The organism is Micromonospora polyrhachis (genome assembly GCF_014203835.1).
GTDB lineage: Bacteria > Actinomycetota > Actinomycetes > Mycobacteriales > Micromonosporaceae > Micromonospora_H > Micromonospora_H polyrhachis.
Map to the genome: position 1 here is coordinate 6,179,762 of NZ_JACHJW010000001.1, position 57,671 is coordinate 6,237,432.

At 70.7% G+C, this 57,671-nt stretch carries 42 protein-coding genes (2 of these 42 running past the window's edge); 31 read left to right on the top strand and 11 right to left on the bottom strand.

What is annotated here, in order from left to right; translation table 11 throughout:
* Positions 1-228, top strand: partial view of a ferrochelatase gene (locus FHR38_RS27395; RefSeq protein WP_184537610.1) — the 3' portion only. The gene continues 849 nt to the left of window position 1, outside the view; the window shows 228 of its 1,077 coding nt (coding positions 850-1,077); the start codon falls outside the window, past its left edge; the stop codon is at positions 226-228.
* Positions 229-315: 87 nt separating this feature from the next.
* On the top strand, positions 316-1,056 hold the full coding sequence (locus FHR38_RS27400) for an HAD-IIA family hydrolase (protein WP_246447837.1): 741 nt from the start codon (positions 316-318) through the stop codon (positions 1,054-1,056).
* A gap of 58 nt (positions 1,057-1,114) precedes the next feature.
* Here FHR38_RS27400 and FHR38_RS27405 read toward each other — a convergent pair whose 3' ends face one another.
* Positions 1,115-1,906 (bottom strand): Rv1486c family protein, encoded by a 792-nt coding sequence (locus FHR38_RS27405; RefSeq protein WP_184537614.1) that lies wholly within the window; start codon positions 1,904-1,906, stop codon positions 1,115-1,117.
* A gap of 202 nt (positions 1,907-2,108) precedes the next feature.
* On the opposite strand from FHR38_RS27405, the gene FHR38_RS27410 reads away from it, so the two are divergent.
* The gene (locus FHR38_RS27410) at positions 2,109-2,924 is read left to right on the top strand and encodes a DUF3097 domain-containing protein (protein ID WP_184537616.1); all 816 of its coding nucleotides are present in this window, start codon (positions 2,109-2,111) and stop codon (positions 2,922-2,924) included.
* Between the two features lie 97 nt (positions 2,925-3,021).
* Here the strand turns inward: FHR38_RS27410 and FHR38_RS27415 are convergent, their stop codons facing one another.
* The gene (locus tag FHR38_RS27415; RefSeq protein WP_184537618.1) at positions 3,022-4,347 is read right to left on the bottom strand and encodes a serine hydrolase domain-containing protein; all 1,326 of its coding nucleotides are present in this window, start codon (positions 4,345-4,347) and stop codon (positions 3,022-3,024) included.
* A gap of 139 nt (positions 4,348-4,486) precedes the next feature.
* On the opposite strand from FHR38_RS27415, the gene FHR38_RS27420 reads away from it, so the two are divergent.
* From FHR38_RS27420 to FHR38_RS27470, 11 genes are all read left to right on the top strand, one after another.
* Positions 4,487-4,939 (top strand): NfeD family protein, encoded by a 453-nt coding sequence (locus FHR38_RS27420; RefSeq protein ID WP_312882437.1) that lies wholly within the window; start codon positions 4,487-4,489, stop codon positions 4,937-4,939.
* Positions 4,940-5,004: 65 nt separating this feature from the next.
* Positions 5,005-6,120 carry an SPFH domain-containing protein gene (locus tag FHR38_RS27425; RefSeq protein WP_184540298.1) on the top strand — a complete coding sequence of 372 codons (1,116 nt, stop codon included), beginning with the start codon at positions 5,005-5,007 and terminating at the stop codon, positions 6,118-6,120.
* A gap of 336 nt (positions 6,121-6,456) precedes the next feature.
* The gene (locus tag FHR38_RS27430; protein WP_184537619.1) at positions 6,457-7,254 is read left to right on the top strand and encodes a hypothetical protein; all 798 of its coding nucleotides are present in this window, start codon (positions 6,457-6,459) and stop codon (positions 7,252-7,254) included.
* Between the two features lie 91 nt (positions 7,255-7,345).
* Positions 7,346-7,795, top strand: coding sequence for an Rv0361 family membrane protein (locus FHR38_RS27435; RefSeq protein ID WP_184537621.1), 450 nt, complete (start codon positions 7,346-7,348; stop codon positions 7,793-7,795).
* Positions 7,796-8,171: 376 nt separating this feature from the next.
* The gene (locus FHR38_RS27440; protein ID WP_184537623.1) at positions 8,172-12,575 is read left to right on the top strand and encodes a peptidoglycan-binding protein; all 4,404 of its coding nucleotides are present in this window, start codon (positions 8,172-8,174) and stop codon (positions 12,573-12,575) included.
* Positions 12,576-12,621: 46 nt separating this feature from the next.
* On the top strand, positions 12,622-16,410 hold the full coding sequence (locus tag FHR38_RS27445) for a DUF6603 domain-containing protein (RefSeq protein ID WP_184537625.1): 3,789 nt from the start codon (positions 12,622-12,624) through the stop codon (positions 16,408-16,410).
* 1 nt (position 16,411) lies between these two features.
* A complete protein-coding gene (locus tag FHR38_RS27450) occupies positions 16,412-21,433 on the top strand; it encodes a VCBS repeat-containing protein (protein ID WP_184537627.1) in 5,022 nt (1,673 codons plus the stop codon).
* Positions 21,430-26,076, top strand: a complete 4,647-nt coding sequence (locus FHR38_RS27455) for a hypothetical protein (protein WP_184537629.1) — start codon at positions 21,430-21,432, stop codon at positions 26,074-26,076. The genes FHR38_RS27450 and FHR38_RS27455 overlap by 4 nt, the downstream gene beginning before the upstream one ends.
* Entirely contained in the window at positions 26,073-27,968 is a 1,896-nt protein-coding gene (locus FHR38_RS27460) for a hypothetical protein (RefSeq protein ID WP_184537631.1), read from the top strand. Before FHR38_RS27455 ends, FHR38_RS27460 begins: the two co-directional genes overlap by 4 nt.
* Before the next feature lie 52 nt (positions 27,969-28,020).
* Complete coding sequence (locus FHR38_RS27465) at positions 28,021-29,892, top strand: hypothetical protein (protein ID WP_184537633.1); 1,872 nt, start codon at positions 28,021-28,023, stop codon at positions 29,890-29,892.
* Positions 29,893-30,124: 232 nt separating this feature from the next.
* A complete protein-coding gene (locus FHR38_RS27470) occupies positions 30,125-30,931 on the top strand; it encodes a TrmH family RNA methyltransferase (protein WP_184537635.1) in 807 nt (268 codons plus the stop codon).
* A gap of 57 nt (positions 30,932-30,988) precedes the next feature.
* Here FHR38_RS27470 and FHR38_RS27475 read toward each other — a convergent pair whose 3' ends face one another.
* Entirely contained in the window at positions 30,989-31,540 is a 552-nt protein-coding gene (locus FHR38_RS27475) for a GNAT family N-acetyltransferase (protein WP_184537637.1), read from the bottom strand.
* A 179-nt stretch (positions 31,541-31,719) separates the two neighbouring features.
* On the opposite strand from FHR38_RS27475, the gene argG reads away from it, so the two are divergent.
* The 3 genes from argG (at position 31,720) to FHR38_RS32960 (ending at position 34,124) form a co-directional block, all read left to right on the top strand.
* Positions 31,720-33,171, top strand: coding sequence for an argininosuccinate synthase (argG, locus tag FHR38_RS27480; RefSeq protein WP_184537639.1), 1,452 nt, complete (start codon positions 31,720-31,722; stop codon positions 33,169-33,171).
* A 147-nt stretch (positions 33,172-33,318) separates the two neighbouring features.
* The gene (locus FHR38_RS32590) at positions 33,319-33,822 is read left to right on the top strand and encodes a hypothetical protein (RefSeq protein ID WP_184537641.1); all 504 of its coding nucleotides are present in this window, start codon (positions 33,319-33,321) and stop codon (positions 33,820-33,822) included.
* Positions 33,819-34,124 (top strand): transcriptional regulator, encoded by a 306-nt coding sequence (locus FHR38_RS32960; protein WP_184537643.1) that lies wholly within the window; start codon positions 33,819-33,821, stop codon positions 34,122-34,124. Before FHR38_RS32590 ends, FHR38_RS32960 begins: the two co-directional genes overlap by 4 nt.
* Positions 34,125-34,207: 83 nt before the next feature.
* On the opposite strand, the gene FHR38_RS27495 is transcribed toward FHR38_RS32960, so the two are convergent.
* Both FHR38_RS27495 and FHR38_RS27500 read right to left on the bottom strand, forming a co-directional pair.
* Entirely contained in the window at positions 34,208-34,396 is a 189-nt protein-coding gene (locus FHR38_RS27495; protein ID WP_184537645.1) for a DUF397 domain-containing protein, read from the bottom strand.
* Positions 34,387-35,196 (bottom strand): helix-turn-helix domain-containing protein, encoded by an 810-nt coding sequence (locus FHR38_RS27500; protein ID WP_312882438.1) that lies wholly within the window; start codon positions 35,194-35,196, stop codon positions 34,387-34,389. The genes FHR38_RS27495 and FHR38_RS27500 overlap by 10 nt, the downstream gene beginning before the upstream one ends.
* A 587-nt stretch (positions 35,197-35,783) precedes the next feature.
* Here FHR38_RS27500 and rox point away from each other — a divergent pair.
* The gene (gene rox, locus FHR38_RS27505; RefSeq protein WP_221450128.1) at positions 35,784-37,208 is read left to right on the top strand and encodes a rifampin monooxygenase; all 1,425 of its coding nucleotides are present in this window, start codon (positions 35,784-35,786) and stop codon (positions 37,206-37,208) included.
* 181 nt (positions 37,209-37,389) lie between these two features.
* Positions 37,390-39,090 (top strand): PucR family transcriptional regulator, encoded by a 1,701-nt coding sequence (locus FHR38_RS27510; protein WP_184537649.1) that lies wholly within the window; start codon positions 37,390-37,392, stop codon positions 39,088-39,090.
* A gap of 40 nt (positions 39,091-39,130) precedes the next feature.
* Here the strand turns inward: FHR38_RS27510 and FHR38_RS27515 are convergent, their stop codons facing one another.
* Positions 39,131-40,492 (bottom strand): MurL-like N-terminal domain-containing, encoded by a 1,362-nt coding sequence (locus FHR38_RS27515; RefSeq protein WP_184537651.1) that lies wholly within the window; start codon positions 40,490-40,492, stop codon positions 39,131-39,133.
* Positions 40,493-40,540: 48 nt separating this feature from the next.
* Here FHR38_RS27515 and murD point away from each other — a divergent pair, with 48 nt between their 5' ends.
* Entirely contained in the window at positions 40,541-41,893 is a 1,353-nt protein-coding gene (gene murD, locus FHR38_RS27520; RefSeq protein ID WP_184537653.1) for a UDP-N-acetylmuramoyl-L-alanine--D-glutamate ligase, read from the top strand.
* Positions 41,894-41,986: 93 nt separating this feature from the next.
* A complete protein-coding gene (locus tag FHR38_RS27525) occupies positions 41,987-42,283 on the top strand; it encodes a hypothetical protein (protein ID WP_184537655.1) in 297 nt (98 codons plus the stop codon).
* Positions 42,284-42,304: 21 nt separating this feature from the next.
* Here FHR38_RS27525 and FHR38_RS27530 read toward each other — a convergent pair whose 3' ends face one another.
* Together FHR38_RS27530 and FHR38_RS27535 are read right to left on the bottom strand one after the other, a co-directional pair.
* Entirely contained in the window at positions 42,305-43,225 is a 921-nt protein-coding gene (locus tag FHR38_RS27530) for a hypothetical protein (protein ID WP_184537657.1), read from the bottom strand.
* A gap of 119 nt (positions 43,226-43,344) precedes the next feature.
* Entirely contained in the window at positions 43,345-44,700 is a 1,356-nt protein-coding gene (locus FHR38_RS27535) for an acyltransferase family protein (protein ID WP_184537659.1), read from the bottom strand.
* 197 nt (positions 44,701-44,897) lie between these two features.
* Between FHR38_RS27535 and ngcE the strand changes: the two genes are divergently transcribed.
* The 4 genes from ngcE (at position 44,898) to FHR38_RS27555 (ending at position 49,412) form a co-directional block, all read left to right on the top strand.
* Entirely contained in the window at positions 44,898-46,310 is a 1,413-nt protein-coding gene (gene ngcE / locus FHR38_RS27540; RefSeq protein ID WP_184537661.1) for an N-acetylglucosamine/diacetylchitobiose ABC transporter substrate-binding protein, read from the top strand.
* Positions 46,311-46,384: 74 nt separating this feature from the next.
* Positions 46,385-47,293: a carbohydrate ABC transporter permease gene (locus tag FHR38_RS27545; RefSeq protein WP_184537663.1), complete on the top strand. Its 909-nt coding sequence runs from the start codon at positions 46,385-46,387 to the stop codon at positions 47,291-47,293.
* On the top strand, positions 47,290-48,198 hold the full coding sequence (locus tag FHR38_RS27550; protein WP_184537665.1) for a carbohydrate ABC transporter permease: 909 nt from the start codon (positions 47,290-47,292) through the stop codon (positions 48,196-48,198). The genes FHR38_RS27545 and FHR38_RS27550 overlap by 4 nt, the downstream gene beginning before the upstream one ends.
* A gap of 368 nt (positions 48,199-48,566) precedes the next feature.
* Positions 48,567-49,412 carry an alpha/beta fold hydrolase gene (locus tag FHR38_RS27555; protein ID WP_184537667.1) on the top strand — a complete coding sequence of 282 codons (846 nt, stop codon included), beginning with the start codon at positions 48,567-48,569 and terminating at the stop codon, positions 49,410-49,412.
* 306 nt (positions 49,413-49,718) lie between these two features.
* On the opposite strand, the gene FHR38_RS27560 is transcribed toward FHR38_RS27555, so the two are convergent.
* A complete protein-coding gene (locus FHR38_RS27560) occupies positions 49,719-50,486 on the bottom strand; it encodes a helix-turn-helix domain-containing protein (RefSeq protein ID WP_221449213.1) in 768 nt (255 codons plus the stop codon).
* Between the two features lie 118 nt (positions 50,487-50,604).
* Here FHR38_RS27560 and FHR38_RS27565 point away from each other — a divergent pair, with 118 nt between their 5' ends.
* The 5 genes from FHR38_RS27565 to FHR38_RS27585 all read left to right on the top strand — a co-directional run bounded on the left by FHR38_RS27565 (position 50,605) and on the right by FHR38_RS27585 (position 55,586).
* On the top strand, positions 50,605-51,219 hold the full coding sequence (locus FHR38_RS27565; protein WP_184537672.1) for a hypothetical protein: 615 nt from the start codon (positions 50,605-50,607) through the stop codon (positions 51,217-51,219).
* A 446-nt stretch (positions 51,220-51,665) separates the two neighbouring features.
* The gene (locus FHR38_RS27570; RefSeq protein WP_184537674.1) at positions 51,666-52,703 is read left to right on the top strand and encodes an iron-siderophore ABC transporter substrate-binding protein; all 1,038 of its coding nucleotides are present in this window, start codon (positions 51,666-51,668) and stop codon (positions 52,701-52,703) included.
* Positions 52,703-53,746, top strand: a complete 1,044-nt coding sequence (locus FHR38_RS27575; RefSeq protein WP_184537676.1) for a FecCD family ABC transporter permease — start codon at positions 52,703-52,705, stop codon at positions 53,744-53,746. The genes FHR38_RS27570 and FHR38_RS27575 overlap by 1 nt, the downstream gene beginning before the upstream one ends.
* Positions 53,747-53,751: 5 nt before the next feature.
* On the top strand, positions 53,752-54,777 hold the full coding sequence (locus tag FHR38_RS27580; protein WP_184537677.1) for a FecCD family ABC transporter permease: 1,026 nt from the start codon (positions 53,752-53,754) through the stop codon (positions 54,775-54,777).
* Positions 54,774-55,586 (top strand): ABC transporter ATP-binding protein, encoded by an 813-nt coding sequence (locus FHR38_RS27585; RefSeq protein ID WP_184537679.1) that lies wholly within the window; start codon positions 54,774-54,776, stop codon positions 55,584-55,586. The genes FHR38_RS27580 and FHR38_RS27585 overlap by 4 nt, the downstream gene beginning before the upstream one ends.
* A 56-nt stretch (positions 55,587-55,642) precedes the next feature.
* Here the strand turns inward: FHR38_RS27585 and FHR38_RS27590 are convergent, their stop codons facing one another.
* Both FHR38_RS27590 and FHR38_RS27595 read right to left on the bottom strand, forming a co-directional pair.
* Positions 55,643-56,242 (bottom strand): histidine phosphatase family protein, encoded by a 600-nt coding sequence (locus tag FHR38_RS27590; RefSeq protein ID WP_184537681.1) that lies wholly within the window; start codon positions 56,240-56,242, stop codon positions 55,643-55,645.
* 10 nt (positions 56,243-56,252) lie between these two features.
* Complete coding sequence (locus FHR38_RS27595; protein ID WP_184537683.1) at positions 56,253-57,455, bottom strand: PEP/pyruvate-binding domain-containing protein; 1,203 nt, start codon at positions 57,453-57,455, stop codon at positions 56,253-56,255.
* Between the two features lie 58 nt (positions 57,456-57,513).
* Here FHR38_RS27595 and FHR38_RS27600 point away from each other — a divergent pair, with 58 nt between their 5' ends.
* Positions 57,514-57,671 carry the beginning of an SANT/Myb-like DNA-binding domain-containing protein gene (locus tag FHR38_RS27600; RefSeq protein WP_184537685.1) on the top strand. The gene runs 226 nt beyond the window's last position, so only the first 158 of its 384 coding nucleotides appear in the window; the start codon lies at positions 57,514-57,516; the stop codon falls past the right edge of the window.

Genomic DNA, 57,671 nt, shown 5'->3' on the forward strand with positions numbered 1-57,671 from the left:
GGGCTGGACTTCGTCCGGGCGGCCACCCCGGGCACCGATCCGCGGTTCGTGTCGATGGTCCGGGAACTGGTCGTCGAGCGGTTCGCCACCGCTGACCTGGCGGGTGAGCGGGCACCGACCGAGGGGCCGACGCCACCGGTGGATCTACCACCACGTCGCCGGCTCGGTACGCTGCCGGTCTGGGACACCTGCCCGGCCGGTTGCTGCCAGCCGACCCGGCGGCCCTGACCCATGAGCGAGCGGAGTTCCGACGTGGGCGGCCGGAGTGTGATCGGCGGCAACGAGCGTAAGCCGGTGGAGAGCTGGCTGACCGACATGGACGGCGTACTGGTGCACGAGGGGCAGCCGGTGCCGGGCGCCCCGGAGTTCATCAACCGGCTACGCGGGTCGGGCAAGCCGTTCCTGGTGCTGACCAACAACTCGATCTACACGCCGCGCGACCTCCAGGCCCGGCTGACCCGGATGGGTTTCGACGTGCCGGAGCACGCGATCTGGACCTCCGCGCTGGCCACCGCGCAGTTCCTCGCCGATCAACGGCCGGGTGGCACCGCGTACGTGATCGGGGAGGCCGGGCTGACCACGGCGCTGCACTCTGTCGGCTACGTGCTCAGCGACTACGAGCCGGACTACGTGGTGCTGGGGGAGACCCGGACCTACAGTTTCGAGGCGATCACCAAGGCGGTCCGGCTGATCTCCGGCGGTGCCCGGTTCATCTGCACCAATCCCGACGTGACCGGTCCATCCAACGAGGGGCTGTTGCCGGCGGCGGGATCGGTGGCCGCGATGATCTCGAAGGCGACCGGGGTGGCCCCGTACTTCGTGGGCAAGCCCAACCCGATGATGATGCGGTCGGCGCTGAACACGATCGACGCGCACTCCGAGACCACCGCGATGATCGGCGACCGGATGGACACCGACGTCCTGTGCGGGCTGGAGGCGGGCCTCCAGACGATCCTGGTGCTCACCGGTATCGCCACCCGGATCGAGGCGGAGCATTACCCGTACCGTCCGTCCCGGATCGTGGCCTCGGTGGCCGACCTGATTGACGAGGTGTGATCCGGTCGGACGCTCGTGGTGGCGACCAGAGCCCAACCGGGATGACCGACCGGAGGGCTCAGCCGCTGAGCGGGGCGTTGCAGGCGGCGGCCAGTGCCTGCCGGCAGGCGGTGGTGAGCGGTCGCAGGGCGGCGTCGCGCTGCTGTGCCTCGTAGCCGTTGACCGCGCCACCGGGCGCGGCGGTCTCGGCGAGCGCCAGGACCCGGTCGAGCACACTCGCCCGCGCGAAGAGCCGGCGGGATCGAGGATCGAAGCCGGGCGGTAGGTCGGTGCCACTGTCCGGCCGGCGTAGCGCGGCCAGCGCCCCGGCCAACTCGGGTCGCCACTGGGCTACGTCGAGGCGGGTCAGTGCCGCTGTCGCCTCGGCGAGCGCGACGGAGAGCGCGGCCTCGGCCTCGGCCGCGCCCGGTTGGTTGGCCGAGGCGGCGGGGGCGCTCTCCGGCAGCGGATAGACCCGCCACAGGACGGTCTCGAAGCTCACCCCCGATCCGGAGGTGTGGTTGCGTACCTCGGGAATGAGACCCAGACCTCGGGCGACGACCGCCTCCCCGGCCTCCAGGGCCGCGCCCGCGAACGGGCCGGGGCCGGGCAGGCCGCGCGGATCGCCGGGGGCGGGCAGCACCAGCCGGATGTCGTCGGGAGAGAGTTTCGACAGCGCGGGAAGTGCTTCCCGCAGCGGAACGTCGGTCCAGGTGCCGGGAGCGTCGGCGACGAGATGTTCCTCGTCACCGGCGACCTCGTCGGCGACCTCGTCGTAGGGGACCAGCCCGGCGCGCCACGCGCGCACCCAGGCGACGAACCGGCTGGACCGGCGCGGAGCGAGGGTGGCCGCGCCCGTTGCGGGGGACATGCAGGCAAGGGTACGTCCTCACCCCGGCCCTGTCTCGGGTGCCGCGAGGGCAGTTCCGAGCCCCGCGACGGAACGGTCGAGATCCGCCGGGCCGAGCCGCGCGGGACGGCATGTGCGAGCTGTGTTCCCGCGCCCTGTGGGTGCACCGACCCTCGGCGCGTCCCGCGTCACCGCTGCTCCTCGTGTCCGTTAGCGTTGCCGCATGGGGAGGCTGTACGGGGACGACGTACTCGCAGGCGATTGGCGGCGGCGTAGGACGGTGCCAGAGGTTGCCGCCGAACCGGATCTGGTCGTGGAGGATGCCGATTCGGGCTTCTGCGGCGCGGTGGTCGGCTTCGAGTCCGGTGCGGTGGTGTTGGAGGACCGGCACGGCCGACGGCGCAACTTCCCGCTGCTGCCGGCGGCGTTCCTGCTCGACGGGAAGCCGGTGACCCTGCGCAGGCCAGCGCCCACCGCCGCTCCGGCGGCCCGGCGCCGTACGGCCTCCGGCTCGATCGCCGTCGACGGGGTACGTGCCCAGGTGGCGAAGGCGAGCCGGATCTGGGTCGAGGGCATCCACGACGCCGCGCTGGTGGAACGGATCTGGGGCGACGACCTGCGCATCGAGGGTGTGGTCGTGGAGCCGCTGGACGGTATCGACGCCCTCGCCGCACAGGTGCGTGACTTCACCCCGGGACCGCAGCGGCGGCTGGGCGTACTGGTCGACCACCTGGTGGCCGGGTCCAAGGAGAGCCGGATCGTGGCCTCGGTGACCTCGCCGCACGTGCTGGTCACCGGCCACCCCTACGTCGACGTGTGGCAGGCGGTGAAACCGGCCAAGCTCGGTATCCGGGCCTGGCCGGTGGTGCCGCCGGGGCAGCCGTGGAAGGAGGGGGTCTGTGCGGCGCTCGGGGTGGCCGATCCGGCAGAGCTGTGGCGGGTCATCCTCTCCCGGGTGGAGAGCTTTCACGATGTGGAGACTCCGCTGATCAACGCTGTCGAGCGGCTGATCGACTTTGTGACCGTCCCCGCCCCGTAGCACCGGCGGTGGCACTCGGATCCGGTGCCGTGCTGGCTTCACGTGTCGGGAAGGGCCCTTCCACAACGGGAAGCGATAAGGGAGCCCTTCCCGACCGCTAGGCGACGCGGTCCGGGTCGCGGGTGAAGATGAAGGTGGCGATGTCCAGCGTGTCGGGGCGGCCGGTGACGTCCCGGCGTACGGCGAGGATCTCGCCGTCGTTGGTGCCGGAGCGGCCCCGCCAGCGGTCCGTCCCCTCGGGGGTGAAGCGCCACGGCGGTGCGCCGGCCGGCCGCTGCACGGTGAGGGTCAGTTCGCCGGCCGTACCGTCCCAGGCCGCCTCGTACTCGCGACCCATCCACCACCAGCGGCCGGTCAGTTCCGCCACGTCGGCCGGGGGCGGAGCGTCGGCCGGTCGCCACGGTCGGATGGTCGGTGGCTCGCTGTCGAGCACGGTGGTCAGCAGCCGCTCACCGAAGCCGGCAATGGAGCCGGCCCGCAGGCCGTACGCGTTGGCGAAGCCGACCACCCCGGTACGCGCCGGTCGGTAGACGGTCAGGACGGCCAGGTAACCGGGCATCGAGCCGGTGTGCCCGGCGTAGACCCGCTCGCCGGAGCGGGAGAGTTCCAGCCCCAGCCCATGCCCGGACCGCCACGAGTCCAGGTCGCTGATCACCACCGGTGCGCACATCTCGGTCAGTGTCTGCGGGGCGAGCAGGTCGGGGTGGGGGTCGGCGAGGAAGGCTGCCCACCTGGCCAGGTCGGTGGTGGTGGACCAGAGCTGCCCCGCCGGGGCCATCGCACCGGTGTCGGTACGTGGCTCCTCGCGCAACGTGTCGTGCCAGGGGTGCACCACATAGCCCCGGGCGAACGGCTCCTCGGCCTGGTAGGTGGTGCGCTGCATGCCGAGTGGATCGAGCAGGCGCTCCCGCAGCAACTGCCACCACGGCTTGCCGGCGATCCGTGCGAGCGCCCCGCCGAGCAGGCCGTATGCGAGGTTGGAGTAGTGGTAGACCCGGTGCGGTGGGTGGGCCAGCTTGGCGGGGCTGAGCCCGGCGAGCAGGGTGTCCAGGTCCGCCCCAGCCGAGCGTTCCCACCAGTCGCCCTCCGGCTCCCGTTGCAGGCCGCCGGCGTGGCCGAGTAGCTGGCGTAGCGTGGCCCGGCCGACGGGGGTGCCGGGCAGGTGGCGGTCCAGTTGGTCGTCCAGCCCCCACCGGCCCTCGTCGCGTAGCTGCATGACGAGTACGGCGGTCATCGTCTTGCTGATCGAGCCGATCCGGTACTGCGTGTCCGGATCCGGGGTGGGACATTCGCCGGCACCTGCGACGTGGACCAGGTCACCGTCCCGGACCACCCCGGCGACCAGTGACGGGGTACGCCCCGTCGCCTGCGCCTCGGCGACCAGGGTGTCGATCCGTCGGCGGGTTTCCGGTTGCAGTGTCACGTCTCGTCGCTCCTCGATCAGGATGGGTGATTCAGTGGATCAACACCGGTGCCGGCTGATCCTAGTGACCGTCGTTTCCACTCGCGATTGTGATCTTCGGGGTTCGTGGTCAGGTGCGTCGGCATGACAGGATCGACGTGTGGAGCAGCCACTGTTGTGGATCGTATTGGGCGTCGTACTGGCAGTCGCGGAGATCTTCACGACGACGCTCTTCCTTCTCATGTTCGCGGTGGGAGCGTTCGCCGCAGCCGGCGCAGCGGCCCTCGGGGCACCGGTCGGCGTGCAGGCGCTCGTCTTCGCCCTCGTGTCGGCGCTGACCGTGCTGGTCGCCCGGCCAACCATCCAGCGTCATCGCCGCAGCGCAGTGGAGGCTGGCGAGGAACCCTTCGGCGTCGAGGCGATCGAGGGCACCACCGCCCTCGTACTGGAGCAGGTCGACGCGGACGCCGGCATGGTGAAGATCGACGGAGAGTTGTGGACCGCCCGGTCCTACGACGCGACCCAGGTGTTCGTACCGGGGGACCGGGTCCGGGTGATCCAGGTCCGGGGCGCGACGGTGCTGGTCTGGCGGGACGACGTTTCAGCCGGCTGATACGACGAACGGTTGTTGGTGAGAATCTTTCTGGAAGAGGAGATATGGGGGATGGAATGGACGGAATGGGCACGGTGATCGCGGTGCTGTTCGGCGCCGTGGCCCTGATAATAGTGATCACGCTGATCCGGGCGGTACGGATCGTGCCGCAGCAGCGGCAGGACGTGGTCGAGCGGCTCGGGAAATACAAGCGCACGCTCAACCCCGGCCTCAACCTGCTGGTGCCGTTCATCGACGCGGTCCGGACGAAGGTGGACATGCGGGAGCAGGTGGTCAGCTTCCCGCCGCAGCCGGTGATCACCTCCGACAACCTGGTCGTGTCGATCGACACGGTGCTCTACTTCAAGGTGGTCGACTCGGTACGCGCCACCTACGAGATCTCCAACTTCCTCCAGGCGATCGAGCAACTCACCGTGACCACCCTGCGAAACGTGATCGGCTCGCTCGACCTGGAACGGGCGCTGACCAGCCGCGAGGAGATCAACCGGCACCTCTCCGGTGTGCTCGACGAGACGACCGGGCGTTGGGGCATCAAGGTGACCCGGGTGGAGATCAAGGCGATCGAACCGCCGCCGAGCATCCGTGACTCGATGGAGAAGCAGATGCGTGCCGAGCGGGACCGCCGGGCCGCGATCCTCAACGCCGAGGGGCACAAGCAGTCCCAGATCCTCTCCGCCGAGGGTGAGAAGCAGGCCGCGGTGCTGCGCGCCGACGGTGACCGGCAGGCCCGGATTCTCCAGGCCGAGGGACAGGCCAAGGCGATCCGTACCGTCTTCGACGCGATCCACCAGGCGAACCCGAGCCAGAAGGTGCTGGCCTACCAATACCTTCAGGCTCTGCCGCAGATCGCCAACGGGCAGGCGAACAAGGTGTGGATCGTGCCGGCCGAGTTGACCAAGGCGTTGGAGGGGCTGGGCGGTGCGCTCGGCGGCCTGGGCCAGATGGCCGGGGACGCGCCGTCGGAGCAGGCGTCGTCGGATGCCAGCGCCGTCGAGCGGGAGGCGGCGGAGGCGGCGCGGGCCGCCGCCGAGGCCGCGCAGGAGGTCACCAACGAGGTACGCGCTGCCGAGGCGCAGGCCACCTCCGGCTCCCGGCCGGCGGGGCTGCCCGCCCCGGAGCCGGTGTCGCCGGCCAACCTGATCGGCGAGACCGCGCCGGAGGGCCGTCCCGAGCGGGCCTGAGGCGCGACCTTTCGCGACTCCGACGCACGAATCCGATCGAGCGGCGGTCACCTGCGGAGTCGAGCGGCGGTCACCTGCGGAAACGTGGGTGGCCGCCGCTTGATCATGTCCGGACCGGGACGAAGACGGCAGCGACCCCCCTGGCCAGGCAGTAGGGCACCGAGAAGTGGTCGCCCTGCCGAATTCCGGGTAGTCGGATTCCAGCCGCAAAAAACGTGAACGATCCACGGATTGTTCGGCCGCCTGCCACGATCGTCGTAGGCGGGTGGTGACCAACGGTCGGGCACCCGAGCGACCCGTGCCGCAGCACCGGGATGTGTGGAGCGAGGTGACGGCGTGAAGCAGTCCAGAGGCACCCGATCGGCCGGATCGGCTTCGTCGGCGGCGGCATCGCCCGACACGGCGGCCCGTCGCCGTACCGGTCTGGGGTTCGGGGTGCTCCCCTTCATCGTGGAGAAGCCACCGGTCGCCCCGGCCATCAACGCCACCTGGGCGTGGTCGTTGCGGCGCTTCGCCAGGGCCACGATCTGGCTCCTGCCGGGTTACGCCATCGTGTTCGGCGTGATCGCGCTGGTCGGTGTCGACGGGGCCGGTCCGGCGCCGTACGCCTCGGGCGGCCGGCCGCTGTATCTGGTGGGCTGGCTCGGCGCGCTCTGGCTCGGGTTCCTGGCGTTGATGTCACTCACCAGCCTGATGGCCGCCGCCCGTAGCCGGCGTACCGCCCTGACCGCTCTGCTGGTCGTCCTCCTCGGCCTCATGCTCATGCTGCCCTTCGCCGCGATGCCGGAGCAGACCCCGGTCTACGGTGCCGATGCCCGCCTCCTGACGCTCGCCGGGGCCAGTGTCTACACCCTCGGCTGGTTGCTGGCCGGGTGGGCGGTCATCCGGTCGGGCGTGTTCAGCTATGCCGACGGGGCCTTGCTCATGTTGGCGGCTCCGATGATGGGTGTCGTGGGCATGCTGGTCGGGGCCTTCCAGGCGTACGGTGCCCTGGTTGGTCTGGCCGCCGGCATCGGTATCGCCTGGCGCACCGGACGGCTGGTGCCGGTGGGGCGGGCCAGCGGGGTGCACACCGGACCGGACTCGGTCGCCGCCGCGCACGTCCCGCCGCCGAACACCGCACCCGCCGGTTAGTCCGCTCGCTCCGGACGGGCCGCTCGCTTTGAGCGCTCCGCCCGCTCCGGACGGGCCGAGCGCGATTGCCTCTCCTTCCTACCCTCCAGGCATGGCCTATCAGCAACTGCCCCCGCCTGCCCGGAAGTCCCGTAACACCACGCGGATCGTGCTGATCGTCGTTGCCGTGGTGCTGGTGGTCTGTTGCCTGGGTGGCGGCATTCTCGGGTTCGTGCTCTACCGGACCGTGCAGGACGCCACCGGCCCGGCACGCGAGGCGACGACCGCCTATGTGGACGATTTGCGCGAGCGCGACTACCCGGGGGCGTACGGGCGGCTGTGCGCCCGGGTGCGTGCGGACCTGACTGCGGAGGAGTTCGCCCGGCGGCAGGCACCGCAGCCAACGATCGCGAGCTACAAGATCGTCGGGCTGAACGTGAACAACACCAACGGTCGGGTCACAGGAACCGCCACCGTGCAGCTCACCCAGGACGCCGGTGCCACTGTGACCCAGGTGTTTCCCCTGGTCAAGGAAGGTGGCCAGTGGCGGATCTGTCAGTGAACCCGGAGTTGTCGACCTTGGTGGCGGAAAAGGTTGTATCGCTCTTCTGACACCACTTGACGGCCGGTTACCGGTGTTATCTTCGGTTCGCGTCGGTCCCTGCGCCGGGCCGATCACCCACCGTGTCTGCTGGTGGGGTATCCGCAGCTCAGTCGTACCTGTCGGGTTGTTCGTGAACCGGGTCGGCCCGGCCGCTTCGTCGTCTGATGCATGAAACTCCTTTCGGCGCAAGAGTAGGACGCGTGGAAATTTTTATCCGTCTTCAGTGGACGGTTACGTAAGGATTCGCCCCGCCGGGCACAACGGTTGATGCCCGGTGCTGTCCCGCACCGCTTTCCTGTTGGGGACCCAACGCCCAGTGGCGTTCACAGGACCGGTGAAGAGGGAGAGCATGGAGGCGTCGGCACAACCCCCGTTCGTCGTGTGTGGGCCGATCGTGCGACGCGTCGACCCAGGCAGTGCCACGGTGTTCGTCGCGGTGCGCTCGGCCTGCACGGTGACCCTCACCGTCTTCGCGACCGGCCCCGGACCGGACTTCGCCCGTGGTGCCACGGTGGCCACCGCCAGCCGCCCGGCGGTACGACTCGGCGAGAACCTCCACGTGGTGGCGGTCCGGGCCGCCGGGACGACGCTGACCCCGGGCACCCTCTACGGCTACGACCTGTCGTTCAGCGGTACCGCCGGCACCTGGGCCAGCCTGCTCAGCCCGGGTGCGGTCGCCGTCGACGAAACAGCGGCCCGCACGGCGCTCACCTACGCCGGGGACACCCGGGCGCTCGGCGGCGCACCGGCCTATCCCAGCTTCGCCACCCCACCGAACGACCCGAACCAGTTGCGGATCTTCCACGGATCGTGCCGCAAGCCGCACGGGGAGGGCACCGATGCGCTGCCGATCCTGGATCCGGTCATCGCGGCGGCCGGTGGTGACCCGAAGCTGCGCCCGCACCAGCTCGTCCTCGGTGGTGACCAGATCTACGCCGACGACGTCGCAGACGTGCTGCTGGCGATGATCCACGGACACGACGCGGTTCCCGCCCGGGAGGGCGTACCCGCCGGTCCCGCCCGGCCCGGCATCGCCGACGTCCTCGGCATGCCCCCCGAGCAGTTGGCCAACGGCTCCACGAGCCCGCCGGTGGACCGGCTCTTCACCCCCGGCAACCGGGCACTGACCCTGGCCCGCGACGCCAAGTTCACCTCCACCGAGGCGGACAGCCACCTGATGTCGCTGCGCGAGTACGTCTGCATGTACCTGCTCACCTGGTCGGACCAGCTCTGGCCGACGACGTACCCGACGTTCGAGCAGGTCTTCCCGGCCGACACCCGGATCCTTGCCGACCCACAGGGCCGCAAGCCGGGGGAGACCGTCTACGACCTGATGCGCGCAGGACGGGCGTACACCCCCAGCGCCCAACAGAAGAAGATCATCAAGCGGTACGTGCGCTGGCAGGAGCAGGCCATCCGGCTCAAGAACTTCCAGCGCGGGCTCGGCGCGGTACGCCGGCAACTGGCCAACGTGGCCACCTACATGATCGCCGACGACCACGAGGTCACCGACGACTGGAACATGACCAAGACCTGGGTCACCGACGCCGTCGTCAACTCCGAACTCGGCCGACGCATCGTCCGCAACGCGATGTCGGCGTACGTGCTGTTCCAGGCATGGGGGAACACCCCGGAGCAGTACGCCGCCGACGGCACCGCCGGCCAGTCCGGTCGGGAACTGCTCGCCGCCCTACAGGGCTGGCTCAGCGCACCCAACGCCGCCGACGACCAGAAGCTGCGGGACCGGCTCGGCCTGCCGACCGAGATCACCAAAGTCGGCCGGATGGCCCGCCCGGCCGCCGCGGTCACCTACCACTTCACCGTCACCTGGCCGAAGTTCCAACTCGTCGCGCTGGACACCCGCACCTGGCGGGAGTTCTCCGCCCCGCCTGAGCATCCGGACGCCCCGCCGAACCCCGGCGGCCTGCTCTACTCCGACCAGCCGCTCAACGAGATGCTCACCGGCGGCGGGGTACTCGACGACGAATCGGTGACCGTGGTCGCCCAACCCGTCGCGCTCTTCGGCATGCCGCTGCTGGAACAGGTGGCGCAGCCGCTGGCCAAGGGCTTCGCCGGCCGCTACGAGGCGGACAACGAGGACGCCTGGGTGACCAGCGACGCCGCGCTGCACAAGCTGATCGCCCGGTTACTCTCCGCCGCCCCGGCCGGCCCGGACGGTGTCCGCCGTCGCCGGGTGGTGATGTTGGGCGGCGACATCCACTTCGGCTCCGCCGAACGGATCCGCTACTCGGCGACCCTGCCGTACGCCTGCGGCCCGGACCCGGCCACGCCGTACCAGGGGGTGAACCGGACCGAGGGAGTGATCGCCGGTTTCGTCTCCAGCGCCTTGCGCAACGAGGTGGACAAGACCCGCTGGCTGCACGACTTCGGCTACGTGCCGTTCCTGGACGTCCTGGGCCGGATCGACCTGGTGGGCTGGGCGAACGAGACGAAGAAGGAGGAGGGAAAGCGGTTCCAGGCCGGGGTGCAGGTCACCGTCGGGGCCGACGCGGCGACCGGCTGGTGGACCTCCGGCCGCCCGGCGCTCAGTGACGTCGACGGGTTGAAGCTGCTCACCCGGCCGCCGGAGTGGGCGCTCAACGTGCAGTTCCTCCACCACGACGAGGCCGACCCGCAGGTGCAGCGCGGCGGAACGCCCGAGACCGTCGTCGACCCGGCCGGGCTGCCCCGGGGCGAGGCGTTGGCGCAGTACCTGGCCGCCGCCCGCAACCTCGACGGCTATCTCGGCAAGTGGGGCAACGGCAAGGAGATCGTCGGCGTCAACAACCTCGGCGAGATCACCTTCGACTGGCCGACCGGGGAGTGCAAGAAGGCCACCCAGCGGCTCTGGTGGCGGCTGCCGGACGAGGAGCGGGCCGCCGCGCTGACCACGTACACCGTCGACCTGTCGTACGGCTGCTCGTTGCTGGTCACCCCGCCGTACGGCGGGTACGTTCTCCGCTACGGCGACCGCGACGCCAGCGGTACGACCAAGGCCCGCTACGACACTGTGGAACGTCCGGCCAACCTGGTCACCGACACCTGGGTGGCCACACTCCAGGCCGACCTGGCCACCCTCGGGTTCACCACGACCGGTGCCACCAGCGGTGAGTACGGCGTCCGGACCTACTGGGCGGTGCGGGAGTTCCAGACCTACGCCCGTGCCGAACGAGCCGCACACGAACCGGAGGGTCGCACCGACACCCGCTACTCCGACCGGCTCGAACCGGTGGACGTGCCCGAAGCGGAACGCTACCTGGGACCGATCAGCGGGGTGGCCGACCTGGCCACCCAGGTCGCCATCAAGCACTGGCTGACCAAGCGCTGGCGCTGCCCGGTGGTGGTTGAGTCGTGGCAGGTCGCCGGGGGCACCCCGCAGCGCCTGGCCGCCGCCAACGTCTGGGCGTCGGACGAGGTGGTCGCCGCCGACCAGCGGCTCTACTCCCGGGTGGTGACCGGCCGACCGACCGACGCCGGCCCCGCCCCGACGACCCACCCGGAGTTGATCCCGCTCGGCCGGTACGCCACCTGGCCCACCTCGGCCCAGTGGGCCGGACCGGTCGGCGAGCCGGTGTCGGAGCTGCTGCCGGAGGCGCTGATCCCACCGCTGCCGGAGCAGACCGTCGGCCCGTCCCTGGCCAAGCTCGCCACCGACCTGACCAGCACCGACACCGCCGTCGCCGAACGGGCCGCCCGGCAGCTCTCCACCTTCAAGGTGCTACGCGCGGTCGCCGAGAACAACCAGCCGGCCTCGGCCGGGGCGTACTTCGACGCGATCGTCGCCAACGAGCCGACCATCCTGCGCATCGGCCCGTTCGGCTGGCGCGGCGACGGACCGCGCAACGCCCCGGTGAACCTGCCGCCCCGGCCCGACTGGCGCACCGACCCGGGACAGTGGTGGGCCTACCTGGCCTATCTGCGCGGGGTGGACCGGGACGCGTACGACGCGCTGGGCGGCACGGCCGGCATCTCGGCGGTGCCGGGCTGGGGCAAGGACGGTGCCGGACTGCTCTTCCCCGACCTGCGGGTGCTGCGGGCCCGACCGGCGCTCAGCGACAGCACCGGCGGCTCGGGCGACGCCGTGGAGAGCGTCTTCGAACTGTACGACCTGCGCGGCTGGCACTTCGTGCACCGGTTCGCCCTCGGGCTGCGGGCCCACTCCGGGGTACGGCGGGGCATGTGGAGCTTCGCCCGGCAGGGGCTGCATGACCTGCTCACCACCGCCTGGGACTCGCCCGACCCGACCCGTACGCCGACCGTGCCGGACGTGCCCGGGGCGGACGGCAACCCGCGCCGGGTGCGCATCGGGGACCTGTTCACCTCGGAACGATCCGTGGCGTACCTGGCCTGCTGGCAGTCGTACCACGCCCACCAGGTGGTTGCCCTCGGCCCGCCCAACGCGGGGGAGTTGGCCGAACACCGGGGGGTGCCCCGGGCGGCCACCGAACTGCACCGGGTGCTGGCCGTCGCCCGCACCCTCGGGCCGGACTTCTCCGGGCCGCCCACCGGCTGGACCGACGCGCACGAGACCGCGCTGATCACGGCGATCGGCCAGGTCACCGTGGCCGACACCGAGCTGACCGCGGCGCTGGCCGCGCTGCCGACGTGGCCGTCCTGGCCGACCGGGCGCAGCTACACGTTGCCGGTGCAGGCGCTGCCCGCCGCCGAGCAGACCCTGGCCACCACGCGCGGGTCGATGCGCCTGGACACCAGCGACCTGCCCCGGGTGACCGCGTGAGCCCGACCCGCCACCACCGCCTGTGCACGGAAGGAGCCCTGGTCGCATGAGCGACGAGGAAGAGCCCAAGAACTTCTTCACCCAGCTCTGGGGGGAGGCCCAGCTTCTCGCCGAGCCGGTGCTCGGGGCGTACGACCCGTGGCGGCGGGCCCGGCTGATGCGCGCCCTCGGCTGGGACCTGGAGGCGATCAGCGGGGTCGACGCCCGCGCGTTCGAGGAGTGGGTCGGCAAGATCGGTCCCGCCCTGGAATCCCTCACCGAGGCGCTGGCCGACCTGAAGCTGGACTCGCTCGCCAACGTCATCAAGATCGGTGAGGCGTTCGGTGCGGCGTACGGGCAGATCAGTGCCCTGCCCCCGGCGGTGGAGGGCAAGCTGCCCGACCTCGACGGGCTGCCCGAGGAGTTGGCCGACGACCTGCTCGACTACCTGCTTCTGACCTACCTGAACCGTCGGGTCCCGTGGACGGTGCCGCTGCTGGCCCTGCTCGGCCTGGTCACCCCGGCCGCGGAACAGTCGCCGAGCCTGCCGATGCCACCCGGCGACGTGCCGATCCGGCTGCCCCGCCGCCGCGACGAGCTGCACCTGGACCGGATCGTCGACATGATCGCCAAGCCGGGGGAGTACTTCAAGGCCCGGTACGCCCCGGCCGGTTGGGACACCCCCGAGGGGGTGGAGCTGATGGCGGCCCGCCTGCTGCCCCGGCTGGCCCACCTACTGCGGGCACTCGGGGTGGACGCCGCCCAGGGCGTACGACCGGGCATCGGGCCGGACCAGGGCGAGGCCGGACTGCGGCTGGCCGACAGCCTGCTGCGGGTGCGCTTCTCCGGGCTGCGTACGCCCGGTGGTGACCCACCCCCGACCGCCCTGCACGCCCCCGGCGAATCGTCGCCGACCGCCCCTACCAACGGGGGGGCCACGAGCCTGGCCGAGTTGGCCGCCGCGGCCTGGCAGCCCACCTTCGGGGTCGGGCTGACCCTCGGTCTGGCCTCCTGGGACGGGCTGCTCACCGCGATCGTGGCCCCCACCGGTGAGGTGAACCTGACGGGTTCGTTCGGCTCCTGGAACGTGGCCACCGAACTGGCCGGTGCCGGCCCGGCGATCGCCATCAACTCCAACGGCGTCGACATCGCCGGTGGCTCCCCGTCGTTGAAGTTCTCCGCCGAGATCGCCCGGATCGCCCCCGAGGGCGAGGCCGGGTGGGTCTTCGGTGCCACCGAGGGCACCCACCTGGCAGTCGGACAGGTCGTCCTGAGCGCCCGGGCCGCGCTCGGCACCGGCCGCGACGACCTGGAGTTCACCCTCCGGGCCGGGCGGGCCGAACTGGTCGTCAAGGCCGGCGACGGGGACGGCCTGCTCGCCAAGCTCCTGCCCGCCGACGGTCTGCGGCTCGCCTTCGAGCTGGGTGTCGGCTGGTCACTGCGGGCCGGACTGCACCTGGCCGGGGCAACGGCGCTGGCCGCCGACTATCCGATGCACCTGTCGCGGTGGGGCATCCACCTGGAGGGCCTGCGGATCGCGCTGGCGGCGGACAGCCGTACCAAGCGGGTCAGCCTGGTCGTCAGCACCAGCATCCGGGCCGAACTGGGCCCCCTGCACGCCACCGTGGACCACATCGGCGTACGGGCCGACCTGACCTTCCCGCCCGCCGTACCGGCGGGTGCGGGTGGCGAGGCCCGAACCGGCAACCTCGGCATCGCCGACCTGGCACCCCGGTTCAAGATGCCCGACGGGGTGGGGCTGCGCATCGACAACGGCTTCGTCTCCGGCGGCGGCTACCTCTTCGTCGACGAAGCACGGGGCATGTACGCCGGTGCGCTGCAACTGGGTATCGCCACCAAGAGCGGTATCGCCCCCATGCGCGGCTTCCAACTCCAGACCGTCGCGGTGCTCAACACCCGCAACACCGACGGCAGCCGGCTCACCGAGGCCGACGGTGGCAAGACCTTCTCCCTGCTGGTGGTTGGCACCTTCCAGTGGTTCCCGGGGCTGATGCTGTTCTGGGGCATCTCCATCACCGGACTGGGCCTGGTCGTCGGCTACAACCGGCGCAGCAACCCCGACGAGGTCCGTAACGCCGCCCGCGCCGGCACGCTGGACGCCCTGCTCTTCCCGGAGGACGTCGTCGGCCGGGCGCCAGCGGTGATCGCCACGCTCAGCCGGATCTTCCCGGTCGACACCACCGGCACGGTGGTCGGGGCGATGGTCCGGCTGAACTTCCTCTCCGGGCAGGTGGTCGCCGACCTGGCCGTCCTGGTCGAGTTCCCCGACCCGGTGCGGATCCTGCTGCTCGGCAAGCTGGTGATCGACTTCAAGGACGCCGGGAAGCTGCGGCTGGACTCGGCCGGCATCGTCGACTTCGCCCGCAAGGAGATCACCCTCGACGCCGCGCTGATCGACTCGAAGCTGTTCGGTCGACCCGTCTCCGGTGAGATGGCGATGCGCGCCAGGTGGGGCGCGGACAAGGCGTTCGCCCTGGCCATCGGTGGATTCCACCCCCGGTTCCCGGCCCCGACCGGGTTCCCGACGCTCAAACGGTTCAACATCTCGCTGCGTAAGAGCGGCAAGGGGCTGAACCTGGAGGCGTACCTCGCGGTCACCAGCAACACCGCGCAGTTCGGTGCGCAACTGCTCGTCCACTTCGAGGGCGGCGGCTTCCTCATCGACGGCCGTGCCTGGCTGGACGTGATGTTCCAGTTCAAGCCGTTCTGGTTCAGCGTCGAGATCGGCGCGACGGTGTCGCTGAAGTTCAAGGGCACCGAACTGCTCGCGATCAACCTCTTCATCGCACTCAGCGGACCGGGACCGTGGCGGGCCAAGGGCGAGGCGCGGATCAAGTTCCTGTTCTGGGAGGCGTCGGCGAAGTTCGACTGGACCGACGACGCCGGTCACCCACACGTCCACGAGCCGACCTACATCAACGCGGCGGACGAGCTGGTCAAGCCGGCGTTGACCGGGCCGGGAGCCTGGGACGCGGGTCCGGCGGTGACCGGTGCCGAGCCGGTCAGCCTGCGGGCGATCGAGGCCGGCGAGGCATTACTGCTCTCACCCGGCATGCTGCTCGGGGTACGGGAGAACGTCGTCCCCCTCGACGTCGAGTTGCAACGCATCGGCACCTCCCGCATCCGGGGCGCGAACCGGTTCACCCTCACCGACGTGCACGTCGGCCACGGTGACGGCGCGGTCCGGGGCACGTTGGGCGCGGAACTCTTCGACGACTTCGCCCCGGGCCAGTTCCGCGACCTCACGCCCGAGGAGCAGATGGTTACGCCGGGCCTCGAGCGCCTGGCGGCCGGTCGTACGGTGCGACTGCCCAACGGCACCACCCTCCCGGCCACGGAGGACACGGTCTTCGTCGGTCTCGCCGGGGACGAGGCGTACGACCGGGTCATCATCGACGATCCGGACGACGCCGGCCGTCCGATGCCGGCCCAGCAGGCTGGTCTGGCCCGACACGGCGGCCCGGACACCGGTGGGCTGCTGGCCCGGTTCGCGGCCACCGGCCCGGCCGCCAACGCTCGTACCCGGACCACCGGCGCGACCCGCTTCACCGGTGCCCCGCTCGGGCTGGTCGACGCCGGACCGTCCTGGGTGCCGGCCCGCGCCACCCGCCCGGCCGGCGGTGGCCGGTGGGCCACCAGCCGTGCCACCTCGGCCACCCACGGCCGCCACTCGGCGGCCGACCTCGATGACCGCTTCGCCGCGGCCCCGGTGGCGACCGCGACCGAGGCCGCGGCGACAGCTCCCCGCGGTGACCGCGCCGCCCGCATCCGCCGGGCCGCCGTCCCCGTCCCACGCCCGACCATCGCGCTCGTCGAGCCGCGAGAGAGGTACTGACATGGGTGGTCTCCGGTTTCTTCCCTGGGTCCGCGAGGGCCTCACCCGGGTGATCTCCACTCCCGACCCGCTCACCGGGGCGCTGCCCAGCGCCCGCGCCCAGTTGTCCCTGTCGGTCACCGCACAGGGCCTGGACACCAGCACCGATGAGGTCTCCGAGATCGTCGGTACGACCACCGGCCTGCTGTACGGGCCGGGCGACGTCACCGGCATCGACGCCCAACAGGTCATCCGGAGCTTCCCGGCCCCCGGCGCCGAGAACGCCGACGTCACCCTTTTCGCCGCCGTCGAGTTCGACCGACCAGACCTGCCCTGGCTCTACACCCCGGCCAGCCCCGACGAGCAGGGCCGCCTGCGGCCCTGGTTGGTGCTGGTGGTGGTGCCGGTCGCCCCGGACGGCGACACGGTGACGACGGTGCCTGGGCAGGCCCTGGCCCGGTTGTCCACCACAGTCGGGGAACTACCCGCGCTCGCCGAGTCCTGGGCCTGGGCACACGCGCAGGTGCTGCTCACCACCGAGACCGAGGACGTCTCGAAGGTCATCGCGGACGCGCCGGAGCGCAACCTCTCCCGGCTGATCTGCCCACGCCGGCTGGCTGCCGACCTGGACTACGTCGCGGCGGTGGTGCCCGCCTTCGCCGCGGGTGTCGCGGCAGGGCTCGGCCTACCGGTGGACGACGACGGCCCGCTGGTCCCCGCCTGGGGGCCCGGCTCGTCACACACCAGCCCCGACAGCCGGATCATCCTGCCGGTCTACCACCACTGGACGTTTCGCACCGGGCCGGATGGTGACTTCGAGTCGCTGTCCCGCCGGTTGCGGGCCCGGCCGCTCCCCACTGACGTGGGCCGTCGACCGGTCGACGTCGCGGCGGCCGGCGGCGGGCTGCCCGAGATCGAACCGGCCGGTGTCGAGGGGCGGTCGGTGCTGGCCTTCGAAGGGGCGCTCGCCTCGCCCAGCATGCGGCCCAGCGTCTGGGATCCGGCGGTCGCCGACCCCTGGCAGGCCACCATGCGCAGCCTGTTGGAGCACGCCGACGACCGGCTCACCCCGCCCCTCTACGGCGAGGTGCACCTTCAGGAGGGACGGGTGCCGCCGCCGGGCGAACAACCACTGTGGCTGGCCGGGTTGAACCTCGATCCCCGCTACCGGGCCGCCGCCGCGCTCGGCACGCAGGTGGTGCAGAAACACCAGGAGGAGCTGGCCGCTGCCGCGTGGGAACGCGCCGCCCAGCTGCGCGAGGTCAACGAGCAACTACGCCGGGGACAGGCGGCCCGGGACACCGCCGGTGCGCTCTTCGCCAAGCGGGTCGACCCGCAGGCACCCGGCCGGGCACTGCGCGACGACCAACTCGTCGCCCTGACCCAACCCGTGCACGACCTGGTCACCCCGCCCGCCCCGGGTGCCCTGGCCGGACCCCGCGCCGGGCGGACCACCGGTGTCGGGCGGGCCGCCGACGCGCCGGCCCCGGCGCTGGACGAGGTCCTCGACGGCAACACCGGAGCCAAGGCGGCGACCTCCCCGGCGTTCCGCCGGCTCGCCCGGCCCCGAGGACCGCTCGCCCGGCGGCTGCGGCCCACCGGCGCGGCCCCCGCCCCGCTGCCCCGACTGGCCGCCGGCACCAGTCCGGTGCCCGCCGCCCGTATCCCGGCCGGCGGCACCGTCTTCGACACGCTGGTCCCGCCCGGCCAGGGCATCGGGTCGTTGACCCGGGCCGCGATCGAGGCCGCCGCCCGTAACCCGTGGTGGCACACCTCCGGTGGGCACGGGCTCGCCGCGGACCGGCTGGTGCCGTACCACACCCCGACCGCGCTGGCCGCCGCGGCTGACGACCCGGTCACCACCCTGGCCAGCAACGGCGGTGACCTGCTCGGCACCGACCGGTTCTTCGTCGCCGCCGCCGACGGGCGGCTCTTCGAGCGCCGTCGGCTGGACGAGGTGTGGGTGTGGCGAGACCATGGCGCCCCGCCCGGCACCTGGGTCGCCACCTCCGGCTCCACCATCGCCCCCGACCGGGTGTACGTCCGGGGCCGCGACAGCCGTCTCTGGGAACGTCGCTACGACGGCGACCGGTGGGTGTGGAACGACTGCGGCGCGCCCGGCGGTGGCCTGGCCAGCCGGCCCAACACCGCCGGCAACGATGTGTACGTGCTCGGCCGGGACGGCAGCCTGTACCGCTTCGACAGCGTCGGGCGCGGCTGGGTCTCGCTCGGTGCTCCGCAGCTCAACCAGTACGAGCGGCTGTGGGGCTCGCCGCGCCCCTACCCCGACGGGGTGTACGTGGCCACCTCCGGCCAGCGGCTGTTCCGCTGGGCTGGTGGCTCTTGGGGCCAGATCGGGGCCGGCCAGGCCCCGCCGATCTGGGGCTCGCCCGCCTCCTACCACCGGTTCAGCTCGGCCAACCGGGATTACGAGGGCTTTGGTTTCGCCTACCTGACCCCGACCGGGGAACTGGTCACCAAGCGGATCAACCTGCCCGACTTCCACAACCACGGCCGGCCCGGACCGGTGCCGCCCCCGCCATCGAACATCCGGATCGTGTCGCTGGCGCAGCAGACCGCGCAGATCGCCGTCGACGAGGAAACCGACATGCTGGTGCTGGCGCACCCCGAGGGCAACCCCTCGGACCTGCGCCTGTACGGCCGCTACGAGCACTACCACGACGGGCACGGCATCTACTACTGGTACTGGCACGAGATCGGGCGGCCCGCCAACGGGCTCGCCCCGCACCGGCCGGGACCGGTCACCGGGGACGAGCGTGACGGGGAAGTCTTCGTCAAGACCGCCGACGGGCGGCTTGCCGCGCTCTCCTGGGGATACCGGGGCTACGGCTGGGTCGACCACGGCACCCCGGCCGACCCGCGTGGTACCGGTCGGGACGACGCCCCGGCCCCCGCCGACCGTCGGTTCGTACCCCGGGTCGGCCTGCTCTCCTCACTGCTCGTCTCATACACGGTGGACGAGGGGGCGGGCAGCCGGATCCGGTGCCAACTCGGGCACAACGTCGGCGAGGACGGCGCGCTGCGCGAGAACGACCTCACCCCGGCGGTCGCCGGCCCGCTCAGCACGGTGAAGGCGCGCGCCACCGCCACCACCGTGACCGGGCTGCTCACCGCCGACGGGCGACTGCACCTGATCGCGGTGGCGGCGCTCACCGGCGGCCGGCTGGCGTACTGGGTGGGCCGCGACGTGGACGCGTCCGGGACCGCCACCGGTGGCTGGACCGGCCCGTACGAGCTGGTCGACCCGGTCAGCCCGTACGCGAGCGCGGTCGACGTCACCGTCGCCGACCTGGACGGGGACGGCCGCCCCGAACTCGTCATCGGGTACGCGGTCAGCGGCCCGGACCCGGCCGCCAACCGGGTGCTCTACCGGGTCGGGTGGGGGCTGGACGACACCGGCCAGGTCACCCGGGGGTGGAGCGACTCGCTGCCCACCCCGTACACCTTCAACGAAATCCACTCCATCGGGGTGGAGATCGTCGACATGACCGGCGACCACGTACCCGACCTGCTGGTCTTCGTAGGCGGTCGGGCTGTCGGCGGGGCGCAGGTGGCCCGATACTTCACCGGTCGGGGGATCAACCGGCGGGGCCGGGTCGCCGACAGTGCCTGGACCGGCCAACTCGGGGTGCCCGACCAGGCGGCGGTCGCCTCGGGCACCGGTGCCGGGATCGCCGTCGCGGACATCACCGGCACCCGCCGCCCCGACCTGGTCGTCGTCTACCGCTCGGCCATCAACGGCCTGCGCTGCCAGGTCGCGTTCGACCTGGACGAGGCGGGCGTTCCGGCGTACTGGAGTCCGATCCTGATCGTCCGGGGTGCGGCCGACACCAGCACCGGTCGAGGCTGTGCGGTGACCATCGCCGACCTGCGCGCCGACCTGGTTGCCGACCGGGCCCGGATGGGCGACGCCTTCATGGCCGCCGCCGCCAACCATCAGGGGCGGCTCGCCCCCGCCCAGGCGCTGGCCCACGACGACCAGCCGGCCCAGGTCGAACTTGGCCCGGCGGCGAACGCGGTCCGCGGCACCGTCGAGCCGGAGGTCGCGGTGGCCGGCGAGGTGCTCGCCGGGCTCAGCGTCGACGGCCGACCGTTGGTGCAGGCGGTGCCGGACACCGGGGACCCGATGCGTCGGCTGCTGGCCGGGGTGACCTTCGACGTCCCGGCGTACGAACTGCTGCGCGGGCTCTCCCAGGAGAACGTGGTGCCGAACCTGCCGGCCGTGGCACCGGAGACGATGACCGCGCTGGCCGCCAACCCCCGCTTCATCGAGGCGTTCCTGGTGGGGCTCAACCACGAGATGAGCCGGGAGATGCTGTGGCGGGAGTTCCCGGCCGACCCGAGGCAGACCTGGTTCCGCCAGTTCTGGGACGTACGGGGCGCGATGGCGGCCGGTGCGCCGCTGACCGACATCCCGCCGCTGACCGACGTCGCGTGGCGCAGCGGTCCGCTGGGCACCCACCTCACCGCCGTTGGTGCGCCCGGTGAGCAGTCGCTGGTGCTGGTGATCCGGGGTGAGGTGCTGCGCCGATTCCCGTCCACCATCGTCACCATGCGCCGGGCCCGGTGGACCGGCCCGCAGGAGCGGGAGACCACCGGCGACGACATCCTGCCGATCTTCAACGCCTGGCTCTCGCCGGACCTGCTGCTATTCGGGTTCCCGTTCACCGCCGAGGTCGCCCGGGGCGCAGCCACCGAGGCGGCCGGCGACCCGGGCTACTTCTTCGTCCTCCGGGAGCAGCCGACCGCGCCCCGCTTCGGGCTCGACCTGGAGCCGGAGGAGTGGATCCCACCGACGTCACCGCCACCGTGGCTGGGGGAGCACTGGGACGACCTGCACTGGGGCTATCTGCCGGCCGGTGCCCGGTTCCTCTCCCCGTACGCGCCGGGAATGCCCAGCGATGCGGTGGACGGTGCGGTCTTCGGCCGTACCGCCGCCGACATGGCGCGGGTGGCCCTGCAACGTCCCGTCATGCTCGCCCGTCACGCCAGTGACCTGCTACTACCGCCGGAGCCACGATGACCCTGCCACTGGCCGACGCCCTGCCACAGACCCCGTGGACCCTCTCCACCTGGTATCCGGTGGTGCTGCTGCCGGTCCGGCTGGAGACCCGGTTCGACCAGGCCGCCCTGAAGATCCGCGTCTACCCCGACCAGATCCACATCGACGACCACGAGCCCGGTCTCACCGCCGAGGAGGAGGCTGCTGGGCGGACGTACTGGGGCGGCCTACCCGCCGGCACCGCCGGCACCGCCGGCCCGACCACCGGCGACCGGCCGGCGCGAACCATCGGGACCCCGGACGACACCGCCTGGGCCGAACTGGTCCGCCGCTTCGGCGAGCAGCGGGCCGGCTGGATCGCCCGGGTGATGGAGCCGGACCAGACCACCGGCGACTTCCCGGACCCGCTGGACCGGCCGGGGCCGTGGTGCGACCCGGCCCGGGTGCGGCTGCTGCCCAGTCAGTGGATCGCCGTTGGCCGGACCAGCACCGGCGTGCTCTTCTCCGGTACCTCCGGCCCGGTCACCCGGGACCTGGCCGCCGGTTTCACCCCGCTCCGCCCCGACCAGCCCTCGGCCGGCACCCCGCTCGACGAGTTGCCGCCGGAGTCCGTACCGGTCGACGACGGCATGCGATGGATGGTCGACTACGCCGCCGCCCAGGCGGTCGGGATGGCGTTCCCGGTCACCGTGCCGGTGGACGGTACGGGCCGACCGCTGCCGATCGCCCGGTTGCTCGTCTTCGGGGTCGACGCGCAAAGCGCGCCCGACCTTTCCGCTCGGGCGCTCGGCCGGCTCCTGGAGGCGCACGCCGCCACCGACGGCTTGGCCTTCCTGCCCCCGGCCACCCCCACCAACAACATCGAGACGGTGACCGTCACGCCCCGGCCCCCGGTTGCACCGGTCACCGGCCAGGATGCCGGCCCGACCGACCCGGAGAGCGCCGCTGAACTGGCCGCCGCCGCGCTGGCCGTGCCGCTCACCGCCGACGGCACCGACCTGCTGACGGCCACCCGCCGTCGGGCGACCCGGGCCGACGCCCCGACCGGCCTGGCCCGAGCCGTCCACGCCGGCCGCAGTGAGCGCCGAATCGAGCGGCGGGTACGGCGAGCGTTGTGGCCGGCCACCCTCGGTGGGACGCTGCGCCACCTGCTGCCCGTCGCCACCCGTGCCGAACAGGAGCAGATCCGCGACCATTTCGTCGCGCACGTGCACCCCGAGGGGCCGTTGCCGACCCTGCGGATCGGCAGTCAGCCGTACGGGTTGCTGCCGGTGGCGGCCCTGCGGTCCTGGCAGCCGAGGGGCACCGGCGAGCAGCGCGCGGTGACCGTGTTGCGCAACCTGTGGCAGCGGGTCTGGCTGACCTCTCCGGTGCTCCGGGTTCGCCCCGGGCTGGCCGACCCGGAGGCGACGATGCTGGAGATCCTGGCCACCGACGCCCGGGTGCTGGAGGTGCGGGCCCGCAGCATGCTCGGCAACGAGTACGTCAGCTGGCTGTGGCGCTTCGCCCGGCTCGACCTCGGTCCACAGTGGCGACAGCAGGTCGTCGAACCGGGCCGGGCCCTGCTGGCCGCCCTCGGCCTGGGCGGCAGCACCGATCCGCGGCTGTCCCTGGCGGTCTTCGCCAAGGAGGCGTTCGCCCTCGGCACCCCGCTGCTCGACGGAACAGCCACAGACGGAGCCGGCGGGGACGAGGCTGACCCGGTACGGGTGCACGCGTACCTCACCGCCCTGACTGCCGTCGGGCTGACCGGGGACAGTGTCCCGGCCGCCCCGGTCGGTGTCGGGCCGGTGCCGCTGTTCTACCGGCTGCTGCGGGCGGCTCTGATCGCCGAGCACTCGGCGGCGGCGGACGCCTTCGCCACCGCCGCCGGGTTGTCCTCGGCCCGCGAGATCCCCGAACCCGAGCTGGTCGACGTCCGGCCCCGGGAGTTGACCGCCACGCTCCGGCGGCGACTGGCGGTCGTGGTGCCCGACTCGGACGGGCAGACCGTCGGGACGTACCTGGCCACCCCGCAGCCGGCCGATTCTCGGCACGTGGCGGCAACCGCCGATTTGGCCGAGTTCCGTTCGGTGTTGACCGAGTTGGCCGAGGCGTTGCGCCCACCCGAGCCGCCATCGGGTGAGCCGGCCACGCCGCCGTTGCCCCCGGCCGACCTTCAGCGCTACCTGACCGGGACGCTCGGCCTGACCACGCACCGGCTGGACGCCTGGATCACGTCGCTGGCCACGGTACGACTCGACCGGACGCTGGCCGACCGTCCCGGTGACCTGCCCGCCGGGGTGCACGTCGGGGCGTACGGGTGGGTGACCGACCTGACCCCGGCGCCGCCACCGACCCGGGTGGCCCGCCCGGCGCACGTACCGGCGACCGCCGCCGGGGCCACCCTGGTCGCGGCACCGGACGGGGCCGGGCACGTGCATGCCCCGTCGGCGGCGCAGGCGGTCACCGCAGCGGTGCTGCGCAGCGCCTGGCGCTCACACGGCGGCGGGGACGACAATCCGGTCGCCGTGGACCTCTCCTCGCGGCGGGTACGCCTGGCCGAGCAGATCCTCGACGGGATGCGCTCCGGCCAGTCGCTCGGCGCGCTGTTGGGCTACCGGTTCGAGCGCGCCCTGCACGACCATCCGCAGGGACCGTTCGACCAGTACCTTCCGCTGTTCCGGCGACTCGCCCCGCTGCGCGCCCACCGGGTGGACGCCACCGAGGACGGCCGCACCGAGATCACGTCGACGGTCGAGTCGTCCGCCGTCACCGACGGGCTCGAACTGCACCGGTTGCACCGGGCCGATGCGCTCGCCCCGGAACTGGACCGGCTGCCCGGCCCGACCCGGGCCGCCGTGACCGAGGTGCTGCAGGTCCTCGCCGACAGCGCCGACGCGGTGGGCGACGTGCTGCTCGCCGAGGGGGTGCACCAACTCGCCGTCGGCGACATGAACCGCGCCGCTGCGGCCGTGGACGTCATCTCGGGGGCCGCCACCAGCCCACCGCAACTGCACGTCACCCGTACGCCCAACAGCGGGGTGCCGATCACCCACCGGGTGATGGTGCTGTTCAACCTGGACAGCCGCTTCGACGACCTGCGTATGGACTGGCCGGCGACCCGCCACGAGCGGCCCCGGATCGTCGGCGCGGCGGCCGACGCCCTCGTCTCGGCGCTACTGCCACCGGCGAACCGGGTGTTCTGGCGGATGCGCTGGCACGCGCCGGACGGCTTGGTGGCCACGCCGTACGTCGAGGCGAGCCTGGACACCCTGCAGATTCCGGCCATCGACCTGGTCACCGCGCCACCGCATCCGGCCGCGCCGGATGACGCGGACTTGGACCGCCAGCTCGAACTGCTCGCCTGGGACCGGTTCGCGCCGGCCGAGGTGACCCCGCAGTGGCGGCTCGAACTGGACTACGAGCACCGTCCCGGGGATCGGGGCGACCGGGTCAGCCTGGCCGAGTTCCTGCACACCGTCACCGCGCTGCGGGACCTGCTGGGCCGGGGCCGGCAGGTGCTCGCCGCCGACCTGAGCGACGAACCGGGTCTCGCCCCGCAGTACGACCCGGTCACCCGGGCCGAGGCCGACGAGCTGTGGCAGGCCGCCCGTACCGTGGCCGAGGACCTGGCGGCGGTCGGCTCGCCCGGCGACCCGGGGTGGGACGAGGACGCCGTCCGGGTGCTGCTGCGCCCCGCCATCGGATTCGGGGTGGTCGGCGCGGTGCCGCCGCTGCCCAGTCCGGAAACCGGGGAGTCAGCGGCCGGTCACCGGCCTGGGGAGGCGGTGGCCGAGGCCGCCCGTAACGCCGCCGCCGAATTGACCCGCCGACTGGCCGCGCACTGCCGGTTGGTGGCGCAGCGGGTCGGGCGTACGCCGTGCCCGGCGGGGGCCTGTGGCTGCGTTCCCGACGCCGAGTTCGACGATCCGGCCACCCCACCGGAGCAGCGTCGGGAGTTCCAGGTGGCCCGGATCCGGGCGCTGCTCGGCAACGACATGCCCGTCCTGTCGTGCACCTGGGCACCTCAGCCGGCCGTACTGTCGGCGGTGCTCGGGGCCAGTGACACGCTCCAGGGATCACCGCACGCGGTGCGCCGGTGGCTGGCCCGGTACGGCCGGGTCCGCCCCGCCGTGGGCCGACTGCAGGAGGTGCTTACCTACGCCGAGGCGCTGGACGCCGGGGGCACGGTGAAGCTCCCGCTACGGATCCGGGTGGCGCAACTGCCGTATCGGGCGGGGGACCGGTGGGTCGGCAACGCCCCACCCCGCCCGGAGACCGAGCCGCTGTCGATGGTCGTGGTCTCCCTCGGCGAGCTGGACCTCAGTCGGCCGGTGCACGGTCTGCTGGTGGACGAGTGGACCGAGGTGGTCCCGGCCGGTCGGGCGCAGACCGCTCTCACCTTCGAGTACGACGCCCCGGCCGCAGCCGCCCCGCAGGCGATCCTGCTCGCGGTACCGGCCGACGGGGCCCCGACCTGGCAACCCGCCTCGCTTGCCCAAACCCTGGAGGAGTCCCTCGATCTGGCGATCGCCCGGGCGGTCGACGTCGACTCCCTTGGGGACGCCGGTCAGTTCCTGCCGGCCACCTACCTACCCACCAACGTCGCCGAATCCGCGACGACGACGGACTTCGTTCCGGACGCGGCGGTGCCGCCAGCCGGATTGCAGGAGGGCAGATGAGCACCGACCAGTTGGCGGCCGGCGCACCGGTGGCGGATGGTGCCCAGCCGTCCGTGACGACCTGGACCCGGTTGGAGCCACGTACGCGGCGGGAGGACATGAGCCCGTCGCTGGAGGCCCGTACCGCCGACCCGCTGTGGCTGCTGGCCCGGCAGTGGCAGTTCGGTGAGTTCACCGGGGAGGACGCCGGTTCCCCGGTGGCTGCCCGGGTGCACGCCGAGGTGGCCGCGTTCACCCGGTACCGCCCCGGTGGGCGCTCTGGCAGCACGGTGCCCATGCCGTCCGGCGTACCGCTGGAGGCGCTGGTCGAGCGGGAGACCGCGGCCACCGCCGACGACCTGCGGTTCGCGGCCGAGACGGGGCAGCACTTCCTGCGGTTGCTCGCCGCTGCCGGGGCCGGCTCGCTCGCTTCGGCGATCATCGACCGTTTTCGGATCCCGGAGGTGCCGGTGGATGCGCCGTCGGCGACCGACCCGGCCACCGCCGGTTACCTGCGGCTGGTGGCCGGTCGGGTGCCGCATGGCGACCAGGTGTTGCGGGCCTGCGCCGACGGCTCGTTCCTGACCGAGGTCGAAGTCCCGGAGGCGCTGCGGGAGACGGTGCGGACGGTGATCGCCGAGTGGCTGGCCTGGCTGGGGGTACCGGACCGTCCGGCGGGTCCGCCCGCCGGCTACCTGCTGCAACTGCCGGCGGTGATCTCGCCCGGGGTGGATCCCCGGCCCCAGACGCCGCCGTGGCCGGCGGCGGAGTTCCACCCGGTGATCAGTACCCCCGGCCTGGAGGGCAGCGCCTGGCAGCGGGAACGGCTGGAGCACGAGTTCGCCATCGGTGCCGCCGGTTCGGCTGGCGAGGTGGTCCTCACCGCCCACGAGTACGACGGCGACCGGCTGGACTGGTACCACTTCGACCACGAGCCGGACGAGACGTTGCAGAGCGTGGCCTCGGTCGAGGACGTCGTCCGGATCACCCTGCCCACGCCGGTGAGCTACGCCGGGATGCCGGCGGTCCGGTTCTGGGAGATGGAGGACTCCCGGGTCAACCTGGCCCAGATCGGCGCGAGCGCCGGTGACCTGGCCCGGATGTTCCTGATGGAGTACGGCCTGGTCTACGCCAACGACCACTTCCTCGTCCCCCTGGAACTGCCGGTCGGTTCCGCGACCCGGATTCGGTCGCTGATCGTGACCGACACGTTCGGTGGGCAGACCCTGGTGCCGCCGGCCCCCGGGGGCCGGGGCTGGGCCTTGTTCCGCCCCGCCAGCGCGGCGACCGGTGATCCGGCCGACGTGCTGGTGCTGCCGGCCACCGTCGCGGCGACCACGGATTCCGAGCCGGTGGAGGAGGTCCGGTTCGGGCGGGACGAGATGGCGAACCTGGCCTGGGCGATCGAGCGGACGGTCACCGGCGCGACCGGCCGGGGCATCGACCGGACCGCCCAGGTCGGCCGGGCCGCCGTACCGGAGCGGCCAGCGGTGCCACCGGCCGTCGACCCGGTAACCGGGCAGCCGGTGAACGTCCCGGACGCCTCGTACGCCTTCGCCACCACCGTGCCGGAGAACTGGGTGCCGCTGCTGCCCAAACCCTTCGAGGGCGACCCGACCTCGGTACGACTGCACCGCGTGCCGTTGCAGCAGCCGACCCGCGACGGGGAGCCGATCGCGGTGACCGGTCACAGCCGGGTGCTGGACTGGCGGACCCGTTCCGGCGGCACCGAACTGGTCGAGTTGGCCATCCCGGAGGAGGAGGTGCCGCGCGCCGGGGCCCGGGTGGTGCGCCAGTGGCAACTGGCCCGGTGGACCGACGGTTCGGTGCACCTCTGGCTCGGCCGGGCGAAGCACACCGGCGGCGGGGAAGCCTCCAGCGGTCTGCGCTACGACGTCGTGGAGCACCGGTGAACCGCCCCTCCCAGTTCCTTCTGACCACCCACCCGTACTCGCGGAGACGACGATGACGATCACCTGGAAGAACGGTTCGCCGCTGCCGATGGCCCGGCCCCGCTACTACGACCACCAGTATCTGCGCGCCACCGACCTGGCCCAGGCGGTGGACTATCTACTTGCCCGGCAGAACCTGGTCGCCCGGCTGCTGCACCCGGTGGGCGTGGTGAAGGGGCTGACCCTCACCCCGACCGGCAGTGACGTCACCGTCGGCGAGGGGGTGGCCGTCGACACCGACGGCTCGGTCATCGTGGTGCCGGAGGACCGGCGGGTCGCCCTGACCGCCGATGGCACGTTCTACGTGTCGCTGCGCTACCGGGAGTGGCTCACCGACCGCCGGGACGAGGGCGGGGTGGCGGCAGAGACTCGCTGGACCGAGGAGGGACAGGTCGAGGTGACCACGGCCCGGCCGGCGGACCCGAACCGTTCCGTCGTCCTCGGTCGGGTCACCCGCAACCAGGGTGTGGTTACCGTGGACAGCACCGACCGGGTGGTGGCCGGACTGCGGGTGCCGGTCGGGGCGATCGTTCCCGCGATCGGCAACTCCCGGCAGGCCGGGATCCAGTTCCCCAGCGACCCCGGGGGCGGCGTCGGCGACGAGGCGTTCATTCGCTACTTCGCCACCTCGGGCGGGAACACGGTGCTGCGTCTCGGGGTCGGCAACGAGGCCGAGGACGCGATCGACTTCTACCAGGCCGGTGCGAACCGGCTGCGGATCAGCCGGTCGATGCTGCAACTGGGCAGTCTGGACGGCGGCACCGTCGTCGCCGACCAGGTGGTCGCCGGGCTCGGCTTCTGGGGGCCGGGGGCGCAGCACGCGCAGTTCTCGTTCCGCGCCGGCCGGGGCTTCGAACTGGTCGACCGGAGCAACGACGGGCCCAGCCTGGACTACGGGTTGCACAGCCGGGCGTACACCGATCTGGAGCTGCGGGAGCTGCGGGCCGCCACCGTACGGGGCCGGGGTGGGCTGGGGCTGGTCACCGACGGCACGATGACCGTACGGTCGGCGGGCGGCCTGCACCTGATCAAGGAAGCCGGGGCCAGCGGTGACCTGAGCGTGCAGGGCAATCTGGCGGTCGGCGGCGACATCTACCTGGGGGCCAGCCGTTACGTCACCGCCAACGGCCGGATGCACCTCAACGGCTCGGAGCGGCTCTACCTGCTCAACCACAGTGGCGTCTACATCGGCTACGGCGGCAGCGGTGCCGGCCCGGAGACGGGTTGCCTCTGGGTGGAGAACCGAGGCTTCATCGGCGGCAACGCCCAGATCAACGGCACCCTCGGGGTGCGGGTGAGCCCGAACTCGCTGCCCGACTGGAGCGGCGGCGGGATCGGCACCTTCGACATGTTCGTCTCCGGGGCGCTCTATGCCGGTCCGCTCGGCGGGCCGTACCCCGTCGCGATCGACGCCGCCGGGCGGATTCAGGGCAAGACCAAGCAGTTCGTCATCGACCACCCGTTGGACGATCCGGCGGACCCGAACCGCCGGGTGCTCGTACACGCCGCGGTGGAGGGGCCGGAGAACGGCGTCTACTACCGGGGTGAGGGACAGCTCGTCGACGGGGCGGCCACCGTCGAACTGCCCACATACTTCGAGGCGTTGACCCGTCCGGAGGGCCGTACCGTCCAGCTCACCCCGGTCTTCGAGGACGACGAGCCGGTGTCGCCGCTGGCGGCGTCGCGGGTCGCGGCCGGCGAGTTCCGGGTACGCACCGTCGACGGTGCGAAGGCATCGCACACCTTCTACTGGCAGGTCTCCGCGATCCGGGCCGACCTGGAGCCACTGGAGACGGAGGTGCCGGCCGCCTCGATCCAGTCGCGTCGACCGGCGGTGCCGAGTAGGACAGCCGGTCTCAGTCTCGCCCCGGACCTCACCGTCTGAGCCCGAGCTGGTGCTGTTCGCCTGACAGTGCCACGGCCGCATTCCTCAAACCGGAGGGGTGCGGCCGTGGCACATAGTCAACTCAGCACGCCGGTCAGGGCGCCGGTGAGTACGGCGTCGAACCGGTCGTGGGGGTTGACGCGCCGAGGGGTAACCACTCGCTGTCGAGTGAGAGGGGATTGCGGTGGGGCCTGATGTGTCGATGATCGTCACCTGCTGAAGAATCGACGGTGTGGCCGTAGAACTGATCACCGACCCGGACGACGAGCGGATCGCCGACTATCGGGCGCTCACCGATGTCGAGCTGCGTACCCGTTGGGAGCCGCCGCACGGCCTGTTCATCGCCGAGGGAGAGCTGGTGCTGCGTCGGGCGCTGCGGGCTGGCTATCGCCCACGTTCGTTCCTGGTCGACGCCAAGCGGATCGACCAGCTCGGTGATCTGGCCGAGTCCGGGCCGGCGTATGCGGCCAGCCAGACGGTGCTGGAGGCGGTCACCGGGTTCCACGTCCACCGGGGGGTGCTGGCGTCGTTCCACCGCAAGCCCCTGCCGGCCGCGTCGGAGGTGCTGGCCGCCGCTCGGCGCGTGGCCATCCTCGAGGACGTCAACAACCACACCAACATCGGGGCGGTCTACCGGGGGGCAGCGGCCCTCGGCATCGACGCGGTGCTGCTCTCGCCATCCTGTGCCGACCCGCTCTACCGCCGGAGCGTACGGGTCAGCATGGGTGAGGTGTTCGCGGTGCCGTACGCGACGCTGGAACCCTGGCCCGACGGTCTGGCCCAGGTGCGTGCGGCCGGCTTCACGGTGCTGGCCCTGACCCCGGCCCCCGACGCGGTGGCGATCCAGCGGCTGACCGCCGAGCAGCGTGCGCGTACCGCCCTACTGCTCGGTGCCGAGGGGGCCGGTCTGACCCGGGCAGCCCAGGCAGCCAGCGACGTACGGGTGGTCATCCCGATGCGGCGGGAGGTCGACTCGCTCAACGTCGCCGCCGCCGCTGCGGTGGCCTTCTGGGAGTTGGGCCGCGAGGATCCGATCTGACGGTCAGCAGGGCTGGGCTGATCTCGGCCAGGTCCCACCGCGTCCGGTAGCGAGAATCTATGCGTTGGGGTCGCGAAGACCGACTGCGTCGTGCCGCCAGAACGGCTCCGCGTAGACCAGCGTCCCGGTCATCCACGGCTTGTACCCGGGGAGCCTGATGGCTTGGAACGCGCCATCCGGGATGCGCAGGGACGGCTTTCGGAACCCCTGGTCGCCACCGGGCGCAAATCCGAAACGTGCGTAATAGCGCGGATCGCCCTCCAGGAAGACGAGGGTGACGGTCCGTTCGGCGAGAACCCTCAGTCCGTGTCGGACCAGCACCGACCCGATGCCCCGCCCCTGGTGTTCGGGCAGGACGGCCAACGGACTGAGCACCTGGACCTCGACCAGCCGCCGAGGGGCGTCGAGAAGGCTGCGGGTGAACATGATGTGCCCGACGATCTGTCCGTCATGCTCCGCGACCAGCGAGAGACCATCCGAAGGTGTGATGCTGTCCCGCAGGGTGTCGACCAGGTCGGCTACGACCCGGCCGTGGTCGGCACCGAACGCCTGAAGGTGCAAATCCCGTACAGACTTCCTGTCGCCCGGGCGTTCTTCGCGGAGATCCATGCCGGGAGGGTAGGGAGCGTTCCTGACCGCTCGCACATGTTTTTTGGGCCCGAGGACGCCGAGGTGCCCCCCTGAGCCGTACGCCGTCGACTCCGGCAGTGGGCAGCGACACGTCGTTGGGCCGGGGGAGCGGCCGACTTCTATTTGCATGATCATGCGTTGTGGCGCATAATCTTCCTGTGTCCAAGGTTCTTACCTCCCTGCCCACCGGCGAACGTGTCGGCATCGCCTTCTCCGGCGGCCTCGACACCTCGGTCGCGGTCGCGTGGATGCGCGACAAGGGCGCCGTTCCCTGCGCCTACACCGCCGACATCGGCCAGTACGACGAGCCCGACATCGACTCGGTGCCCGGTCGCGCGCTCAGCTACGGCGCCGAGGTCGCCCGCCTGGTCGACTGCCGTGCCGCTCTGGTCGAGGAGGGCTTGGCGGCGTTGACCTGCGGGGCCTTCCACATCCGCTCGGGCGGGCGGGCGTACTTCAACACCACCCCGCTGGGTCGCGCCGTGACCGGCACCCTGCTGGTGCGGGCGATGATCGCCGACGACGTCCAGATCTGGGGCGACGGCTCGACCTTCAAGGGCAACGACATCGAGCGGTTCTACCGGTACGGCCTGCTGGCCAACCCGCAGCTGCGCATCTACAAGCCGTGGCTCGACACCGACTTCGTCACCGAGCTGGGTGGGCGTAAGGAGATGTCGGAGTGGCTGCTCGAACGCGACCTGCCGTACCGCGACAGCACCGAGAAGGCCTACTCCACCGACGCCAACATCTGGGGCGCCACGCACGAGGCGAAGACCCTCGAACACCTCGACACCGGCATCGAGACGGTCAACCCGATCATGGGGGTCCGGTTCTGGGACCCGTCGGTAGAGATTCCGACCGAGGATGTCACGATCGGCTTCGACCAGGGTCGTCCGGTGACGATCAACGGTAAGGAGTTCGGCAGCCCCGTCGACCTGGTGTTGGAGGCCAACGCCATCGGCGGCCGGCACGGCCTGGGCATGTCGGACCAGATCGAGAACCGGATCATCGAGGCCAAGAGCCGGGGCATCTACGAGGCGCCCGGCATGGCGCTGCTGCACGCCGCGTACGAACGGCTGGTCAACGCCATTCACAACGAGGACACCCTGGCGAACTACCACAACGAGGGCCGCCGCCTCGGTCGGCTGATGTACGAGGGGCGCTGGCTGGACCCGCAGGCGCTGATGCTGCGTGAGTCGTTGCAGCGTTGGGTGGGCACGGCGGTCACCGGCGAGGTGACATTGCGGCTGCGTCGGGGCGAGGACTACTCGATTCTCGACACCACCGGCCCGGCGTTCAGCTACCACCCGGACAAGCTGTCGATGGAGCGTACCGAGGACTCGGCGTTCGGGCCGTCGGACCGGATCGGCCAGCTCACCATGCGCAACCTGGACATCGCCGACTCGCGGGCGAAGCTGGAGCAGTACGCCACCGTCGGCATGGTCGGCGGCGCGGCCCCGCAGCGGATGATCGGTGCCGCGCAGGCGGCCTCGACCGGACTGATCGGTGCGATGCCACAGGGCGGCGCGGAAGCCATCGCCTCCCGGGGCGTCTCCTCCGCCGACGACGAGGCCCTCGACCGCGCCGCGATGGAGTTCGGCGTCGACTGAGCGACGCCTTGGCCGGAGTCGACTGAACAACGCCTTTGGCAGGGGCCGACTGAGTAACGCCTCGGCCGGAGCCGGCCGAGCCATCGCTTGCCGGCACGGAAAGTCTAGAGTTGCCATGTTGGAAACACGGGGGTTACTGTTTCCAACATGGCAACAGACGTGACACCGCCCCCATCCTGGCCGACTCCCGATCAGGCGCGCGCCGCGCTGGGCGACGCCGCACAGGTCCAAGCGTCGGTCGCCCGGCTGTCGGCCACGCCGTGGCCGCTGTGGTTCACCGCCTGCCTCGCGGGGTACTGCGGCGCGCTCCCCATCGTCTTCGGCGGGGTGATCGCCGACCCGGAATGGTTGCTGCCGCGCGCGGCCTGGTTGGTGGCCGGGGTGCTCCTGCTCGCGGTGTACCTGTCGCTGTTCGCCGTGGCGGGGCGCGCCTGGCAGAGTCGGACCGGCGTGGCGCTGCGCATGGACGTGTTACCCAAGCGGATCGCGCTGCCCGGGGCGATCGGCTATCCAGCCGTGACCGTGGTGGCGCTGGTGGTGTTCTGGCTTACCGGCAACCCACTGCCCCTCTTCGCGGCCTCCGCCGTCGGCATCGCCCTGGCCGTTGGTTTCCACCTGTTGTTCGTACGGCTGCACACGAGGTCGGTGTGACCGGAGACCTCGTCGGAGGCTTCGACGCCACCATCCACGCCCCCAACCGCCTGCGAATCTGTGCCCTGCTCGACACGGCCGGGGAGGCCGAGTTCGGCGTCGTTCAGGAGCAGTTGGCGGTCTCCGCGTCGGTGCTCAGCAAGCACGTGACCGTCCTGATGGAGGCCGGTTACGTCGAACAGCGCAAGGCGGTCCGGGAGACCCGGCAGCGCGTCTGGCTGTGCCTCACCCGGGAGGGTCGGTCCGCCTATCGGGCCCATGTTGCGGCGCTTCGGGCAATCGTCGGTGAGCAGCCGCGATAGCCGGACCACCCAGACCCGGGCGTCCCGTGGTGCCGTGGTGCGGTTGCCGGTGAGCCAACCGCACCCGACCGCTGCCAGGTGGGTCAGCGTTCGCCGACGACCTGTAGGAACGACCGCCAGGCGGCCGGCGTGAAGACGAGCGCCGGCCCCTGCCGGTCCTTGCTGTCCCGTACGGCCACGGCACCGGGCAGGTTGTCAGCCACCTCGACGCAGTCGCCGCCACTGGCACCGCTGCGGATGGACTTGCGCCACCGGGCGTCGGTCAGGTCCATTGCTTCATCATCTCCTTGATCAGGTCCAGCGACTGCCGGCGCGACAGCGCCTCGTTGCGCACACCATCCCACCTACTCAGCAGCGCGGCCAGACCCTCCTCGCTGTCCACCAGGAACCCGCCGAGCTGGGTCTCCAGGTGCCCCACCCAGCCGCCCTCGGCGGACCGGGCCAGGATGAACGGGCCGGACTGCCCGATGTGGAAGACGACATCGGTGGGGATGACGTGGATGCTGATGTGTGGGCGTTCGGCGCATTCCACCAGGTGGGCGAGTTGCTCGGCCATCAGCGCGTCGTAGCCCTCGCCGGTGCGCCGCACCGCCCGTTCGTCGAGGACGGCGAAGAACTCCGGCGGGTCGTCCCGGGTCAGGATCGCCTGCCGGTCCAGCCGGTTCGCCACCCGCTGCTCGACCCTCTCGTCGGTCAGCGCGCCGTCGGTGCGCAGGACGGCCCGGGCGTAGGCCTCGGTCTGCAACAGGCCGGGCACCAGGGTTGGCTGGTAACCGCGCAACTGGGCCGCGCTCCGCTCGGCGTCCAACCAGGGCTGGAACCACACCGGTTCCCGGTCCCGCCTGGCCAGTTCCCAGAGCGCGACGAAGAGCCCACCCGTGTCGAGCACGGTGTCGGCCCGCCTCAGGAAGGGCAGGTCGATCGGACGCTGGCCCAACTCCACGGCCGAGACCATGGAGGCCGAGTAGTGCATGAGCCGACCGAACTCCTCCTGACTGTATTTGGCAGCGAGGCGCATCCGGCGTAATTGGGCGCGGATCAGTTCGACGGTGGGTACGGATTCGCTCTCCACACTTCCTCCACAATTCGAGTATTCGCTCCACTGGTACGGCTGGCTCGTTGTTGTTCTGCTGCCGATGTGCGAACGGCGCGAGCTGCCGTTCTCGCCGACCGTAGCCTTGTTGTCGACGAATTGTGAAGGATGCGAATAGGTGGTTCTTTCGGCGATGATCGGGCATTTCGACGGTAGAGATGGGTGACCGTTCGTGGTTGCCGGCGCCGCTGCGACATTGACGCGGCGGTGACGAACCCTGATCGGCATCGCCGCGGCGCTGCTGCTCACCCGGGTCGCTGGAAAAGGAGTGGACGGGATGGCGCTCGGGCTTGTAGCTTGCAGCTGACCGCGACACCACCCGAGGAGGTGAGACCCATGAACGCTGTATCGATGTGGGTGCTCCCCCTCTCCGTCACGGTCGGGCGATTGACATAGGTATCGCCGGGAGCGCCTCGCCAACCAGGCACTCCCGAAAGGCAACACCTATGCACCCTGTTCAGTTCACCGCCGAGCCATCGTCGACGGATACGGCCGAGCGCGACTTCACCGTGGACAACGTCCCCGGACTCCCATCGCCGGCCGCCAGCGCCGATCGCGCGCCCCTCATGTTCGACGTGATCATTGCCGGGTGCGGGCCGACCGGTGCGATGCTGGCCGCCGAACTGCGGCTGCACGATGTGCGGGTACTCGTCCTGGAGAAGGAAACCGAGCCCGTGTCGTTCGTCCGCATCGTCGGTCTGCACATTCGCAGTATCGAGCTGATGGCGATGCGCGGACTGCTGGAGCGCATTGTCGAACGCGCAAGACGGCGTCCGGCCGCCGGCTTCTTCGCCGCCATCAACAAACCCGCGCCCGAGGGGCTGGATTCCGCGCACGCCTATCTGTTGGGCATCCCGCAGCCGGTCATCGTGCACCTGCTCGAAGAACACGCGATCGAACTGGGTGCGCAGGTCCGGCGCGGTTGTGCGGTGGCCGGTTTCGAGCAGGACGGCGCGGGGGTGACCGTCGAGCTGGCCGACGGGGAACAGTTGCGTGCGCGCTATCTCGTCGGCTGCGACGGCGGGCGCAGTACGGTGCGCAAACTGCTCGGCGTCGGCTTCCCCGGTGAGTCCTCGCGGACCGAGACGCTGATGGGCGAGATGGAAGTGGGTGTGCCGCAGGAACAGATCGCCGCCAAGATGGCCGAAGTGCCCGAGACCAACAAGCGATTCTGGCTCAGGCCCTTCGGCGGAGGGGTCTACAGCGTCGTGGTCCCCGCCACCGGAGTCAGCGATCGCGCGGAACCGCCCACCCTTGAGGATTTCAGACAACAGTTGCGCACCGTCGCCGGAACCGATTTCGGCGTGCACTCCCCACGCTGGTTGTCCCGCTTCGGGGATGCCACCCGGTTAGCCGAACGTTATCGGGTCGGGCGGGTGCTGCTGGCCGGCGACGCGGCACACGTCCATCCACCCACCGGTGGACAGGGCCTCAACCTGGGCGTTCAGGACGCATTCAACCTCGGCTGGAAACTGGCCGCACAGATCCGCGGCTGGGCGCCGGAAACACTGCTGGACACCTACCAGGCCGAACGTCATCCGGTCGCCGCGGAGGTGCTGGACAACACTCGCGCCCAGATGGAGTTGCTGTCCACCGAACCGGGCCCGCAGGCCGTGCGTAGGCTGCTCACCGCACTGATGGACTTCGACGAGGTGAACCGCTATCTGATCGAGAAGATCACCGCGATCGACATCCGCTACGACTTCGGTGCGGGCCCCGACCTGCTCGGCCGGCGCCTGCGCGACATCGACGTCACACAGGGCCGCCTCTACGGTCTGCTGCATCGCGGCCGTGGCCTGCTGTTGGACCGCACCGAACGCCTGACCGTCGGCCGCTGGTCGGACCGGGTCGACCACCTCGCGGATCCCGCTGCCGTACTGGATGTTCCGTGCGTCCTGCTACGCCCCGATGGTCACGTCGCCTGGATCGGTGACGATCAGCAGGACCTGGACGACCACCTCGCCCGCTGGTTCGGCAAGCCCGTCAACTGATTTCGCCGTTATGGTCATGGCTACCGGTCGTGGTGACGGCCTGGTCTACCCCCGGTGGCCTGATCTACCCCCGGCGGCCCACGCCTGTCCGGCGGTAGTACGGGTTTCTGTGACGCAGCGTTATCAAGTTGTCAAGATCCGGAACGTAGAGCGAGCGGCCGTCACCCGGTAGCGTGGCCGCGTGTTTCCCACCGTCCGTGACGTGCTCGCCCTGGACCCGGTCCAGTACGGCGGGCCCCGAGTTGTTGCCGGGGAGACCAGTCTGGACCGTCTTGTCCGCTGGGTGCACGTTGCCGAGGTGCCCGACATCGCCCCACTACTCGGCGGTGGCGAACTGGTCCTGACCACCGGCATCGGTCTGCCGGCCGACGACGACGGACTACGGGCCTTCATCGGTGATCTCGCCGGGGTGGGGGTCTCCGGCCTGGTGGTCGAACTCGGCCGTCGCTATCCGGCCAGCGTGCCCCGGGTGATGGTGGCCGCCGCCAACCGGCGCGGGCTGCCCCTGGTCGAGCTGCGGCTGCCCACCCCGTTCGTCCCGATCACCGAGGCGGTACACGGGCTGATCGTCCACGCCCAGCTCGCCGAGCTGCGGGCCACCGAGGAGATCCACCAGCGGTTCACGGAACTCTCCGTCGAGGGGGCCGAGCCGGCCGAGGTGATCCGTCAGGCCGCCGAGCTGTCCGGCTGCCCGGTGGTGTTGGAGAATCTGTCCCGCCAGGTGCTGGCCTACGATCCGGCCGGGGGCAGCGCCGAATTGCTGCTCAGCGGCTGGGAACAACAGTCCCGGCGGATTCGGCCGACCGGGCGCACCGCGTACGACCCGGACACCGGCTGGCTGGTCACCACGGTGGGAGCCCGTGGCCAGGACTGGGGGCGGCTGCTGCTGCGCTGGCCCAGCGGCGAGTGGGCCGACCGGCTCGGGATGCCCGACCGGATGGGAGCGCCCGAACGGCCCGAGCTCCCCCCGACCCGGTTGACCATTCTGCTCGAACGGGCCGCCTCCACGCTGGCCCTGGGCCGGCTCATCCGGCGCGACGTCGATGGACTGGAACGCCAGATCCACCGTACGTTGCTCACCACCCTGCTCGATCATGCTCGGCTGGTCGACGAGGTGGCCCTACGGGCGCGCGCCCTCGGGGTGGTCCTCGAACGTCGGCACCTGGTGGGGGTGGTGGTCCGGCACCGGACCGACGAGGCGGCCACCGAAACCGCCCAGGCCCGGCTACGGGACCTGGCCGAAGCGGTCAGCCAGGCGATGCGGGAGAGCAAGCTGACCGGGTTGGCCAGCGCGCTGGACGACCAGGCGGTGGGCGTACTGCTCGCGTTACCGGACGCGAGCGCCGAGGAGCGCTCGCTCTCCGCGTTCGCGGCGGCGCTGGATCGGGTACGCCTCGCGGCGGCGTCGACGCAACACGCTGCCGGCGCCCGGGACGCGGTGATCGTGGCGGCCGGCTCGGGCGTGGGCACCCTGCGGGAGGGGCGGCGGTCGCTGATCGAGGCCCGGCAGATCGCCGACGCGGCCCGGCGGGGGCGGCGGGACCTGGCCGTGTTCCGCCTGCCCCACGTCCGGCTGCCCGGATTGCTGCACCTGCTGCGTGACGAGCCCCGATTGCAGACCTTCGTCGAGCGGGAACTCGGGCCGCTGCTGGCCTACGACGCCGAGCACCCGAAGGAGCAGTTGCTCGGCACCCTGCGGATCTACCTGGAGCAGGGCCGGAACAAGTCCGCCGCCGCGACGGCGGCGCACCTGTCCCGGCCGGCCTTCTACGAGCGGTTGGCCCGGATCGCCCGAATCCTCGACGCCGACCTCGACTCGGTGGACGTGTGCCTGTCGCTGCATGTCGCTCTGCTTGCCCTGGACGCGGTCCGGGACACCTGAGCGGCACGCGGTCCGTGACACCGGGCGCTGCCCACGACGACTATCCCTCGCCCACACCGATCTTGGCGAGCGCGTCGGCGTACGCGGGGGGAACGTGGTTCGGGCCGTCCGGGGTGAAGACGTCGGACCGGGAGGCGGTCGACCAGGCGTCCGCCGGTACGGCGTCGACCAGCGCCCGGACCACGGCAGCGTCCCGCCACTGCTCCTGCTCGGTCAGCAGCCCGAGCGCCACCAGCGACTCCTCGACCTCGCCGACACACTCGAACGGTTTGTGCGCGTCGATGCCGAGCAGTTCCAGGTAACCCGGCACCTGGGCCGGATCGGCGAGCAGGTCGCCGCTGAAGATGTGGACCAGCCGCTCGCGGGGCATGAACGGGGCCAGGGCCAGGAAGACGAACCGGCACTTCGGGCAGTCGCCGCACCAGCGGGCCGTCGGGTCGTGCAGCTTGAACGCGGCGTTGCAGCTGGTCACCACGTCGTCGTAGCGGGTGAACTGGGCGAACAGTCGGGCGATGTGTAGCTCCGACAGCGGCCGCAGCAGGGAGAAGTACGGCTCGGTCAGCCCGGCGTGCCCGGCCAGCGCGGCGCGTAGCAGCCCCTCCGCCTCGACGCCCTTGGACCACTGGTGGTTGATCTCTTGACCGTTCCAGATCAGGTTCGGGTCGGAGGCCGAGCGCTCGTTGGACATCACCACCGGGCCGAGCCCGTGCAGCACGGCCGTCGCCACCGCGATGAGGGAGTTGATCGCCGTGACCGGGATGTGTCCGTTGTACGCCCCGGCGGCGTTCCACTCGAACAGCGTCGGGTCGATCTTCCGGCGGGCGGCCAGCGCGACCAGCCCCGACGCCTCGTTGACCGCGACGATGACCGGATTGGGGTTGACCGAGAACGGCACCGGGTCGAACCCACTCTGGCGCAGCGCCTCCAGGCTCACGATCGAGTCCTTGCCCCCACCCACCGCCGACAACGGTCGTCGGCCGGAGTTGTCGACCGGCTCCGGGGCGGTCGGCTCACCGGCCGGCACCTCCGGCACCAGTTCCAGCACGTGCGGCAGGTCGTTGCGGTAGGCGTACTCGGCCAGGCCCTTGGTGTAGACGGCGGTGGTCAGCGCGACGGCGGCCTCGCCCAGCGGTGCCGGCAGCACCAGCCGGCGCGGCGCGGCAGCCTTGTAGTAACTGACCCCGGCGACCAGGTGCAGCAGCTCCAGCACCCGACCGAAGGTGGCCAGGGTGGCCTCGTCCGGCCGGGTCGACGGCACCGGAAACGTGATCGTCTCGGTGAACCGCAGCTCGCCGCCCGGCCCGGTGAGCGCGTAGTCGAACGAGGCCACACCGGTGGTGAGGTCGATCGAGTGTGACGGGAAACTGAAGGCGACCATCTGTCGGAGCTGTCCGTTGAGCACACGCCATACTAGTCCCGGCCCGGTCGCCGGATGTGGAGGAGATCACCAGTGCGCCTGTCTGACCTGCGCGGACGTTCGGTTGCCGTCTGGGGAACTGGGCGGGAGGGACGGGCGGCGGTGACCGCTGTCGCCGCGCACGGCCCGGCCAGCCTGGTCGCGGTCGACGACAGCGCCAGCTTCCTGTCACTGCCCTGGGATGGCGTGCTCGCCCAGACCGCCCCGCTCTACACCGGGCCGGACGGGTTCGAGCAGTTGGCCGCCGCCGAGGTGGTGGTCCGCTCCCCGGGCGTACCGCAGACCCACCCGTGGCTGGCCGAACTGCGCGAGCGCGGGGTCACCGTCACCGGCGGCACGGCCCTGTGGATGGCCGACCACGCGGCCTGCACCGTGGGGGTCACCGGCAGCAAGGGCAAGAGCACCACCTCCAGCCTGATCAGCCAGCTCCTCGCTGCGGTCGGCCGGCCGAACGTCTTCGGTGGCAACATCGGGGTTCCCCTGCTCGACCTGCCCCCGGCCGAGCTGTACGTGCTGGAACTGTCCAGCTACCAGTGCTCCGACCTGACCGACTCGCCCCGGGTGGCCGTGGTGACCTCGCTCTTTCCCGAGCACCTGGACGCGCATGGTGGGGAGCGGGAGTACTACCGGGACAAGCTCAACCTGCTCGACCACGGCCCGGAGACGATCATCGTCAACGGCACCGATCCGCGACTGGCCGCCGAGATCGGTGACCGCCCGGTGATCCGGGCCGGTACGCCGGACACGTTCCACGTCGCGCCCGGCCCGGACGGTACGCCGTACCTGTTCGCGGCGGACCAGCCACTCTTTCCCCGGGCGGCGCTTCCGCTGGTCGGTCGGCACAACGAGGGCAACCTGTGCGTGGCGCTGGCCGTGCTGACCGCGCTCGGGGTGGACTGCGTCGCCGAGCGGGAGACCCTGGCCGGGGCGGTGGCCGCGTTCCAGGGGCTGCCGCACCGGCTCACCGAGATCGAGGACCCGTCCGGGGTGATGTTCGTCGACGACACGCTGGCGACCAGCCCCTACTCGGCGATGCACGCGATCGACGCGTACGAGGGGCGGCCGTTGACCGTCATCGTCGGCGGCAACGACCGGGGGCTGGACTACAGCCCGCTGCGTGACCACCTCGCCCAGCGGGGCGACATCAACGTGATCGGCATCCCGGACAGCGGTCCCCGGATCATCGAGCTGCTGCGGGACCTGCCCTCGGTGCACACCGAACTCGCCGACGACCTGGTGGCGGCGGTCCGGCAGGCCCGGAAGCTGACCCCGACCGGCGGGGTGGTGCTGCTCTCCCCGGCCGCGCCCAGCTACGGCCGGTTCCGCAACTTCGAGCACCGTTCCGAGGTGTTCGCGCAGGCCATCCGGGACACCGCCGTCGGCTAGTCACCTGCGTCCGCCGGACATGCATATTGACAGATATGAAAGTGGTTGCTTCACTTCCAACTGGTTAGTAAAGATTCCTAACTGAGGAGTGTCGTGAAGCGGTCCGCCATCACTCTTTCCCTGACAGTCGCCCTGGCCACTACGATCTCCGTTGGCGCGGCGAGCCCAGCCGTCGCCACCCCAACCGACTGCAGCTACAGCGTCAGTGGCTATACCGCGTCCAGCCTGTGCGCCAGCGGCACCGGCGAACACCGGGTCAAGGTGCTCCAGCGGCATCTTCAATACGGGGACGCGATCCTGATCGAGGGGCCGTGGAAGCCGGTGGGGGAGACCTCGACCGCCAACCTCACGCCACACCGGACCGAGCGGGTCTGGGTCGAGACCCGGTGACCGGTCGGGTCCGGGTCGCAGCTAAGCGTGCGGCTCGACCGCACTGACCGACGCGTGCAGGGTGCGCATCGAGCGGATGGCCGAGCGCACCTCCTGCAGATAGCGACCGGGGGTCAGGGTCGGCTCGGGCAGCGGTGCGTCGGCCAGCGTCGGATCCACCCCCACCGTGTCGATGGCACACCCGTACGGCACGCCGAGGGTCCGGATCGCGTCGCAGTGCTGGAACGGTACGTAGATCGGCGCGGTCACCACGAGCACCCGGTCACCGGGGGAGAGGCGTACCTGCCCGGCCCAGAACCGCTGCGTGTCGGCGGTGTGTGCCCGCCGTACGGTCGGATCGCTGGACGGGGCGGCGAGGACCCGGACCGGCGGCCCCGGGGTGGGTCGGCTGCTGCCGAACGCCCGGCGTACTCCCGCGTTGAGGGCGTCCACCTCGGTCCCACAGTCGGTGACCCCGATCGCGGCGAGGTTGTCCCGCTCTGCCTGGCTCAAGGGCCGGAGGCTGCCCAACGCGGCGATCACGCCGGTGACGGTGAGTCCTGACCGGATCAGGTGCGCGGCGTAGCCGGTGCGTCGCAGGCAGGCGTGTGCGAGGCCGCCGAGCACGATCAGGTGCTGGTAGACGGGCTGCGGCGGGGGCGTCGCCTCGACCATGCCCAGCAGCCGGGCCGCCTCGACGACCAGTCGGGCGATGCCTGGATCGAGGTCGGGTTCCCGGGCCTCGGGTCGTTCCCGGCCGCCCCGGAAGTCCCAGTGCCTGGCGGAGAAGTCGTCGAGCCAGGCGAGCAGCTCGCCTGGCCGGGTCTCGGGGGGCCGTCCGCCGAACGCTGCCACCAACTCGCGTACGGGTGCGGAGTTGATCCATCCGGCGATCTCGGCGGCCAGGGTGGACGCCGGAGTGCCGGCTGTTCCCGGCGGCAGCGGTACGTGGCTGTCGGGCACTGCCGGATCCTAGCCTTCTTGCCGCAAGTCTTGCCGTGGATCGGCTGTGGTGAGAGCGTTCTGCAGTGGGCTGAGTATGGGCTGAGTATGGGCTGAGGGGGAACGCGATGGTCGCCGCGTCACCGACGCTCGTCCGGGATAGCGCGCAGTATCCGCAGGACGCCGGCACCCGCGAGGTACACGACCAGGGTCGTCGTGGGCAGGCCGAACAGGTCGTGCCCGGTCTTGGGGGCCAGGCTGTTGGCGAGCAGGGCGTACGCGGTGGCACCGAAGCTGACGATGGTGAGCAGCGCCCGGGGTGCCGGATGGCGCAGTCCGCTGCACACCCCGGCGGGCAGCCAGCGGGGCCGGGTGTCGGGGCGGCGTCCGCTGCGGGCCTCGATTGGCCCGAAGATGGCGACCAGCCCGGTGAGGACCACCATCAGTGCGAGCAGCCAGGGGATTCGCCAGAGCCACCAGGCCAGCGTGCCCACCGCTGGCGTGGGCAGCAGGTCCACGGCGTGCAGCCCGCCGGCGAGCAGCACCACCGCGCTGACGTGCCAGAGGAAGATGGTCAGCACGACGGCGTTCAGCGCGACCACCACCAGCCAGGGGCGGGGGCGGTGCAGCCACCGTTCGGCCGGGTCGCGCAGCAGCAGGGCGAGGCCGAGTTGGAAGGTGGCGGCGGCGAGCAGGGCCAGGCTCGGTGGGGACATGTTGTGCAGCCGCTCACCCGGGATGTTGATCATGCTGGTCGGGTACGGCCCGACCACGGTCAACAACACCAGCGCGACCAGTCCACCGAGCAGCAGCGGTACGGCGACCCGGGGGCGGGCCAGCCGGGGCCGCTCGTCCCGCCAGGCGAAGCCGACCTGGTGGATGGCGAGCCAGCCGAAGAGGAAGTTACCGCTGGCCAGCGCCTCCGGACCGCGCAGTCGGGCGAGGTCACCGGCGGCGACCAGGACGACCAGCACCACCGGTACGGCGAACCCGTAGCGCCGGTACAGCGCGTACATGGGTGGGGTCAGGGCCACCACCACCAGGTACGCGGCGAGGAACCACAGTGGGATGGTGGCGAACCAGACCGCGGTGCGGATCTGCGCCGGTTCGGCACCGAGCAGGCGGGCACCGACCGAGGCGGCGGCGAGCACCAGCAGCAGGGTCGTGGTGGGGCGAAGCAGCCGGCCGCTGCGGTCCAACAGCCAGTCGAGCGCGGTGCCGCCCTTGCGTCGTCGGCTGGTCAGGGAGGCGGCGTTGGCGTAGCCGCCGACGAAGAAGAAGACCGGCAGCACCTGGACGATCCAGGTGATCGGGTGCGCCCAGGGCAGGTCGGGCAGGGCGGAGTGGCCGGTGAGCTGCCCCCGCCGGTCGGGGCCGATGACGGTGATCAGCCAGTGGCCGAGTACCACGGCCACGATCGCCACCGCGCGGAGCAGATCGAGGTAACGCTCCCGATTGGCTGGCGTCCGTTCGGCGAGTTGCCGCACGCGACGCATGAGGTCAGCGTAGCGAGTCGCGGATCCGCGCAAGGTGATAACGGTTCGGCCGTGGGGACTTGCTGCCGGCCGCCTACTGCCGTAAGAATTCTTCAGCAATACCGTGAACAGTGAAGACAAGCAACACAGCACCTCGCGCGGCGGCCGCCCGTCATCGTCAACGGCGCACCGCTGGACCCCCGATCCGAGGAGAATCTATGAACAGGCGTGACATCCTGCGTCGTACCGCGGTGGCCGGTGCCCTCGCGACCCCCGTCGCCGGCCTGCTGACCGGCTGTGCCCTCGGCGGCGGCGACGACAGCGACGGCGGCGACAACCGGGCGGAGAAGACCGCAGAGAACCCGCTCGGCGTCAAGGCGGACGCCCCGCTGGAGGTCGTCATCTTCAACGGCGGCTTCGGTGAGGAGTACGCCAAGGCGCACGAGGCGATGTACGCGGAGAAGTACCCGAAGGCCAAGATCACGCACTCGGCGACGCAGGAGATCAACAAGACCCTGCAGCCGCGCTTCGTCGATGGCACCCCGCCGGACGTGATCAACAACTCCGGTGCCGGGCAGATCGACTTCAACGGCCTGGTCTCCCAGGGCACGCTGGCCGACCTCGGCGAGCTGCTCGACGCACCGAGCCTGGACGACCCGAGCAAGAAGGTGCGTGACACCCTGCTGCCGGGCACGGTCGAGGTGGGCTCCTACAACGGCAAGTTCCTGGCCCTGAACTACACCTACACCGCCTACGGCATCTGGTACTCCACCAAGCTCTTCACCGAGAAGGGCTGGCAGTATCCGAAGACCTGGGACGAGCACATCGCGCTGTGCAAGCAGATCAAGGCCGCCGGCATCGCGCCGTGGACGTACGCCGGCAAGCACCCCCGTTACATGAGCTGGCCGCTGCTCTCCACGGCGATCAAGTTCGGCGGCATCTCGGTGGCCACCGCCATCGACAACCTGGAGCCCAACGCCTGGAAGTCCGACGCGATGAAGGCGGCGGCCGACGCGTGGCATCAGATCGTCAAGGACGGCTACATCCTGGCCGGCTCGCCCGGCTTGGACCACAAGCAGTCACAGACCGAGTGGAGCCAGGGCAAGGCGGCGCTCATCTCCTGCGGCTCCTGGTTGGAGAGCGAGCAGAAGAGCGTCACGCCCGACGGCTTCAACATGTCCATCGCGCCGACGCCGAGCCTGGGCAGCAGCGACAAACTGCCCTTCGAGGCGATCCGCGGCACCGCCGGTGAGCCGTTCATCGTCCCCGCCAAGGCCAAGAACCTGGCCGGTGGCCTGGAGTACTTCCGGATCATGCTGTCCAAGAAGGGTGCCCAGGACTTCACCAGGAAGGTGTCCAGCCTGCCCGTGGTCGCCGGTGCCACTGACGGCGTCGAGCTGCCGTTCGGCCTCACCACCGTCAGCAAGGCCCTGGAGGCGTCCGGCAGTAACGGTTTCAACTGGGTCTACAACACCTTCTACCGCAAGCTGGAGCGCAACCTCGTCGACGCCGCCTGTGGGGAGTTCTTCAGCGGACGGATCGGCCCGGCCGAGTTCCTGGAGCTGTGCCAGAAGGGCGCTGACTCGATCGCCTCGGACAACTCCATCACCAAGTACAAGCGAGCCGTCTGAGTCACGCGAACGGGCCGGCCTGGTGACGGGCCGGCCCTTCCGGCATTCCCGACGCCTGGGCAGGATCAAATCTCGTGAGACATGGCAAGTATCCGCTGATCATCACCTTTCTGTTGCCGCCCCTGCTGCTGTACGGCATCTTCGTCCTCTCGCCGTACGCGCAGGCGTTCCAGATCTCCACCACCGACTGGCTCGGCTATTCGCCGGACGCCAAGTTCCTGGGGCTGGACAACTTCACCGCGTTGTGGCGCGACGAGTACGCCTGGAATGCGATCAAGAACAACGCGATCCTGCTGCTGTTGCTGCCGGTCCTGACCATCGGGCTCGGCCTCTTCTTCAGCACCATGCTCACCATGGGCGGCCGGCGGGGCCGGGCCGGTGTCGTCGGCGTACGGGGTTCGGCCTTCTACCAGCTCGTGTACTTCTTCCCGCAGGTGCTCTCGGTGGTGATCATCGCCTACATCTGGCGGGAGATGTACCACCCCAACAGTGGCCTGCTCAACGGCGCGCTCGCCGGGCTCGGGCTGCCCACCCCCGCGTGGCTGGGTGACCCCAGGTTCGCGTTCTGGTGCGTGCTGGCGGCGATGGTGTGGAGCAACGTCGGGTTCTACGTCGTACTCTTCGGCGCGGCCATGCAGTCGATCCCCAAGGACATCTACGAGGCGGTCATGCTCGACGGGGCGTCACGCTGGACCACCCTGTTCAAGGTGACCATCCCGCTGCTCTGGGACACCGTCCAGGTCGCCTGGATCTACCTGGCCATCGCCGCGCTCGACGGCTTCATCCTGGTGCAGTTGATGACCGACGGCGGTCCCAACTACTCCTCGGACGTGATCGGCCTGCGGATGTACAACACCGCGTTCGGCTCCGAGACCAAGTTCGGCTACGCCTCGGCGATCGGCGTGGTGATGTTCTTCCTGACCCTGTCGGTGTCCGTGCTGGCCCTGCGCGCCGCCAAACGTGACCGGATCGAGTACTCATGAGCACAGTCGAAAGCCCGGTGGCGGCACCGGTCCACGCCACCCCGGAAACCCGTACGCCCGACCGGCAGCCCCGACGCGAGTGGGGTGTCTTCAACGTCTTCTCCCACAGCTTCCTGGTGCTGTGGGGCCTGCTGACCGTGCTGCCGCTGCTCTGGGTGGTGATCAGCTCGTTCAAGAGCGACGCCGAGATCCTCTCCGATCCCTGGGGCCTGCCCAGCGCGCTGCGCTTCGAGAACTGGGCCCGGGCCTGGACCGAGGCCCACATCGGGCAGTACTTCCTCAACAGTGCCATCGTGGTGGCCGGCTCGCTGACCCTGACCATGCTGCTCGGTGCCACCGCCGCGTACGTCTTCGCCCGGTACGAGTTCCGGGGCCGGCAGATCGTCTACTACCTCTTCGTCGGCGGCATGATGTTCCCGGTCTTCCTGGCGCTGGTCCCGCTCTTCTTCGTGGTACGCCAGGCGGGGCTGCTCAACACCTGGCCGGGCCTGATGCTGGTCTACGCCGGCTACTCCCTCCCGTTCACGGTCTTCTTCCTCACCGCGTTCTTCCGGACGCTGCCCACCTCGGTGGGGGAGGCGGCCATGATGGACGGCTGCGGCCACTTCCGGCTCTTCTTCCGGGTGATGCTGCCGATGGCCCGGCCGGGCCTGATCAGCGTCGGTATCTTCAACTTCCTCAGCCACTGGAACCAGTTCATCCTTCCCCAGGTGCTGATGCAGGGGGACGAGTCGAAGTGGGTGCTGGCCCAGGGCCTGACCGCCCTGGCCGTCAACCAGGGGTACGCGGGCGACTACAGCGGACTCTTCGCTGGTCTCACCATCGCGATGCTGCCGGTGCTCGTGGTCTACATCGCGTTCCAGCGGCAGATCCAGTCCGGCCTCACCGCCGGCCAACTCAAGTAACCGGACTGGCAGCCACGTTGGTACCCAGCGGACCTCCAGTCCGCAGGTTCCGGGGTCGAGTCCCTGGCGGCGCACCGATCGAGGCCCTGACCAGTAACAACCTGGTCGGGGCCTTGGCTGTTGTCCATATAGTTTTGAACCTGCCCCGAAAAGCCCGCAGTAACGGCTGGGGCGGTCAGGTCCGGTGGGGTCCGCAACCCGATCTCCATCGCACCGCCCGCCTGTTCGGCGGTACAACGACCGACGACCGTCGGCGTATGGACTCGCGCCACAGGCACGTCGGAACGAACGTGCGCAGGCGCGTCGCCGCCGCGGTGAGAGCGAGCCTGGCCTGATCAGGCGCTAGCTCTGTGGCAGACTCGGGCCGCATGCAACGCTTCTACTCCTGGGATGGCACAGAACTGGCATATCGGATGGTCGGCTCCGGGCCGCCCCTGGTGTGCATCCCCGGCGGCCCGGGCCAGGCCGTCGAGTACTTCGACGAACTGGGCGGTCTTAGCGAACACCGGACGTTGATCCTGCTGGACAACCGCGGCACGGGCGGGTCGCAGACACTACAGGACCCCACGACGTACCGGGTCGAACGGCTCGTCCACGACGTCGAGGCACTGCGCGGCCACCTTGGGCTGGACGTCATGGACCTGTTTGGACACTCGGCCAGCGGCGGGATCTGCCTGCTGTACGCGGCCGAGCACCCGCACCGGGTCGGCCGTCTTGTGCTGGTCGATCCATCCATGCGCGTCGTCGGCATCCAGTCCGACCTCGGCGTCGACGAGGTGCTGGCCAAACGGGCCCACGAGCCCTGGTACGCCGACGCGGTCGCCGCCCTGCACGCCGAGGCCGCAACGCCACAGGAACTGGAGCGGTACCGCTGGCTCGCGGCGCCGCTGCTCTACGGACAATGGAACGCCGCCGCCCAGGAGCAGGCAGCCGCCGAGCCCGCCCAGTTCGCTCAGCCGGCAACCGACGGATTCTACGCTGGCTTCGACCCGGACCCCACGCTGCCCAGCCGCCTTGCAACACTGAGAATGCGGATACTCCTGGTGGTCGGCGAATACGACATCTGGCCCACGTCCACGGCTGTCCGCGAGTTGGCCGCCCTGCTCAACAACGCCGAACTTGCGGTGCTGCCAGGGGCAGGGCATTTCCCGTGGGTGGACGACCCGGCCAATTTCGTAGCCACTGTGGAGGGGTTCCTCGGCCGGGCTACCTGACGGTGGCCTCGCCAGGTCACCCTCGTCAGCGTACTGCCGATCTTCGCTGTCTGACGCGTGGCCTTCCTCTTCCTCACCGCATGGATGCTGCTGGCCCTCGCCGGCCTGGCGATCATTAGCCGGCCTGGTCACCCTGACCGGAGTCGGGGCGGCCGCGATTCTGAGCATGCTGCCCACTTGGGCGGCCAGCCCCTACGACCGGCTCGTCCAGGGCCGATTCGATCCTCTGGCCTTCCCGACCCGCTATCTTGTCCCGCGTTGTGCGCCATGCCAGGTAGACGTACGGCTCGGCTGCCGTAGACAGCCTCAGCTCAGTGAGAGTGCAAGGGTCTCACCGGCTCCCATCAGCCGGCCGTTGATGAGTACCTGGACTCGGGCGCGGACCGGGTCGGGGCCGACCAGCAGGATCATCGACCACATGTAGTCGTGGATGTATTCCTGCTTTTCGACGGTGCGGGTGAGGCCGTCGCCACGTTCGATCTCCATGTGGATTTCGACCTGGTTGGTCGTTGCCAGGTGGTCCAGGCCTGATGTGCCCTCGAACCGGGACCAGGCTGCTCGACCCCATGGCGAGTAGCGCAGTTGGACCTGGCCGACGAGTTGAGTTTCGGAGATGGCTACCTTCTGTGCGTCCAGCGTCACCGCGTCGAAGCCGCATCCGGCCCGTTCCGGATCGGCGCCGTCCACCACCGCCTGGGGGGACCCGGCTGGCCGGGCGATTACCGGCCGTTCCAGGATGCCCGCCGCGCTGACGTCGAGCCGGCGGTTGGCCTGTTGCCAGCGCTTGCGCCACTCCTGTTCGTCTCCGCCGCATGCGGCGACGAAGGCGAGTGTCACCGGCAGTGATGGCAACACGCGGCCGGCCACCGCCGTCGACAGGGCGGTTCGAGAGTAGTGCGTGCGTTTGGCGAGTTCGCGGAAGCTGGGTGTGCCGGCGGACTCCCGAAGGCGGAGCAGCTCGACTGCGAAGGTCCCTGCGGCGGTCTCCAGCCGATAGCCGAGCCGCTCGTCCGCCGTCATCGTCACCTCGTTCACCATCGCCCGGAAGGCATCCATCTTCTCCAATGACTGCATTGGTGGCAACAGGTGTCCGGGGCGTGGTTTCCACTGTTGCCGGCAAACGGCTCTGCCGAGACTCGTAGGTGCGCGCAACTCACCGCCGGGCCCGGGTCGACAGCCTCAAGGAGGAATCGTGATCAGGAAACACGCCAGGCTTCTGGCCGTTCTGGCCACAGCACTGCTGGGCGCACTGGCCACCCCGGCACCGGCGAGCGCTGCCCCGCAGGAGCCCGCCAAGCACTGCGTAACGAACCTGAGCACCGGTGCCACCCGCTGCTTTTCGACCTTCTCGGCCGCCATCGCCGATGTCACGCAGGGGGAGATCACCAACGCGGACGCCCTGCCTGCGCTGACGCCCGGCGTCGGGCTGCGTGACCGGCTCAACCAGCTCGGTGCCCAGGCGGCACAGCGGAACAAGGCCGCCCTCGCGGCGGGCTCGACCACCATGGCCGAGATCACCGTGGCCGTCAACTTCGAGCACACCGGATATGACACCCGGGGCTTTACCTACATCGGGACCGGCGACCATCGCTGTGACGACGGACCGGTAGATGTTTGGGAATACCAGTTGCCGGAACTGACCAGCATCAACGACAAGATCAGCTCGTTCTACGGTGCTAACAACTGCTGGCAGGAGAGCTACGAGCACGCATGGTGGGGCGGCAGAGTCCTGTCGCTGCGCCCGGAGGCAGCCGACCTCAACCAGGTGAACTTCAACGACATCATCTCCTCGTTCAGGCTCACCTGAGCGAAGCGCTCCGGGCCGCCCGTGACTATCCCATCCAACGGGCCAGTCGCGGGCGGCTTGCGGGTATGCGCATGGCAGGCTGGATGAGCCAGGCGATCCAACGAACTGGCTCAGCGAAGCGGCCGGCGCGCAGACCGGCTTGATCACGGTCGCGAACGTTGCTCGGAGACCTGTTGCACGGTGGGGGAGCCGACCAGTGTTCCCGTGCTCGCGTGCAATGTCGCCGGTACGCCGATCGGGACGGTGAGCGCTCGCGACCCGGCGCACGATCGCAGTGCCGGGACTTGCCTCACTGGACACCTCGGACGCCGCAACACCCTTGATCAAGTAAGAGCCTGATTTGCCTCGGGAGGCCTGTGTCGTAGGGGGTCAGGGCGGATTACGCGGCTACCTGAGCTGCTGTTAGGTTAGGCATCCCTTACCTCTGCGAAGTGGAGTATCTCAGCATGCGCGTCACCCGGTTCCTCGCGGGAATCGTCGCCGCCACCACCGTGCTCGCACTCGCTGCCTGTGGCGGATCGTCCGACACCGACGACACCCCTGCCGCGTCCGGCAGCGGCGCTGCATCGTTCCCGGTCACCATCACCCATGCGTTCGGCACCACGACCATCAAGAAGAAACCCGAGCGGGTCGCCACGGTCAACTGGGCCAACCATGAGGTGCCACTGGCCCTGGGCATCGTCCCGGTCGGCTACGCCAAGGCGAACTTCGGTGACGAGGACGGCGACGGCCTGCTGCCCTGGGATGCCGCGAAGCTCAAGGAGCTCGGCGCCCAGACCCCGGTGCTGTTCGACGAGACCGACGGCATCGACTTCGAGGGGGTGGCGAACACCAAGCCAGACGTCATCCTGGCCGCCTACTCGGGTCTGACCCAGCAGGACTACGACACCCTGACGAAGATCGCGCCGGTCGTCGCGTACCCGAAGACGCCCTGGTCCACCTCGTGGCGCGACAGCATCAAGCTGGAGAGCAAGGCCCTCGGCCTGGCCGCCGAGGGCGACGCGCTGATCGCGAAGATCGAGCAGGAGATGAAGGACGAGGCGGCGCGCTACCCGAAGCTGGCCGGCAAGTCGGTGATGTTCCTGACCCACCTCGATCCGACCGACCTCAGCAAGATCAGCTTCTACACCACGCACGACACCCGGTCCCAGTTCTTCACCGACCTCGGCATGAAGCACCCGGAGAGCATCGCGAAGGCGTCCGCCGGGACCACCGAGTTCAGCCTCACGCAGAGCGCCGAGCAGGTGCAGAACCTCAGCGACGTGGACATCATCGTGACCTACGGTGACGCCCAGGGCACCACGCTGGCCACCCTGCAGAAGGACCCGCTGCTGTCCAAGATCCCGGCGATCGCGCGCGGATCGTTCGTCTCCCTGCCCGGCAGCACCCCGGTAGCCACCGCCGCCAACCCCACGCCGCTCGCAGTTTCGTTCGTGCTCAAGGACTACGTCGACCTGCTCGGCAAGGCAGCCGACAAGATCTGATGACGCTCGTCGAAACTCCTTCCGGGCCGGACGTCACCGTCGTGCGGCGCCCGGCCCGGGTGCGCCTGGGCTGGCTGATGGTCGTCCTCGCCGTCCTGGTCCTCGTCATGCTGGCGTCGGTCGCCTTCGGCTCCCGCATCGTCGGCTGGGCCGACATCGTCGCCGCCTTCAGCGGCACCGACGAGACCCTCAACCAGGCAGCCGTGGTCAAACGCATTCCGCGTACGGTCCTCGCCGCGCTCGTCGGCGCGGCGCTGGCCCTGTCCGGCACCGTCATGCAGGGCGTCACCCGCAATCCGCTCGCCGACCCGGGCATCCTCGGCGTGAACATGGGCGCCATGCTGGCGATCGCGGTCGGCATGGTGACCATCGGGCTGTACACCGCCACCGCGTACATCTGGGTCGCGATCGCCGGTGCGGCCGTGTCCACACTGTTCGTCTACGCGGTCGGCTCGCTCGGCCGCGGCGGCGCCACCCCGCTCAAGATCGCGCTGGCCGGGGCGGCCACCTCCGCGGCACTGGCGTCGCTGGTGGTGGCGGTCGTGCTGCCGCGCGGCGACATCGCCGAGAACTTCCAGTCCTGGCAGGTCGGCGGGGTCGGCGGCGCGACCTGGGAGAGCATCGGTCAGGTCCTGCCGTTCCTGATCACCGGCATGGTCATCTGCCTGCTCTGCGCCCGGGCGCTGAACTCCCTCGCGCTCGGCGACGAACTCGCCGCCGGCCTCGGCGAACGCGTCGCCCTGATGCGCGGGATCGCCGCCCTCGGCGCGGTGGTGCTGTGCGGCGCGGCCACCGCGGTCGCCGGCCCGATCGCGTTCGTCGGCCTGATCGTCCCACACCTGTGCCGGCTGCTCGTCGGACTCGACCATCGCTGGCTCCTGCCGTTCGCCACGCTCGTCGGCGCCGCGCTGCTGACCGCCGCCGACGTCGTCGGTCGGGTGGTGAACCGGCCCGACGAGATCGAGGCCGGGATCATCACCGCCCTGATCGGCGCCCCGTTCTTCATCTACATCGTCCGCCGGCAGAAGGTACGAGAACTGTGAGCACCATGACTCTCGAGGCCGTCACCCGCGGCCGGGTCCGGCGCGGCCGGCGGAGGCAGACCGTCCTGGCCATCCTCGGCGTGGCGATGGCGGCGATGGTCGCCGTCTCACTGATGGTCGGGCAGACCTTCTACCCGCCCGATGACGTGCTGCGGGTGATCCTCGGCGAGACCGTGCCCGGTGCGTCGTTCACCGTGGGTGAGCTCCGGCTGCCCCGGACCGTCCTGGCCCTGGCCGTTGGGCTGTGCTTCGGCATGGGCGGAGTCACCTTCCAGACCATGATGCGCAACCCGCTCGCCAGCCCGGACATCATCGGCATCAGTTCGGCGGCGAGCGCGGCGGCGGCCTTCGGCATCATCGTGCTGAACCTCGGCGAGACCGGCGTCTCGATGTTCGCCATCACCGCCGCGCTGGGCGTCGCCGTGATCATCTACGTGTTGTCGTTCAAGGACGGGGTGGCCGGCACCCGCCTGGTACTGATCGGCATCGGCATCGCCGCCATGCTCAACAGCGCCACCTCGTACATCCTGAACCAGGCCGGGCAGTGGGACCTGCAGGCTGCGACGCGCTGGCTCAACGGCAGCCTGAACGGCTCCACCTGGGACGAGACCCTTCCGGTGCTGATCGCGCTGCTGGTCTTCGGCCCGGTGCTGCTGGGCCAGGCCCGGAACCTGACGATGCTGCAGCTCGGCGACGACACCGCGGCGGCTCTGGGAACCCGACTGGAACGTACCCGGCTGGTGTCGATCGTCGCGGCAGTTGGTCTCATCGCGTTCGCCACCTCGGCCACCGGACCGATCGCCTTCGTGGCCTTCCTGGCCGGGCCGATCGCGGCCCGCCTGGTCGGCCCCGGTGGCTCCTTGCTGGTGCCGTCCGCGCTGGTCGGCGCGCTGCTGGTGTTGATCGCCGACTTCCTTGGTCAGTTCGCCTTCGACACCCGCTTCCCGGTAGGTGTGATCACCGGCGTGCTCGGTGCCCCGTACCTCATCTATCTGCTCGTCCGTACGAATCGCGCGGGAGGCTCGCTGTGACCACCAACCACTCGCTGACCGTCGAGAAACTGACCGTCGGCTACGGCGAGCATGTCGTCATCGAGTCACTCGACCTGCTCATGCCACCCGGCAAGATCACCGCAATCGTCGGTGCCAACGCCTGCGGCAAATCCACCCTGCTGCGCTCGATGTCCCGGCTGCTCGCTCCACGTACCGGTCATGTGCTGCTAGACGGCCGGGAAGTACACAAGATGCCGGCCAAGGAACTGGCACGCACCCTCGGCCTGCTCCCGCAGTCACCGATCGCGCCGGAAGGCATCACCGTGACCGACCTGGTCGGCCGCGGCCGCAACCCGCACCAGCGACTCCTGTCGCGGTGGAGCGGGGACGACGACCGGGCGGTGGCGGCCGCGCTGGACGCCACGCACACCGCCGACCTGGCGGACCGCTCGGTGGACGAACTCTCCGGCGGGCAGCGGCAGCGGGTGTGGATCGCGATGGCCCTCGCGCAGCAGACCGAACTGCTGCTGCTCGATGAGCCGACCACGTTCCTCGACGTCAGCCACCAGGTCGAGGTGCTGGACCTGCTTACCGACCTGAACACCGATCGCGGCACCACGATCGTGATGGTGCTGCACGATCTGAACATGGCGGCCCGCTACGCCGATCACCTGATCGCACTGGCCGACGGCGGCCTGCATGCCGCTGGCGAGCCAGCCGCCGTGCTGACCGAGGATTGCGTACGCGCGGTGTTCGGTCTGGACAGTCAGGTGATCCCCGATCCGGTCTCCGGCAAGCCGCTGATGCTGCCGATCGGCCGCCACCACGTCCGCTCCACGGTGTCGTAGCGGGACGGCCGCGGCTGCGCTACGAACAACGGGTCAGGCAGGGCGTACCGGACCCCCTACGGTCTGGCGGTGCGGGGAAAGCCGGTCCAGCACAGGTCGGTTGGGAGGTGGCTCTGGTCGTTGAACATGACGATGGTCGGGGGCAGGGCGGCGCGGTACTCGATGAGCGTCAGGGCGGTGTTGGCGCTGTTCAGACCAAGCCAGCGGGATGGGGGCGCGTCCAGCGCGTGGCGGACCAGCCAGGCGATCGGGTAGGCGTGGGTGACCAGGATTTCGTGGGTGTCGGGGGCGGGGCCGGGGGAAGCTGCGAAACGGCTGGTCAAGGACTCGGCGAGCCGGTGGCCTGCGGCGGCCTCGGTGTCGTCGTACCCGTCGAAGAATCCGGCCCACGACGGGGGCGTTTCGGCGGGGCTGGGGACGTACGGCACATGGTCGATGAGTTCGGCGGCCTGGGCCACGGGAGCGTCCGGCAGATGCCGGGCGATCTCGCGCGCGCTGGCGGCTGCGCGCGGCAACGGGGAATGCCAAATCGCGTCGATGGGTAGGCAGGCCAGGCGCTCGCCCAGCAGATTCGCTTGCTGGTGCCCGATGTCGGTCAGCTCCCCGAACGGGTCAGCGGCACCGTGCCGGGCGAGGTAGAGGTGTCGGGTCCCCATGGCGTGAGCCTCAGTTCTTTCGGTCAGCCGTCGTGACGATGCCGGTGGCACCGTCGACGGTGATGGTGGTGGCATTGGGGATTCGTCTCGTGGCGTTCGGGATGCCCAGGACGGCGGGTATGCGCAGCTCGCGGGCGACGATTGCGGCGTGGGAGAGCACGCCACCGGTTTCGGTGACGACTCCGGTGGCGATGCGCAGCAGTGGCGTCCAGCCCGGGTCGGTGTACGGGCATACCAGGATGTCGCCTGGGCGTACGTGGGCGAAGTCGCCGGGGCCGAGGACGATCCGCGCGGTGCCGGTCATGGTTCCCTGGCTGCCCGGAGTTCCGGCCAGCGCGCCGGGTGGCGTGGCGACGCCATCGGCCGGCGGCGGGGGAGCGGCGGTGACCGGACGGGCCTGAAGGAGCCAGACCCGGCCGTCGGCGATCGCCCATTCGACGTCCAGCGCACCGCCGAGCACTTCGGCGGCCTTCTGTCCGAGCCGGGCCAGTCCGATGGTGGCCGGGTCGTCGAGCGTCGGCTGATTCTGGCTGTCTGGGGGTACGTCCCGCGTGACGAGCTGTGTGCCGTGCCGGTCCAGCCGGGTTCGCTTGTCGGAAATGGTGCGCTTCACGGACCCGTCGCTGTTGACCCGGAAGACGTCTGGGGTGACCGTGCCACCGACGACGCTGGGTCCGAGGCCCCAGGAAGCTTCGATCTCGGTCACGCCGCCCGGATCCGGCGGAGTGAACATGACCCCGGAAACCTCCGCGTCCACGTGACGCTGGACGAGGACAGCCATCTTCGGCAGATCGGCTGTGTGCCGGTACTCGATGGCTCGCGACGAGTACAGCGAAGCCCAGCAGGCGCGAACTGCGCCGGTGACCTCGTCTACGCCGTGTGCCGCGAGCACGGTCTCGTACTGCCCCGCGGCTGAGGCGCGTGCGGTGTCCTCGTCCGCCGCCGACGAACGTACCGCCACCGGCGGATGACCGAGCGCTTCCAGCCCGACGGTGATGGCGGCGAGTAGCCCGGCATCCAGCGGTCGGCTCTCGATCGCCTGCCGTAGCGCGTCCGGTGTCGTGAGGTCCAGTCCCCGAATGGCTTCCCGGTATGCGCTGAACGGGACGGCGAAGCCGTCCGGCACCGGCAGCCCGGCGCGCAACAGCACACCGAGCGCGCCCGCCTTACCGCCGCTGGTTTTCGCCACGGCGTCCGTGAGGGGCACGATCATCCGAAACGCCTCTCAATATTTTGTTGACAACTTTTCGTTGATTCTGCACGATGGACGCATGTCACGCAAGGAAGAGGCCGCACAGGCCGACCAAGCTCAGGCGCACCGCGAGCGGGAGGCACACGAGCGCCTGCGGGGGCTCGGTGCGGATCACCTGGACGGCCGGCCATGGCGACCGGCCCCGTTGCCGCCGTCCGCAGTGGACATCGCGCACTT

Excerpts from the sequence above, each read along its gene's own strand:
- FHR38_RS27400 (WP_246447837.1), top strand. The coding sequence starts at position 316 with ATGGACGGCGTACTGGTGCACGAGGGGCAGCCGGTGCCGGGCGCCCCG.
- FHR38_RS27405 (WP_184537614.1), bottom strand. The coding sequence starts at position 1,906 with ATGTCCCCCGCAACGGGCGCGGCCACCCTCGCTCCGCGCCGGTCCAGC.
- FHR38_RS27410 (WP_184537616.1), top strand. The coding sequence starts at position 2,109 with ATGGGGAGGCTGTACGGGGACGACGTACTCGCAGGCGATTGGCGGCGG.
- FHR38_RS27425 (WP_184540298.1), top strand. The coding sequence starts at position 5,005 with ATGGGCACGGTGATCGCGGTGCTGTTCGGCGCCGTGGCCCTGATAATA.
- FHR38_RS27435 (WP_184537621.1), top strand. The coding sequence starts at position 7,346 with ATGGCCTATCAGCAACTGCCCCCGCCTGCCCGGAAGTCCCGTAACACC.
- FHR38_RS27445 (WP_184537625.1), top strand. The coding sequence starts at position 12,622 with ATGAGCGACGAGGAAGAGCCCAAGAACTTCTTCACCCAGCTCTGGGGG.
- FHR38_RS27450 (WP_184537627.1), top strand. The coding sequence starts at position 16,412 with ATGGGTGGTCTCCGGTTTCTTCCCTGGGTCCGCGAGGGCCTCACCCGG.
- FHR38_RS27455 (WP_184537629.1), top strand. The coding sequence starts at position 21,430 with ATGACCCTGCCACTGGCCGACGCCCTGCCACAGACCCCGTGGACCCTC.
- FHR38_RS27460 (WP_184537631.1), top strand. The coding sequence starts at position 26,073 with ATGAGCACCGACCAGTTGGCGGCCGGCGCACCGGTGGCGGATGGTGCC.
- FHR38_RS27465 (WP_184537633.1), top strand. The coding sequence starts at position 28,021 with ATGACGATCACCTGGAAGAACGGTTCGCCGCTGCCGATGGCCCGGCCC.
- FHR38_RS27475 (WP_184537637.1), bottom strand. The coding sequence starts at position 31,540 with ATGGATCTCCGCGAAGAACGCCCGGGCGACAGGAAGTCTGTACGGGAT.
- FHR38_RS32590 (WP_184537641.1), top strand. The coding sequence starts at position 33,319 with ATGGCAACAGACGTGACACCGCCCCCATCCTGGCCGACTCCCGATCAG.
- FHR38_RS27495 (WP_184537645.1), bottom strand. The coding sequence starts at position 34,396 with ATGGACCTGACCGACGCCCGGTGGCGCAAGTCCATCCGCAGCGGTGCC.
- rox (WP_221450128.1), top strand. The coding sequence starts at position 35,784 with ATGTTCGACGTGATCATTGCCGGGTGCGGGCCGACCGGTGCGATGCTG.
- FHR38_RS27535 (WP_184537659.1), bottom strand. The coding sequence starts at position 44,700 with ATGCGTCGCGTGCGGCAACTCGCCGAACGGACGCCAGCCAATCGGGAG.
- ngcE (WP_184537661.1), top strand. The coding sequence starts at position 44,898 with ATGAACAGGCGTGACATCCTGCGTCGTACCGCGGTGGCCGGTGCCCTC.
- FHR38_RS27550 (WP_184537665.1), top strand. The coding sequence starts at position 47,290 with ATGAGCACAGTCGAAAGCCCGGTGGCGGCACCGGTCCACGCCACCCCG.
- FHR38_RS27555 (WP_184537667.1), top strand. The coding sequence starts at position 48,567 with ATGCAACGCTTCTACTCCTGGGATGGCACAGAACTGGCATATCGGATG.
- FHR38_RS27560 (WP_221449213.1), bottom strand. The coding sequence starts at position 50,486 with ATGCAGTCATTGGAGAAGATGGATGCCTTCCGGGCGATGGTGAACGAG.
- FHR38_RS27570 (WP_184537674.1), top strand. The coding sequence starts at position 51,666 with ATGCGCGTCACCCGGTTCCTCGCGGGAATCGTCGCCGCCACCACCGTG.
- FHR38_RS27575 (WP_184537676.1), top strand. The coding sequence starts at position 52,703 with ATGACGCTCGTCGAAACTCCTTCCGGGCCGGACGTCACCGTCGTGCGG.
- FHR38_RS27580 (WP_184537677.1), top strand. The coding sequence starts at position 53,752 with ATGACTCTCGAGGCCGTCACCCGCGGCCGGGTCCGGCGCGGCCGGCGG.
- FHR38_RS27590 (WP_184537681.1), bottom strand. The coding sequence starts at position 56,242 with ATGGGGACCCGACACCTCTACCTCGCCCGGCACGGTGCCGCTGACCCG.
- FHR38_RS27595 (WP_184537683.1), bottom strand. The coding sequence starts at position 57,455 with ATGATCGTGCCCCTCACGGACGCCGTGGCGAAAACCAGCGGCGGTAAG.